Raw genomic sequence first — 57,671 nt, forward strand, 5'->3', positions numbered from 1 at the left:
CGCGTTGCAGCAGGAACTGCTCGAAGCCGACGGTCAGCGCCTCGCCCAGGCGCAGGATCAGCAGCAGCACGATCACCGGGATCAGCGCGGGCAGCGTCACGTGCCACAGCCGCCGCCAGCGGCCCGCGCCGTCCACCGCCGCCGCCTCGTACAGGCTCGTGTCCACGGTGGCCAGGGCCGCGAGGAACACGATCGCGCCCCAGCCCGCGTCCTTCCACACCGCCTGGGCCGTCACCAGCCCGATGAACAGGTCCGGGTTGGTCATGACGTCGAACGTCGGCGCGCCGTTGGCGCGCAGCACCTGGTTGAGCACGCCCGCGCCGCCCAGCATCTGCTGGAACAGCGTGACCACCAGCACCCACGAGAAGAAGTGCGGCAGGTAGACCACGCTCTGCACGAACATCCGCAGCCGCGGGCTCAGCAGGCTGTGCACCAGCAGCGCCAGGCCGATCGGGATCGGGAAGTAGAACACCAGCTGGAACGCCGTGATGATCAGGGTGTTGACCGTGGCGGACCAGAACTCCGGGTCCTCCATGATCCTGACGAAGTTGGCGAAGCCCACGTACGGGCTGTAGAGCATGCCGACGTAGGGCGAGTAGTCCTGGAACGCCACCACGTTGCCCAGCAGCGGCACGTAGTGGAACACGGTGAGCAGGCCGATGGCGGGCGCCACCATGACCAGCAGCACCCAGTCCCGCTTCAGCCTGCGCCGCCACCCCGCACGCCGGCCGGCGGCTGCCGGCGTGCGGGTCCGGGCGGACGGTCGTTCCAGCAGGTCAGCGCCCGGCATCGGAGAGGGCCTTGTCGTAGAACTCGCGCAGCTCGTCGCCGCCCGCCTTGCGCCAGTCCTCGGCGAGCTTGTCGACGTCGGACACCGGCCGGCGACCGCGCAGGATGTCGGCCGTCCGGTCCTCGAACTCCTTGGGCAGCTTGGAGAACTCCGCGGGCTCCTCGATGCGCAGGCCGAACGTGGGCGGCCGCACCTGGTGCTCGTAGGCGTCCACGAACCAGGCGTGCTTGGCCTTGACGAAGTCGGGGTACTGGGCGTCGATGATGGCCTCCGGCGCCCGCGACATGAAGCCGTAGGTGAGCGTGACCTCCTTGCGGCCCAGCTCGTTCAGGCCGGGCGCGCCGTTGGCGTCGCGGGTGCTGTGCTTGCCCTCGACGCCGTAGTTGATCAGGAAGTGCTCGGTGGTGCCGACCGGCGCGGCGACGAAGTTCGCGAGCCGCAGCAACTCCTTGATCCGGTCGGGCGAGAGGTCCTTGCGGAACAGCGTGACCATCGCGGTCGGCGCGGTCACGACGTAGCGGGGCTTGCCGCCGTCGTGCGCGAACAGCGGCATGGCCTCCAGGCCGAACTGCGGGTTGGCCGGCCGCTGGCGCCGGACCGCCTCACCCCAGAAGCCCATGCCCGCCAGGTGGATCAGCATCTGGCCGCCCTCGAACAGCTCGTTGACGCCGGTGTTGCTGCCGGCCACGATGTTCGGGTGCACGAACCCCGCCTCGAACAGCGAGCGGGTGAACTTGACGGCTTCCTTGTACGCGTCCGTCTCCAGCTTGTTGACCACCTTGCCGGACGGGTCGCGGTGCCAGTCGCCGGGGTCGCCGAAGACCCGGACCATGGACCGGAAGACGTCGCCGACGGCCCACCGGTTCGCGCCCGGGTCGTTGATCTTCTTGCAGAGCTGGAAGAACTCGTCGATGTTCTTGGGCGCCTGCCCGCCGAGCGACTCGATGATGTCGCGCCGGTACATGATGGTCTCGGGGAACATCTCGCCCTGGAACGGCACGCCGTAGAGCCGGCCGCCGTAGACGCAGGCGTGCCACGACTCGGAGGGGATGTTCGCGAGCAGCGGGTAGTCCTTGATCTTGTCGCCGCTGAGGATGTCGGTGAGGTCGGCGAACACCTGGCCGACGCCCTCGCTGAACCGCGGCGGGATGGTGAACGTCGGCATCACGGTGATCTCGGGCACCTGCTTGGCCGCCACCATCGCGCCGAGCTTGGCCTGGTAGTCCTGGCCCTGCACCTGCTCGAACTTGACCGTGCCGCCGATGCGCTGGTTGACCGCGTCCCAGTAGGAGTTCTCCCCCAGACCGGGCGGCAGCGGCCAGAACGCCGGCGTCATCGCGGTGACCTCGCCGCCGTTGAGCACCTTGTCCTTGACCGCGTCCACCAGGTTGGTCGGGAACTTCAGGTAGCCCGCCAGCGAGCCGTTCACGCCGGGCAGGTCCGGCTTCGCGTACTCCACCGGGTGGTAGGACGGCAGCACCTTGGCCAGCGCGTCCTCGCCGAGCGCGGAGCCGGTGTGCTGCGTGGCCGGACCGCCGCACCCCACCAGCAGTGTGCCGCCGGCTGCCGCCGTGAAGGTCAGGAAGCCCCTGCGGTTGAGAATCATCGGAGAAACGCCCCTTTGTGTCGGATCAGGGAAGTTGTGCGCCCTCGCGCACGAAGAGGGGGATGTGGTCGAGCGGCGCCGCGCCCGCCCCGGCGCGGACGTCCCGCCGGTCGAGGCCACCGGTCATCTCCCGCGAACCCATCGGTGTCCCTCCTCGGGTACGTCGAAGCGCTTCGAAACGACGCGCCCGTCCGCGCCGGCGCGGACGGGCGCGGTGCTCAGCGGGTGGTGCTGGCCCGTTCGGTCAGCCGGGGCGGCAGCAGCGTCAGCGGAGGTGTCGGGGACCGGTCGAGCTTCGCCATCAGCAGCGCGACCGCGTGGTGGCCCAACTGCTCGGCCGGCACGGCGACCGAGGTCAGCGGCGGCATGAGCCGCTCGGCCTGGTCGTCGGGGCAGATCGCGACCACCGCGACGTCGTCGGGCACCTTGCGGCCCAGCGACCGCAGCACCTCGACCACGGACGGCAGCGCGGCCTCGTTGTGCACCACCAGGCCGGTCACCGCGGGGTGGCGCTCCAGCAGGCCGGTGATGGCCACCCGGACCGACTCGTGGTCGGTCTCGGTGGGCAGGGTCGTGGACGACACGCCGCGCCGCATGGCCGCCGCGCTGAACCCGGCCATCGTGCGGTGCGCGAAACCGGTGTCGCGCTGGTAGACCGCGCGGGGCGCGCCGACCAGCGCCACGTAGGTGTGCCCGAGGTCGGCCAGGTGGTCCACGCACCGCGAGCCCGCCTCGGCGAAGTCCAGGTCCACGCACGTCAGCCCGGCCGCGTCGGCGGGGAAGCCGATCAGCACCGACGGGCGGTCCAGCTCGCGCAGCACGGGCACGCGCTCGTCGTGCATCTCCACGTCCATCACGAGCAGCCCGTCGACCTGCGCGCTGCCCGCGACCCGGCGCAGGCCCGCCGCGCCCTGGTCGGCGGTCACCAGCAGCACGTCGTGGTCGTGCCGGCGGGCCGCGTTGGCGACCGCGACGACGAACTGCATCAGCACGGGCATGTGCATGCCCTCGCGCATCGGCAGCACCAGCGCCAGCACGTTGGCGCGGTTGCTGGCCAGCGAGCGGGCTCCCGCGTGCGGGTGGTAGCCCAGGGCCCGCACGCTCGCCTCGACCCGGGCCTTGGTGGCCGAGGAGATCGAGCGGCGGCCGGTGAGCACGTACGACACGGTGCTGGGCGCGACCCCGGCGTGCCGGGCGACGTCGGCGATGGTGACCACCTCAGCCCACCTCCCGCACCCGGACGCCGGCGGTCTCGGCGGTGAGCACGACGGACGTGCCGTCGACCGAGAGCCGGGTGCCCGGCGGCGCGGACCGCGACCCCGGCGTCACGTCGTGGAACGCGATCCAGGCGCCGGCCCGGGTGAACACGACCTCGTCGTCCACCAGCCGCACGCCGTCGCAGTCGTCGAAGTCCAGGGCGGGCAGCGCGCCCGTGCGCGGTCCGATGCGCTCCCCCGGCACGTCCACCACCAGCCGCGCCCGGATGTCGCGCGACGACGAGCCGGCGCACAGCTCGTACCGCCCCGCCTCCACCACGCGGCGCCGGGTGATCACGTCCCAGTGCCACAGCCGGTCCGCGCGCAGCTCCACCACCGCGGTCTCGCCCGGCGCGAGGTGGACCCGGTCGAACGACTGGAGCCTGCGCACCGGTTGGCGCACCCGCGAGTCGAGCGCGGACGAGTAGAGCTGCACCACCTCCGCGCCCGCCACCGCGCCGGTGTTGGTGACCGACAGCCGCGCCACCCCGTCGGCCCACTCCAGCGCCGAGTACTCGAACGTGGTGTAGGACAGGCCGTGGCCGAACGGGAACAGCGGTTCGCCGGTGAAGTACAGGTACGTGCTGCCCGCGCGGATGATGTCGTAGTCGAAGATGTCCGGCAGGTCGTCGTCGCCGCGGTACCAGGTCTGGGTCAGCTTGCCCGACGGGGAGTACGCGCCGAACAACGCCTCCGCCACCGCGCGGCCCTGCTCCTGCCCGCCGTGCGCGGTCCACACGATCGCGGGCAGGTGCTCCTCCTCGCCGTCCAGCGCGTACGGGTAGCTGCTCACCAGCACCAGCACCGTGTTCGGGTTGGCCTCGCGGACCGCCCGCACCAGGTCCAGCGAGGGCAGGCGCAGCGTGGTGCGGTCCTGCGTCTCCCGGCCGTTGACGTGCGGGTCGTTGCCCAGCACCAGCACGGCGACGTCCGCCCGGGCCGCCGCCTCGGCCGCGGCCGCGAGGCCGTCCACGACCCGCTCCACCTCGAACGGCCCGGTGTCGGTCTCCTGCACCTTGTTGCGCAGCACCACGCCCGCGTCGGTCAGCCGGGGCTCGAACAGCTCGCGCACGTCCCAGCCGCCCGGCATGGCGGCCGCGGCGACCAGCGAGCCGTCCTCGGCCACGCCCAGGAAGCGCCGCGAGCCCACGTCGCGCAGCGTCCACACGCCGTCGCCCCAGTCGAAGCGGTCGAACAGCGCCCGCTCGCCCAGCCCCACGACGCCGCCGCGCACCCCGAGGTAGCGGCCGTCCGCCGCGCGCAGCGCGATCCGGTCGACGCCCTCCACGAAGGTGACGGGGGCGAACTCCTCCAGTCCACGGCGGACGGTCACCTGGTACGGCAGCGTGCCGCTGTACCAGTCCTCGAACAGGGTGTCGGCGTGCGTGCCGATCACGGCCAGCGCGGCGCCCGCGGTCAGCGGCAGCGCCGACTCGTTGCGCAGCAGCACGACGGCCTGCCGTGCGGCTTCCAGCGCCAGCTCGCCGTGCGTGCCGATCACGTCGGAGGTGATGGCCGCGTACGGGTTGTCCTCCGGCGGGTCGAACTCGCCGAGCCGGAACCGCAGCGCCAGCACCCGGCCGACGGCCCGGTCCACCACCTCCTGCTCCAGCAGGCCGTCCTTGATCGCCGTGGTCACGCTCTCGATCAGCAGCGTCGGGTCGTCGTCCTGGTCGGTGAAGCTGTGCAGGCCCGCGTGGAGCAGCGCGGCGTGGGCCTCGGCCTGGGTGGGCAGGTACGCCTGCAACCCGGCCACGTTGGACGGCGCGTAGGCGTCGCTGACCACCGCCACCCCGTCCGGCGACCACGTCTGCACCTCCTGCTCCAGCAACGGGCTCAGGTGCGCCGGCCGGCCGTTCACCAGGTTGTACGACGGCATCACGGCCACCGCCGCGCCCGCCTCGACCGGACCGCGGAAGCACGGCAGCTCGTACTCGTGCAGCACCCGCGGCCGCAGGTCCGACGACGTGACGCAGCGGTCGTCCTCGTTGTTGTAGCCCAGGAAGTGCTTCAGCGTCGGCGCGGTCCGCAGGTAGCGGGGGTGGTCGCCGCGCAGGCCGCTCGCGTACGCCGTGCCCATCGCCGCGGTGAGCGTCGGGTCCTCCGAGTAGCCCTCCTCGTTGCGGCCCCAACGCGGGTCCCGCAACGGGTTCACCACCGGCGCCCACACGTTGAGGCCGTGCTTCACCGGGTCGCGGTGGTGGAAACCGCGCGCCTCCACGCCCGTCGCCTCGCCGACCCGCCGCACCAGGCCGGTGTCCCACGAGGACGCCAGGCCGATCGCCTGCGGGAACACCGTGGCGGGCCCGAGCCACGCGACGCCGTGCAACGCCTCCATGCCGGTGTGGAACCCGGCCAGGCCCAGTCTCGGCACGGCCGGCTGGTGCTGGTGCAGCAGCGCGACCTTCTCCTCGTCGGTCAGCCTGCCGAGCAGGTCGGTCACCCTGTCCTCGACCGGCAGACCCGGGTCGCGGAACGGCAACGGGGCCACGGCACACCTCTCGCGGTCGTCGAATTGTTCGAACCTGCAGCTCACTGAATCGAATCGTTTCGATCGCTGCGAAATCGTCGCCGACCGGGGGGCCAGCAGGTGGGGTGCCAGAAATGTGGCACAGCTCTCTCACCCGAGTCAACACCGAAGTTTCACGGTTGTTTCATCGGCGTTGGGGCGTCGAACGCATTCGACATTTGAGACGTTGCACGACACGCCGAACACCCCCCTCACCACGTCGTGAGGGGGGTGCCGGCGACCTTCGCGGGTCTACCCGAACAGCTCCACGTGCAGCTGGAACGCCGTGGCGATCTCAGCCTGCGCCCAGAACCGGTGGTAGGTGAAGGTCGGCGCGGGGCCGCCGTCCAGGTACGCCTGGACCTTCGGCCAGTCCTTGTCCTGCTTGAACATCGAGCGGATGTCCACGAAGGACACGCCGGGCTTGATCTGGTCGCCGTTGGGCATGGTGCCCGACCAGCCCGAAGGCACGTACGGACCCTCACGCGTCGACGTGTTGTAGACGTCGTCGAAACGGTTGTAGTCCTTGCGCTCCTCCGGCACCGCGATGCCCTTGTCGTCCTTGTGCGCCAGCAGCGCCGTCAAGAGGCCCTCGCCGACGGTCTTCGCCTGGGCGTTGCCCGACTTGGCCGCGTAGTTGAGGAGGGTCTTGGCGTAGGACGCGGCGATGCCGACGTCCTGGCTGAAGTTGAGCACGCGGACGCGCAGGTTCGCGTTGGAACCCGGGTTCGAGGCGTTCCAGGTGTCCGGCGCGCCGGTCCACTCCAGGTCCGAGGGGATCTGGAACTGGCCGTTGGCGCCGACCGTGGTGTTCGCGATGGCCCAGGGGACCCACTTGTCGAGGATCTTCTTGGCCGCCGCGTTGCCCGTCTTCTCGTACAGGGCGGCGGTGCGCTCCATCTGCCACGCCTGGAAGCCGAACCAGCGGTTCGACGGCGGGTCGCGCCACACCGGGTGGGCGTCGTAGAACATGCCGTAGAAGGTCGGCGTGCCCGACGGCGGCGCGGCGTACTGGCCCTCCCAGCTGTTCGTCACGCCACCGGCGATGGCGCCGTCAGCGGACTGCAGCCACTGGAGCAGCTCGAGCTGCCGGGTCATCGACGTGGCCCAGTCCTGCTGGCCGGTCGCGGACTTCGGCTTCAGGGCCGGCACGTTCGCCAGCGCGTAGGCCGCCAGCGGGTTCTGGTAGCCCTGGTGCGACGCGCCGTCACCGATGCGCCACGCCCAGCCGGCCGACGTGTCGGTCGCGCCACCCCACGCGTAGTACCAGGACATCAGGTAGTGCGCGCTGTCCTTGCCGGTACCGGCCGCGCAGTTGGGGCTGGTGCAGTTGCCGATCTTCTTGAAGTACTTGTCGAACATGGCGTAGCGGAGGTAGTCGCCCATCTTGGCGGCCTTCTCCAGCTCCGACGAGATCTCGCTCGCCTTGCCCTGCTCGGTCGCCCACTCGTTCGCCAGCATGGCCACCTGCACCGCACGCGCGTCGGCGTCCGGGGCGTTGGTGTACTTCCACTGCTTGGCGTAGCTGGCGTCCTTGGTGAACAGGTCGAGGAAGCCGTTGGGGCCACCGTGCGCGAACGTGTCGCAGGACGGCTGCGGGATGGTCTCCCACACCGACTCGGACGAGCCGCGCTGGTAGGTGTTGATGTACGCGGGCGCCGCGTCGGACTCGTCGCCGCACCGGCCGAAGCCGTAGGTGTTGTCGACGTCGAGCAGCCAGTGCATGCCGTAGATGTCGCTGGTGCCGTACGCGGACTTCAGCTCGGCCGCGATCGGGTCACGGCCGACCGGCACGTTCGAGTCGAGCTGCGACGGGTACTGGTCCATCCGCGGGTGCTCGGGGGCGTACGTCGCGGGCTTGGACGCGTCGTACTTGTCGTTGGTCGGCTGGTCCGCCCGGGCCGGGATGATGTACTTCTCCATCGACGCCCAGGCCTTCTTGAACGGCGCCCAGTCGCCCACGATCTTGCCGTAGCTGGCCTCGAGCCACAGGTAGTAGCTGAACGCCTCGGACGTGGTCTGGTGACCGTGGTCCGGCGCCTCGACCATCAGCGTCTCGATCGAGTGGTACGGCACCTTCAGCCCGTCGGAGAAGGTGCGGAAGTAGCCGCTCGCCGGGTCGTTGATCTTGGCGTAGAGGTCCAGGAACTCCTGCTCGAACGGCGAGGTGTCGGCGCTGGTCTCGCGGACCTCGACCGACGCCGACGCCGCGCCGGTGGCGCTCGCGGTGAAGGTGGCCGTGGCGAGCGTGCCGCCGTTGGCCGCCGAGGTGACCGTGACGTTCTGCTTGGTCGACCAGTTGGTCGGGGTGAACGTCAGCGTCGTCGGAGCGGCCGTGAGGTCGGTGCTGCCGGCCGAGCGGGCCACGCTGACCGTCACGTTCGAGGTCGGCGCGGTGGCCAGCGAGACGCCGAAGGTGGCGGTGGCGCCCTGCCGCACGGTCAGCGACGCCGGGCTGGCCTGGATCGCCTGGCCCGCGATGACCCTGATGCTCGCGATGCTGGAGTTGCCGATGCCGCCCTTGTCGTCCGTGGCGCGGGCCACGATCGCGTGCTCACCCACGGTCGCGCCGGTCCACGAACCCGTGTACGGGGCCGAGGTGTCGGTCGCGACGACGACGCCGTCGGCCAGGAACTCGACCTTGGCGACGGTCCCGTCGCTGTCGGTCGCGGTGGCCGCCAGCGGGATCGCCTGGCCGGACTGGAACGTCTGCGCGGGCGTCGGCGAGGTCAGCGACACCGTCGGGTTGACGTTGACGTTCGGGCCCGTGCAGCGGGTGCCGTTGAGCGCGAAGTCCGTCGGCGGCCGGTTCTGGCCGCTCCACGAGCCGTTGAAGCCGGGCGTGACGGTCGCGCCGGTGCCCAGGTTGGGCGACCAGCTCGGGGCCGCCACGGTCACCGCGCTGCCGCTCTGGCTGAACGTGCCGTTCCAGCCCTGCTGCACGCGCTGGCCGTCCGGGAAGGTCCACGTGAGGCGCCAGTTGTTGACCGCGTCACCCTCGTTGCGGATCGACACGTTGGCGCCGAAGCCACCCTGCCACTGGCTCGTGACCTGGTAGTTGACCGTGCACGCCACGGCCGCGTTCGCCACCGGCGCGACGAACGGCATAACACCCGCGGCGGTCGCCGCCGCGGCTATCAGCGCGAGCGGACCGGTGCGCAACCGTCCCGCTCTGGTGCGGTACCTCATGCGTCCTCCTCCTGCACGGATCAGCCATTGACCCGCGAGCTTGAAAGGGCGTGGCGGGGAGTGGGGTCGGCACGGGACGCCTGGGCGCGCAGAACGCCCCGTGCCGAGTCTCGGGGTGCTAGGGCTCCACGCCCCAGGCGAGGGCGCCGCCGGTGTAGGCGGTCACCCGGTCGAAGTCGGTGAGGGTCGAGCTGACCCGGTAGCTGTGGTCGTCGGCCTGGTTGAAGGACGACCAGTCGGACTTGGCCACCCGGAGCTGGATGTCGCCGGTGCTCGCGCCCGCGGCGAGCGTGCCCGAGGCGAAGGACACCTCGAGGTAGGCGTCCGCGCCGGTGCGCGCGCTGGGCAGCTTCACCACGGTGGCGCGGACGTTGGCGCAGCCGACCACCGCCCAGTCGCAGAACACCTGGTAGTTGGCGTTCGCGGACTCGCCGGTGAACCAGTACCGCAGGGTCACGGTGGACCGGTCGACCGCCGCCGTGCCGCGGTTGACCACGGCGAGCGTGGCGCCGATCTGGTTGGCGGTCGCGCCGCCGTTGCCGCGCTGCTGCACGGCCAGCGTGCCGGTCACCCCGCCGGTCCTGGTCCGGAACGTCACCGCGGTGCTCGCCGCGGAGGTGTTGCCGGCGGCGTCCCTGGCCCGCACGGCGAACGTGTAGGAGGTGTCGGCGGCGAGGCCGGTCAGCTGGTGGCTCACGCCGGTCGTGGTCGCCGCGACCGTGCCGTCGGGGCGCAGCACGTCGTAGCCCGTCACGCCCACGTTGTCGGTGGCGGCGGTCCAGGTGAGCGTCGCGCCCGTGCTGGAGATCGCGGAGGCGGTCAGTCCACCCGGGACGGTCGGCGCCTGGCGGTCCCCGTTGTCGGCGACCGTGATGGTGACCGGCGTGCTCGCCGCGGACAGGTTGCCCGCCGCGTCCCTGGCCCGCACCGAGAACGAGTGCACGCCGGGCGCGAGGCCGGAGAGGGGGAACGTCGGGGTGGCCGTGGCACCTACGACCGTGCCGTCCGCCCGCAGCACGTCGTAGCCGGTCACCCCGACGTTGTCGGTGGAGGCGGTCCAGCTCAGGGTGTAGGTGTTGTTCGAGCCGGTGACCACCCGCAGCGCCTGCGGGACGGTCGGCGCCTCGCGGTCCACGACCGCCGGGCCGGGCTCGTTGCCCCACAGGACCTTGCCGTCCTGGGCGAGCACCACGCGATCGGTCAGCGCCACCGTGTTGCCCGTGCCCAGGCCCGCGTAGGACCAGTCGTTGGACGGGTCCCAGCTGCCCGCGCTGGTGATGCGGAACTGCACCTCGTGCTTGTGCGCCGACTGGCCGCCGGGGTAGACGCCGGGGCACGGCACGTCCACGTAGTACACCGAGCCGCTGTGCTGCTTGGGCGCGGTCGGCGTGCCGCACTGGTTGTAGTTCGTGGTGACGGTGATCTGGTCGGGCGTGGTGGCGCCGTCGAGGGTGAAGTAGTAGCGCAGCGAGCCGTTGAACATCCGGGCGGGCCACGCGGTCTTGTTGATGACGAACGCCTTGATCTCGGTGAAGCCGGGCGCGCTCTGGTTGACCGACGCCTGCACGGTCAGCTCGGGGCCGTCGGTGGCCTCGGCGACCGGGAAGTTGGCCAGCGGCGTGCCGCCGTACTCCTTGTAGAGCCGGGCGAGCGCGCCGGTGAAGGCCGCGTTGTAGTCCAGCGCGACCTCGTTGGCGACGAAGTCGGTGCGGTCGTCCTTGTACGCGTCGTTGTTGGTGCCGGGACCGCCGACCAGCGCGCCGTACAGGACGTGCCGGCTGGTCGCGGGCTCCTGCATGGTGTCGGCCCACGCGCCGTGCGCGGTGCGGTGGTGCGGGTTGCGCGGCGGGTTCGCGCCGAAGCCGACGACGTAGCTCGAGTTGCGCGGGTTGTCGCCGAGCGCGTAGTTGATCTGCCGCACGCCGAAGTCGTGGTAGGTGGCGGCCCTCGCGGCGTCGCGCTCGCGCAGCCAGTCGCCGTAGACCAGGGCGACGAACGCGGTGTTGGCGGCGTACCGCAGCGAGCCCCAGGTGTCGAGGTGCGCCTGGCCGCCCGGCGAGTACCGCACCCGGTTGCCGTTGTAGCCGGTGGTCCAGTAGTCGAGCCAGCGGTTGGCGTCGGCGATGTACTCGGCCTCGCCGGTCAGCTTGGCCAGCAGCACGTACGCGCCGTACGACTTGTCGTCCCAGGCGATCGTCCACCGGTAGGACCGGGTGGTCGTCTGCGGCTCGGTGGACAGCTTCGAGTACTCCGCCTTGGCCTTGGTCAGGTAGCTCGCGTCGCCGGTGGCCCGGTACAGCCAGGCCGCGCCCCACACCAGCTCGTCCTGGTAGCCGCTCCAGGAGTTGTAGAAGTTGGCCGCGTCGGTGATGCAGGAGCTGTACTTGCCGCGGTAGGTGTCGGCGAAGCTGTAGAGCTGCTTGGCGTGCGTCAGCAGGGTCGCCGCGTACGTCGGGTCGGTCTGCTTGAACACCATGGACGACGCGGCCATCGCCGCGGCGTACTCGCCGGCGAGGTCCGAGCCGGGGCAGGAGGCGTCCACTTTGTACGCCGGGCGGGCCATCTGCATGACCTCGGCCGCGCCCCACCACTTGTGGTCGTCGTCGCCCTTGCCGACCTGGCCGTAGACCACGTTCGGCGACGGGTGCGCCTTGATGATCCAGTCCGTGCCCCACTTGAGGTTCGCCATGAGGTGCCGCAGCTGACCCGAGTCCTCGTAGGCGTCCCGGTTCTCGACCGCGCCCCACGCGAGCATCGACATCGTGGCCGCGAACGGCAGGCCGAACTTGACGTGGTCGCCCGCGTCGTAGAAACCGCCCGAGAGGTCGAGGCCGACGTCGCTGCCGTCGCGCAGCGCCGAGTCGCCGCGCCAGTTGACCCGGTTGTCCGCGGGGAGGTCGCCGGACCGCTGGGCGTCGTAGAACCAGATCGACTTCTGGAGGGCCTCGCCGTAGTTGAACGCGGGCGCGGCCGTCGCGGACGGTTGGAACGGGGTCAGCGTCGCGGCGCTGACCAGCACGGCTAGCGTGCCGGCCAGTGCCCCGGACATGCGTCGTCGCATGCGGTGCCTCCGAGGGGCAGGGCGGTGGAGGTTTCTGGGAGCGCTCCCAGTCGGGGACTGTAACGGCATCGAAACACCGTGAAAAGAGGGTTCAGCCACAAAGGCTTGACAAATTCGGCTCGGCAGCCCTCGGGCCGTGGGCCGAATGTCGGCCCGCGCTGCGCCGAATGACGCAGCGTGGGGGAGCGCTCCCAGAAAGTCACCGCGGGCCGCCGCTACCGAACCCGGCAGGTCAGCTCGGGCAGGGTCGCCGTCCCGGACGCGGTGAACCCGAAGGACCCCGAAGCGCCGGGGGCGAGCGCGCCGTTCCAGCCCACGTCGTCCACGGACACCGAGGTGCCGCTCTGGGTCAACCTGCCGTTCCACAGCGAGTTGATCGTGTGGTCGACGCCCCTCGTCCAGGTGACCGTCCAGCCGTTCGACCGCGCGGCGCCGGTGTTGGTGACGGTGACGTCGGCCTGGAACCCGCCCTGCCAGGAGGAGGTGATGCGGGCGGTGGCCGTGCAGCCGCCGGGCGGTGGTGCCGTGGTGGTGGTCGTCGTCGTGGTCGTGGTGGTGGTCGTCGTGGTGGTGCTCGTGGTGGTCGTGGTCGGGGCGTAGCTCAGCCCGTGGCCCAGCGGGTAGAGCGCGGGCTTGCCGTCACCGGCGTTGATCGGCTGCTGCGAGCTGCTGCCCATCCAGGTCACGGGCAGCTTGCCGGTCGGGTTGTAGTCCCCGAACAGCACGTCCGCGACGCCGCGGCCCTCGGTGCCGGGCAGCCAGGAGGCGAGCAGCGCGTTCCAGCTCCCCTGCTGGCCGACGAGGTCCAGCGGGCGCCCGGAGACCAGCACGACGACCACCGGGATGCCCGCCGAGCGCAGCCGGTTGATCGTCTCCAGGTCCTCGCGGTCCAGGCCGAGGCCGTTCGGCCGGTCGCCCTGGCCCTCCGCGTACGGGGTCTCCCCCACCACCGCGATGGCCGCGGTGTACGAGCCGTCGACCCCCGCGCCGTAGCGGTCGTGGGTGATCGTGGCGCGCGAGCCGACCAGGTCGCGGATGCCCTGCAGGATCGTGGTGCCGGGGGTGGTGTTGCCGCTGCCGCCCTGCCAGGTGATCGTCCAGCCGCCGCTCTGGTAGCCGATGTTGTCGGCCGACTTGCCCGCCACGAAGTACTTGCCGGACTTGGCCAGCGGCAGCACGCCGTCGTTGCGCAGCAGCACCTGCGACTGCCGCACCGCCTGGCGGGCCAGGTCGCGGTGCGCCGCCGAGCCGACGGTCGAGGTGAGCGAGCGGTCGGTGAGCGGGCGCTCGAACAGGCCCAGCTCGAACTTCTTGGTCAGGATGCGGCGGTTGGCGTCGTCGATCCGGGCCGTGCTCACCCGGCCGGCCTGCACCTCGGCCTTGAGCAGGCTCGTGAACCGCCGGTAGTCGGTCGGGACCATCACCATGTCGATGCCCGCGTTGACGGCCGCGGCGACCTCCGCGCCGGTGAACCCGGTCGCGCCGTCGAGCTGGTCGATGCCCGCCCAGTCGGAGACCACGAACCCGGTGAAGCCCAGTTCGCCCTTGAGCAGGTCGGTGATCAGGTAGCGGTGGCCGTGCGCCTTGACGCCGTTCCAGCTGCTGTAGGAGATCATCACCGAACCGACGCCCCGGTCGACGGCGGCCCGGAACGGCGGCAGGTGCACCGCGCGCAGCTCCTGTTCGCCGATCCGGGCGTCGCCCTGGTCGTCGCCGCCCTCGGTGCCGCCGTCGCCGATGAAGTGCTTGGCGGTGGCGAGCACGGAGCCGGGCGTGCCGCCGAGCGTCGCGCCCTGGAGGCCGTCGATGTAGGTCGTCATCGCGGTCGGGATCTCCGGGACCTCGCCGAACGACTCGTAGGTGCGGCCCCACCGGTCGTCGCGCGCCACGCACAGGCACGGCGCGAAGTTCCAGTCGATGCCGGTGCCCGCGACCTCCGTCGCGGTGACCTCGCCGATGCGCTTGACCAGGTCGGGGTCGCGCGTGGCGCCCAGGCCGATGTTGTGCGGGAAGATCGTCGCGCCGCGCACGTTGTTGTGCCCGTGCACGGCGTCCACGCCGTAGATCAGCGGGATCCCCAGCGGCGCGGACATCGCCGCGCGCTGGAAGCCGTCGTACATGTCCGCCCACGCCTGGGGCGTGTTCGGGCTCGGCGCGGAACCGCCGCCGGACAGCACCGAGCCGATCCGGTAGGTGGCGAGGTCGGAGGTGGCGGCGAGGGCGCCGCGGTCGACCTGCGTCATCTGGCCGACCTTGTCGTCGAGCGACATGCGGGCGAGCAACTGCTCGACCCGCGGGTCGGCCTGGGTCGCCACCTGGGCGGCGGCCACGGGTCGCAGGTGCGGCACGAGCACGGTGGCGGCGAGGGCGACGGAGGCCAGGAGGGCCGTCGTCACCGCGAGGGGTCGGGAGGGGCTGCGCGTCATTGCGGTGCCTCCGGGTCGGGACAGGGTCCGGGGAGAAGGACTGGGAGCGTTCCCAGACTAGGAATGTCCGGTTTAAAGCACCAGACTTGGGCTTTTCGGCGCAGCACCAGCGCCATCGCACGGCCTAATTCGACAACTTTTTCGACATCAACTTCGAACGGGCCGTGATCCGGGTCTCACTCACTCGAACGGCGCAATGGCGCGGTGAAAATATGACTGTGAGTGGCGAACGCCGCGTTCATCGGCGGGCGACCGGTCTCAGGTGCGGTTCATTCGGCGTTTTCTTCACGGACCGTATAAACCGGTGCGGGCACCGGTCGATCACGGCCTCTTTTCTTCACCGTTTCCGACTGGCTACAGTCCTGCCACCTGGGAGCGCTCCCAGGTGGAGTCAGCCCCCGTTCAGCACCGACGCTGCGAGGACCTTCCGATGCGAGCACACATCACGCACGTTACCGGCCACGACGCCCGGCGACCGCGGCACAGGGCCAGGCTGGCCACGGCCGGTGCGCTGTCCAGCGCGTTGGTCGCCAGTGCGGTGGCCCTGGTGCTCGGCGGCGGCGCCACCACGGCGCAGGCAGCCGACTCCGCGTTCTACGTCGATCCGAACACCTCCAGCGCCAGGTGGGTCGCCGCCAACCCCGGCGACTCCCGTGCGGCGGTGATCCGCGACCGGATCGCCTCCGTGCCGGCGGCGCGGTGGTTCACCACCACCAACACCTCGACGGTGCGTTCGGAGGTCAGCTCCTACGTCGGCGCGGCGGCGGCGGCCGGGAAGATCCCGATCATGGTGGTCTACAACATCCCGAACCGCGACTGCGGTGGCGCCAGTGGCGGCGGCGCGCCGTCCCACGACGCCTACCGCGCCTGGGTGGACGAGGTCGCGGCGGGGCTGGCGGGCCGGCCCGCGTGGATCGTGCTCGAACCGGACGTGCTGCCGATCATGAGCAACTGCCAGAGCGCCGACCAGCAGAGCCAGACCAGGGCGTCGATGGCCTACGCGGGCAAGAAGCTCAAGGCCGGTTCCGGGCAGGCCAAGGTCTACTACGACATCGGCAACTCGGCGTGGCTGACCCCGTCGGAGGCCGCCAACCGGCTGCGCGCCGCCGACATCTCCAACAGCGCCGACGGCATCGCCTCGAACGTGTCGAACTACCGCCGCACGTCCGACGAGGTGGCCTACACCAAGAACATCCTCAACGCCGTGGGCGACGGCAGGCTCACCGCCGTGATCGACACCAGCCGCAACGGCAACGGCCCGCTGGGCACCGAGTGGTGCGACCCGGCCGGGCGCGCCATCGGCACGCCCAGCACGACCAACACGGGCGACTCCCGCATCGCCGGGTTCCTCTGGGTGAAGCTGCCCGGCGAGGCCGACGGCTGCATCGCACCGGCGGGCCAGTTCGTGCCGCAGCGCGCCTACGACCTGGCCATCGCCGCCGGCCCGACGTCCACCACTACCTCCACGACCACGAGCACCACCACCACTACTTCCACGACCACGACCACCACGACCACCACATCGCCTCCAGGGGGCGCATGCCGGGTGACGCACCGCGTGGTGAGCCAGTGGTCGGGCGGTTACACCGGTGAGATCGTCATCGAGAACCGGGGCGCTGCGATCAACGGCTGGACCCTGACGTTCTCCGCGCCCGGTGTGACCGTTTCCCAGGGCTGGAACGGGACGTGGACCGACAGCGGCGACATCGTCCGCGTCGGCAACGCTTCCTGGAACGGCGCGCTCGCGACCGGTGGTACCGCGACCATCGGTTACAACGCGAGCTTCAGCGGCGGTACCCCACCGTTCACTTCTCCCACTCTGAACGGTGCGGCGTGCGGCTGACGCCGTAGCCCAGCCCTCGCAGCGGCTCCCCTCCCCGACTGGCAGTCAACGGGAGGGGAGCCGCTCTCCTTATATCCTGGTGCCGTGACCGAACCGATGTCCGTCGCGCGGGGCGTGGCCCTGGCCGGCGACCCGGACGACGCGGTGCGCGAGGCGTTGTCGACCGACCCCGCCGCGCCGGCCGAGGCGCTGGCGCTGCTGGCCGACGACCCGCGGCCGGCGATCCGCGCGAACCTGCTCACGCACCCCGCCGTGCCCGCCGACCTGCGGTACCAGGTGCACGCGTCGCTGGCCGCACAGGCCGCCGCCGGTGACCGGGAGGCGGAGAACGCGCTGGCGTGGGTGCGCTACGACCGTTCCGGCCGCACCGCGTGCGATCGGCCCGGATGAGCGCGCCCGACCGCTGCCCGTGCGGGCTGGGCGAGCCGTACGAGGCGTGCTGCGGCCCGTACCACCGGGGGCTGCGCAAGGCCCCGACCGCCGAGGCGCTGATGCGGTCCCGCTACAGCGCGTTCGCGGTGGGCGACGAGGACTACCTGCTGGCCACGTGGCACCCGACCACCCGACCGGCGTCGCTGGAGCTGGACCCGGAGCAGCGCTGGACCCGCCTGGAGATCCTCGACCGCGCCGACGGCACCCTGTTCCAGTCGACCGGCACGGTCGAGTTCCGCGCCCACTACCGCGTGGGCGGCCACCACGACGTGCTGCACGAGCGGAGCCGCTTCGTCCGCGAGCACGGCTCCTGGCTCTACCTCTCCCCCACCTGACCCTGATCGCCCCCACCTGCCCCCCGAACGCCCCCACCTGCCCCCGAACGCTCACCTCACCCGTTCCGAACGTAGGACACACGCGACCTGAACGTAGGACACACGCGTGTGTCCTACGTTCGGAACGCGTGTGTCCTACGTTCAGGTACCCCGAGTTCAACGCTCAGGTCAGCGCGGGGCGTTGTGGGAGCCCCGGACGTTGGTCGCCGAGCCGCGCGGGAGGGTGCACGCCGCGCTCGTGTTGAACGGGCCGGCGGACGTGTCCAGCCCGCTCCGCCGCCGGGTGCCCTCGTAGCCCGCCTCGCACGGCGGGGGCTCGAAGAACGTCAGCGCCAGCCCGAACCGCGCCTGCCCGGACGCCAGCGTGGACGCGCCCACCGACACCGCGTCCGGCAGCGTCACCAGCACCTCCTCCACCGCCCCCTGCCGCGTGACCAGCACGTCGGCCGTGGTCAGGAGGTTCGCCAGGACGACCCCGAGGTTCGGCCCCGACTCCCGCAGCAGGGCGCTGACCTGCGCCGACGCCCCGGGCACGGCCCCGATCAGCCGCCGCAGGTCCCCGTCGCCCGCCCGCAGCCGCGCCGCCACCAGCAGGGCGCTGTCCGCGAACGACTCGATCGCCGCCGCGTGGTCCACCTGCGTCCGCAGCACGGTGGCCGAGTCGGTGAGCAGCCGGGTGGTCTGCGGCAGGTGGGCGGTCGCGGTCGCCACGAACTCCGCCGTGGCGTCCAGCAGCGCCTGGAGGTCCGGCCCGGTCCCCCGCAACGCCTGGTCCAGCTCGTCCACCACGGTCCGCAACGAGTCCTGCGGCACCGAGCGGGCCAGGTCGTCCAGGCTCGCCAGCACCCGCTCCACCGGCAACGGCAGCGTGGTGCGCGCCCGCGGGATCACCGAGCCGTCACCCAGGAACGGCCCACCGCCGCCCCGCGGTCGCAGGTCGACGTACTGCTCGCCCACCGCCGACCGGTTGGCCACCACGGCGTCCAGGTCCGCCGGGATCGGCGGCGCGCCCGCCGCGATGCGCAACTCGACCTCGACCTGCCCGTCGCCCAGCCGCACGGGACCGACCCGGCCCACCGGCACGCCCCGGTACGTCACCTCGCCGCCGGTGAACAGCCCGCCGGTCCGGGCCAGCTCCAGCCGGACCACGTACCCGTCGTCCACCACCACGAGCCCGGCGTACCTGGCGCTCACGTAGCTGACGCCGAGCAGCGCGACGACGACGAACAACGCGATCCGCACCCTGGTCCGCCCGGTGATCATCGACGGCCTCCCGGCGGGGTCAGCGTCAGGTACGCGTTGAGGTAGTCGCCCTTGATCCCGTCCAGCACCGCGTCGGTGAACGGGAACGTCAGCAGCATCTCCAGCGACTGCGGCAGGTTCTGCCCGGACTCGGCGAGCCGCCGCAGCGTCGGCTCCAGCGCCCGCAGGTCGGCCACCAGGTCGTCCCGGCTCCGGTCGACGGTGTCCACGGCCACGTCGGACAGCTCGTCCACCGCGTCCAGCAGCCCGACGAGCTGCCCGCGCTGCTCGTGCAGCACCCGCAACCCCGGCTCCAGCCCGTCCAGCACCTCGCCGATGTCGTCCTTCCGGGACTCCAAAGCGGACGCGAGGCGGTTCATCCCGTCCAGCGCACGGGTGATCTCGCCCTTGTGCGAGTCCAGCGCCCCCACGAACGTGTCCAGGGTGGACAGCAGCGACCGCACCGCGGCCTCGTTGCCGGACAACGCCGCGCTCAGCTCCCGCGAGATCTCCTGGAGCTGCCCGATCCCGCCGCCGTTGAGCAGCATCGACAGCGCGCCGAACACCTCCTCCACCTCGGGGTTGCGGTTGGTCCGGGTCACGGGGATCAACGCGCCGTCCACCAGCGGCGACGCCGACCGCTCGGCCGGCGCGACCAGCTCGACGTACTTCTCGCCCAGCAGGCTCGACTGCCGCAGCAGGGCCAGCGCGTTGGCCGGCAGCAGCACGTCACCGCGCACCGCGACCCGCACCAGCGCCGTCGAGCCGTCCTCGGACAACGCGATGTCCTCGACCTTGCCCACCGGCACGTCGTCCACCTTCACCCCGGCCTGCGGCACGAGGTCGAGCACGTCGTCGAACTCGACGGTCACCCGGTACGGCCGGTCGCCGAGGTCCGCGCCGCCGGGCAGCGGCAGGTCGTACGCGCTCGGCGTGGCCGAGCACCCGGTCAGCACGAGCACGAGCACCAACGCCGCCCACCGCATCACCGCGCACCCCCCGGCACGCTGAGCAGGTCGGCCACGAACTCGTCCAGGTTGGCCCGCGCGGTCAACGTCCCGGTCCGCGGGTCGTAGGCGTCGACCACGTTGTGCAGCGCGACGGGCGCGACCTCGACCACCTCCGCCAGCGACTGCTGCTGCCGGACGAGCACCCCGGTCAACGCGGCGAGGTCGTCCACCGTGGACCGCACCCGGTCGCGGTTGTCGTGCACGAAGTCCCGCACCTGCTCCAGGGCCGCGGCCAGCTCGCCCAGCGCCGCGCCGAGGTCCTCCCGTTCGGCGGCGAAGAAGCCGGACACGTCGGCCAGCTGGTCGACCAGCCGCCCCACCTGCTCGTCGTCGGCCGCGAGCACGGAGGTGAACCGCTGGAGGTGGTCCACGGCGCCGAACAGGTCCTCGCGCGACCCGGCCAACGTCCGGGCCGCGTCCGCGAGCTGCCGGACCGACTCGTTCAGCGCGCCGCCCGTCCCGTCGAGGTTGGCCGCGCCCGTGCGCAGGAGGTCGGACAGCGCGCCCTCGCGGTTCGCGCCGTCCGGGCCGAGCGCGGTCAGCACCCGGTCCAGGCTCGCGTACAGCTCGTCCAGCTCGACCGTGCCCGCGGTCCGCGCGGCCGGGATCACCGCGCCGGGGGCGAGCTTGTCGCCGCCGGTGTAGACGGGGGTGAGCTGCACGTACCGGTCGGCCACGACGGTCGGCGACACGATCACGGCGCGGGCGTCGGCGGGCACGTCCACGCCCTCGTCCAGCTCCAGGTCCACCCGCACGGACGCGCCGTCGGGCGCCACGGCGGCCACCCGGCCCACCTTCACCCCGAGCACCCGCACGTCCGAGCCCTCGTACACGCCGACGGCGGCGGCGAACTGCGCCGTCACGCGGGTCGGCGAGGGCTGGAGGAAGACCCACCACACCGCGGCGGTCACGACGAGCACCACGGCGTACCACTGCGCCAGCCCGACGACGAGGCGGCGGTCGGCCCGCGTCCGGATGAACATCAGCGCTCCCCCTGCGGGCAGTCGCGCCGCGCGCCGGGCTCGACGACCAGGCCGCACAGGTAGGTGTCCACCCACCGGCCGTTGCCCAGGGAGTTGGTGAGCAGCCGGTAGTAGGGCCCGGCCAGGGCGAGCCCCCGGTCCAGCGCGTCCTGGTTGTCCCGCAGCACGTCGGTGACGCGCTCCAGCCGCTCCAACGCGGGCCGCAACTGCTCCTGGTTGTCCGCGACCAGGCCGGACAGCTCCCGGGACAGCTCCCGCGTGCCGTCCAGCAGCCGGGCGATGGCGTCCCGGCGGCGCCCGACCTCCTCCAGCAGCAGGTTGCCGTCGGTGATGAGCGCGGCGAAGTCCTCGTTCCGCGCCGCCAGCACCCCGCTGACCCGGTTCGCGCCCTCGACCAGCGACGCCAGCTGCTCGTCGCGGGAGGAGATCGTCTTCGACAGCGCCGACAGGCCGTCCAACGCCTGCCGCACGTGCTCGGGCGAGTCGCGGAAGGCGTCCGACAGCACCCGGAAGCTCTCCGCGAGCCGGTCCGTGTCGATCGCCGCGACCGTGGCCGAGAGCCCGTTGAACGCCTCGACCACGTCGTACGGCGAGGTGGTGCGCTCGACCGGGATGGCGCCGGTGAGCGGGTCGTGGCCCGCGGGCTCCAGCGCCAGGTACTTCTGCCCGAGCAGGGTCTTGATCCGGATCTCGGCCCGGCTGCGGTCGCCCAGCTCGACGCCCTCGACCCGGAACGCCACCCGCACCCGGCCCTCGTGCAGCCCGACGTCGGTGACCGCGCCGACCTTCAGGCCCGCGACGCGGACCTCGTCGTCCACGCGCAGGCCGGCCGCCTCGGTGAAGTCGGCGGTGTGCACGGCGCCGCCGCCGAAGAACGGCAGGTCCTCCAGGAAGAAGGTGAGCAGGGCGGTGACCGCGACGACCAGGAGCCCGACAGCTCCCAGCAGCACCGGTCTGCGGGTCATCGGTGACACCTCGATTCGGTCACGGGGATGCCGACCGGCGGGCCGCCGGGCGCGGGCGACGCCTGCGAGGAGGCGAAGCACAGGTAGAAGTTGAGCCAGGAGCCGTAGGACGCGGTGCGGCCGATGGCCTCGAACTTCACCGGCAGGGTGCGCAGGAACGGCTCCAGCTCCGGCGCGTCGCCGAGGGTGCCCGCGAGCAGCCCGAGCGCGGCGATGTCGTCCTTGAGCGGTTGGCGGCCCTGCTCCAGCAGCGACGCCGTGCTGTCGCTCAACGCGGCCAGGCCGGTGATGGCGTCGCCGATCGGCTGCCGGTCGGCGGCGAACCCGGACACGAGCTGCCTCATCGACGTGAGCAGGGCGTCGAGCCGGTCGTCGCGCGACTCGACCGTCTCCAGCACCGCGTTGAGGTTCTCGACCACCTCGCCGATCACGTCGTCCTTGGCGGCCAGCGCGGTGGTGAGCGACGCGGTGTGCGCGAGCAGGCTCTCGACCGTGCCGCCCTCGCCCTGGAGCACCTGGACGATCTCCAGGGAGAGCTTGTTCACGTCCTCCGGGTTCAGCGCCTGGAACAGCGGCTTGAAGCCGTTGAACAACGCGGTCAGGTCGAGCGCGGGCGTGGTCCGCTCGACCGGGATCAGGCCACCGGGCGGCAGCGTGGCGTCGACCCGCCCGGCGGGCTGCTCCAGCGCGACGTACCGCTGCCCCACCAGGTTGCGGTACTTGACGGTGGCGGTGACGTCGGCGGACAGCCGCCTGCCGTCCGCGACGGAGAACCCGACGTCCACGAACCGGTCGTCCACCAGCTCCAGCGACTCGACCTGGCCGACCTTGACCCCGGACATGCGCACGTCGTCGCCCTCGGCCAACGCCGTGACGTCGGTGAACCGCGCGGTGTAGGCGACGGTGCCGCCGACCCGGCTGCCCGCGATGGTCGCCGCCAGGAAGGCGGTCGCGGCGATCGTGACCGCGGCGAACACCAGGAACTTCGTCAGCGGCGCGGCGAGGGGTCTCATCGGGCTCCCATCAGCAGGCCGGCCCAGTCGGGCACCCGGTCCGGGGCCACGGCGGTGAGCGGGCCGGTCGGGCAGTGCGGTCCGCCGCCGCGCCGGTGCGCCGGCTCGTCCCGGCCGGGCACGTACGCCTCACCCGGCGGGACGACGGTGACCTCGGCGTGCACGCCCGGCTGGTCGGTGCCCTTGCCCAGCACCTCGTCCATGCGCGGCCGGAGGGCGTTGACGGCGGCGAGCACACACGGGAACTCGGGCGAGTAGGTGGCGACCAGTTCGAGCGTCGGCCGGGCGCGGTCGGCCAGCGCGACCGCGGTCTCGCCGTGGGCGCGGACGAACCCGGTGAGGTCCGCGGCGGCGGTCGTGAGGCTGCCGTACACGGCGTCGAGGTTCGCGCGCTGGTCGGCGAGCGTGCGGCTGACCGCGGTGGCGTCCGCCAGCGCCCGCACCAGGTCCGGGCCGGCGTCCGCGTACACCCCGGCGACGTCGGCGAACCGGGTGATGTCCTCCTGGAGCACCGGGAGCTGCGGGTTCAGCTCGCGCAGGTACGCGTCGAGCCGCGCGATCGCCTGCCCCAGGGTCGCCCCGCGACCGCGCAGCGCCCGGGCCGCCGAGGTGAGCGCGGCGGCGAGCTTGTCCGGCCGGACCGCCTGCAACGTGGGCATCAGGTCGGTGAGCACCCGTTCCAGCTCGATCGCGGCGGACGTGCGGTCCTGCTCGATCACGTCGCCCTCGCCGAGCGAGCCGGTCGGGTCGGCGGGCGGTTCCAGGCTGACGAACCGCTCGCCGAACAGGGTCTTGGGCAGCAGCCGGGCGGTCACGTTCGCCGGGATGCGGCGCACCTGGTCGGGGTGCAGGGCCAGCTCCACCTCCGCGCCGTCGCCGCGCGAGCGGATGGCGCGCACCTCCCCCACCGGCACGCCGAGCAGCTTCACGTCCGAGTCGCGCTGGAGCTGGTTGCCGACGTGGTCGGTGCGCAGCAGCACCGCCACCCGCGAGGCGAACGCCTTCCGGTAGGCCGCGACGGACACGCCGCACGCCGCGACCAGGAGCGCGGCCAACAGCAGCCCCAACAGGCGTCGACGCAATACCACGGCGTTCTCCGGGGATACGTGGAATAAACCGGAAATCACGTTACCGGCGGGTACGTTACTGACGGACGTGGCCGCGCACAAGGATCGCCGGGAATTGTCAGGAGCGTGACAAAAACGGGGTGACGAACACTCACGTGGATGCACAAAGACGTGTGCGACCTGGCGTCCCGACTCGTGCCCGGACTATGCGTTGACGGGTTGTCGAGAATCGGGGGCACGGGCGTGGCACAGGCACCGGAACGCATTCGGGCGCGGCACCGCACCGCAATGGAGCAGCCCTTCCCACCCGATCAGGCGCTCCGGTGGTCACGGCCGGTGCACGACCGCTCGGACCACCGGCCACCGGCGTCTTTGTCACACCCGTGCGCGTGGTTGACAACTTTTCATGATCAAAAATACAGTGTTCGGAATCACACCCGACCGTTTGGTGGTGGGCGAGCAGCATGAACAGAACCGGAGAAGTCACCGCCTCCGAGTTACCGCTCATCGGGAACGCGGACCTGTGGGAGCAACTGCCCGCCGACCTGGCGCCGAAGTTCCGCGCCAGGGCGGGCGACGTGGCCGTGGACATGGTCCGGGAAATCCAGAACCAGATCGCCGAGTATTCGCAGAAGCTGGAGGGGATGTTCGGCCAAGTGGTGGTCGAGGGGGTGGAACAGGCGATCCACCAGTTCATCGACCGGATGGTCGACCCGACCGCGCAGCGCGAGGACCGGGCGAAGTTGTTCCGCATGCTCGGCAAGCTGGAGGTCAGCGCGGGCCGCAGCCTCGACCTGCTCCAGACCGCCTACCGGATCGGCGCGCGGGTCGCGTGGCGGCGGATCTCCGAGTTCGGGCAGACCGAGCGCGTGCCGCTGGCCACCATGTGCCTGATCGCGGAGGCGATCTTCGCCTACATCGACGAGCTGTCGCTGCGCTCGATGGAGGGCTACGCCGAGGCCCAGGCCCGGCACGCGGGCGCGGTGCAGCGGCGGCGCAAGCGGTTGCTGGAGCTGCTGCTGGGCGAGCCCGGCTACCACCCGAACGCGCTGGCGGAGCTGGCCGAGGCCGCGCACTGGCCGCTGCCGGACAAGGTGCTCGTGGTGGCGCTGGAACGGCGCACCGACCAGCACCAGCTCCCGATCCCGGCGCTGCACGAGGACATCCTGATGGACTTGGAGGGCAGCGAGCCGTGCCTGCTGCTCACCGACCCGGAACGGCAGCTCGTCGCGCTGGAGCAGAAGCTCGGCGGCTGGCGCGCGGCCGTCGGGCCGGTCGTGCCGCTGGCCTCGGCACGGCAGTCGCTGCGCTGGGCGCGCCGCACCATCACGCTGATCCAGTCGGGCGTGATCGAGGACCGGCCGATGGTGGACGCCTCCGAACACCTGTCGACCCTGCTGCTGCTCGGGGACGAGGAGCTGGTGCGGCAGCTGGTGCGGCGGACGCTGGCCCCGCTGGAGGGGCTGACGCCGAAGCAGCAGCAGCGGATGAGGGAGACGATGACGGCGTGGGTGGAGACCCGGGGCAGCGCGCCGGAGGTGGCGTCGAGCCTGGCCGTGCACCCGCAGACGGTGCGCTACCGCCTGCGGCAGCTGGAGGAGCTGTTCGGCGATCGGCTGCACGACCCGGACGCGTTGTTCGACATGGGCATCGCGCTGCGCGCCTCGCGGCTGCTGAACGGGCAGCCGGCGGCGGGCGCGACCGGGTTCACGGGGTCGGGAGCAAGGTCAGCGTGAGGTCGATGGCGTTGCCCGGCCCGGAGATCAGACCGGTGAACAGCGGGTCGAGCCGCTCGCGCCCCAGGCAGTCCCCGAACGACGGGATCGCGTAGACGCCCGTCAGCCGCATCTGCGCCAGCTCGAAGGGACCCGCGAGCCCCAGCGACGCCGGTTCGGCGGTCGCGCACGCCGGACCGGCGTCCAGCGGCTGCTCGTTCACCGCGACGTCGCCGAGCCCGATGTCGACCTCGGCGCGCGCTTCGACCTGCCCCTCGCTGATCGTGCCGGACACCCGGCCGACCGGGGTCAGCGTGGTACGCGCCGTGGTCGGCACGAAGCCGAAGACGACGAAGTAGCCGTCGGCCGGAGGCAGCCACAGGTCCCCGGTGATCGTGCCGGACGCGAGGTCGATCTCGGCGTCCAGCCTGCCGGGGCCGATGACGAGGTCGGACTGGAGCTTGGCGATCCGCGTCACGCCGTCGACCTGGTAGGACACCCGGATCCCCGCGACGGGCCGCGGCGCGGGCCCCTCCCCGTGCCGCACGACCGGCGCCGGGGACGTCGACGCGGCCAGCACCGCGATGAGGGCGGCCAGCACCGCCGCGATCCTCACGACCCCGCTCCGCTCATTCTTCGAAACTACTTCCGCGGCTGCGGCGCGACAAGTCCGGACGATTCTTTGTCACGCGCGTGATAAGTCTTTCGGACCCTTTTGTAGAACCTGACACACCCTCGGAAACGCCGAGAAGAATGCTTGCCGAACCTGCCCGACATAGCTACTTTACTGACCAGTAGCCCCTGCGGCACTCCGAAACAACTGTTTTCCGCACTGCTCTCGACGAGGAGACGCACATGCAGAAACGAACTGGCCGTACGGTCGTCGGCATGATCGCGGTCGCGACCGCCGTCGCCGGCGCGGTGACGTTCGCCGGCGCGGGCACCGGCGCGGCCGCCACCGCCAGCCTCACCCTCGCCTACAGCTGCCCGTTCCCGCTGATCGGCACGCAGGACATGACCGTGCGCATCCAGGTCGCCGACCTGGCCGACTCGGCGGTGGTCGGCCAGCCGGTCCCGCCGACCAAGGTCACCGCCACCGCGACGGTGCCGGCGACCGCGACGAGCGGCCTGCGGCTGGTGGGCGCCTCGACCGTGGAGGGCACCGCCCGGTCGCAGGTGACGGTGGACAACGCCGGCACGCCGGTCCCGGTCGTGGCGAACCTGACGGTGGCCAAGACGAACATCCCGCTCGCGGGGTCGTTCAACACCGTCGCCACGGGCGGCACGCCGTCGTTGACCTTCACCACGGCGGGCGTGAGCACGGTCCGGCTGGGCGCGTTCAGCACCACGCTGACGCCGCGCACGTCCAGCGGCGGCCTGACCGGCCTGGGCACGTTCACCTCCAACTGCACGCTGAAGCCGAACCAGAACACGCTGCTCCACACGTTCACCGTGGCGCCCGCGTGAGCGCCCACCAGCGGTGACCACACCACACCGTCGCGGGCCGGTGCCACCACCGGCCCGCTCGGTCGTCCCGGGGAGACCTGCCATGAGAGTGCGAGACAGGGTGGCCGCGCTGGCCGTCGGCGCGGTGGTGGTCGGCGGTTCGGCCCTGGTGGGCGCGGGCGTCGGCAACGCCGCGACGGCGTCGCTGACGCTGGTCTACACCTGCCCGTTCCCGCTGATCGGCGACCAGGAGATGTCCGTCCACATCGAGGTGGCCGACCTGCCCGACTCGGCGGTGGTGAACCAGCCGACCCCGGCCACGACGGTGACCGCGACCGCCACCGTCCCGGCCACGGCGACCGAGGGCCTGGCGCTCGTGGGCGCGGCCACCGTGGAGGGCACGGCGCGGGCGACGACCCGGGCGGACAACGCGGGCACGGTGTACGACATCAACGCCGACCTCACCGTGGGGCTGACCACCGTGCCGGCGTCGGGCCCGTTCGACACGGTGGCCACGGGCGGCACGCCGCCGGTGGCGTTCCCGGCCGCGGGCTTCACCACCATCGACGTCGGCGACTTCGAGGTCACCCTCACCCCGCGCAAGGCCGACGGCTCGGAAACGGGCCTGGGCACCTTCGTCTCGCCGTGCACGCTGCTGCCCGGCCAGGCCACGCGGCTGCACGAGTTCACCGTCGAGGGCGGCACCACCACCGGGCCCACCACCACGACGACCACCGACACCTCGACGACCGAGCCGACGACGACCACCACCCCCACGGGCGGCTCCGGCACCACCACCACGACCTCGTCCGGCGGCGGCACCACGACCACCGGGACGTCGGCCACGTCCACGACGACGTCGACGCAGGCCGTGGTCCCCGTGGGCTACCCGGACCAGGGCGGCAAGCTCGCCTACACCGGGGCCGAGGTCAAGGGCGCGCTGCTGCTGGCCGGCGCGCTGCTCGCGATGGGCGGCGGCACGTTCTACCACCTGCGCCGCGCGCGTCGCCGAGCCTGACGGACCGATGCGGCGCGGCTCTCCCGGGAAGAACCGGAAAGGGCCGCGCCGCCGGAACCGGGCGGCGACGACCGATTTGCGGCACTTCACCCGTCGCGGTCGCCGAATTCCGCGGAATCGCGCCGGCGACCATTGTCGGCGGTCAGGGCTTGCGCACCGAATCGAGCAGGTTGCGCGCCACGTCGCGCAGCTTGGTGTTGTGCTGTTGCGATTCGACCACCAGCCGGCCGAACGCCTCCTCGGCGTCGATGCCGTACGCGGCCATCAGCACGCCCTTGGCCTGGTCGATCTCCGCCCGCGACTCCAGCGCGTGCTGGAGGTTCTCGATCAGGCGGCGGGAGCGCTCGTACCGGCTGAACCCGGTGATCGAGGTGGACGCGGCCGTGACGAACAGCCGCACCAGCGCCTCGTCGAACGGGTCGAACGCCCGCGGGTCGGAGCTGTACATGTTCAACGAGCCGAGCACCGTGTCCTCGACCACGATCGGCGCGGACAGGTACGCGCACACGCCCGCCTCCTCGGCGGCGGCCGCGAACTCCGGCCACCGCTCCCGACCGTCCTCGGGGGTCGCCCGGACGGGCCGCTGGGTGCGCGCCGCCTCCAGGCACGGACCGTTGCCGACCACGTACTGGTCGGTGTCGATGGCGACCACCTTGGGGTCGGTGGCCGCCGCCGTGGTCGGCCCCTCGGGCCCGACGACGGTCACGCTGACGTGCTCGGCGTCCGGGATGATCCGCGACGCCGACTCCGCCAGCTGCTGGAGGGCCTCGGCCAGGCTCTGCCCGTCGGCGAGCACGCTCGCCAGCTCTTCGAGCGCCTCACTGGCCTCGTCCAGCAGGAGGGCGGGCACGTGCTCGTCAATGCTCACAGGCACCTGTTTACACCCCGGACGCCATAATCGCCCCTACCAAAAAGGGGGTGGCCGGGTGCGCGTGCTGCTGGTCGAGGACGACGACGGGGTCGCCGACGCGCTGGTCGAGGCGCTGGAGGGCAACGACCACCGGCCCACGAGGGTGGCGCGGGGCTCGGACGCGCTGCTCGTGCACCGCGACTTCGACCTGCTGCTGCTCGACCTCGGCCTGCCGGACACCGACGGGCTGGAGGTGCTGCGCAAGATCCGCAAGGTCTCGCCGGTGCCCGTGCTGGTGCTCACGGCGCGGGGCGACGAGCGGTCGGTGGTGCGCGGCCTGCGCCTGGGCGCCGACGACTACCTGGTGAAACCCGTGCGGCTCGGCGAGCTGCTGGCCCGGATGGACGCGGTCGCGCGGCGCAGCGCGGCGCTCACCGGACCGAGGGACCGCCGGGTCCGGGTCGGCGACGTGGAGATCGACCTGGAGGGCAGGCGGGTGGTGGTCGGCGACCGGGAGGTGTCGTTGACCACGAAGGAGTTCGACGTGCTCGCCGCGCTGGCCGGCCGCGCGGGCACGGCGGTGAGCCGCCAGCAGCTCATGGACGAGGTGTGGGGCGACGCGTACCTGGCCGTGTCGCGGTCGTTGGACGTGCACCTGGCGGGTCTGCGGGCCAAGCTGGACCGCCCCGGCCTGCTCACCACCATCCGCGGTTTCGGCTACCGGCTCGGTGGGTGAATGCGCCGCCGCCTGCTGCTCGTGCTGCTGCTGTTCTCGGCCGCGGCCGTGGCGGCGTTCGCCGGGCCGCTGCTGTCGGCCACGGCCGCCGAGCGCACCCAGCGGTTCGTGCTGGCCCGCACCGGCGACCTGGACCGGTTCGCCGCGCTCGCCCAGCAGGCCGAGACCACGGGCGACAACGCGGCGCTGGCCGACGAGGTCGCCGCGTACGTCGAGCTGTACGGCGACGCGGTGGTGGTGGTCGACGCGCGGCGGCGGCCGGTCGCGCAGGCGGGGCTGACCGCGGACGACCCCGCGTTGGCCCAGGTGCTGGACGCCGCGTTGCGCAACCAGCCCACGCCCCCGGTGCCGACGGTGAAGCCGTGGTCGTCGGGGCACGTGGTGTTCGCCCGCCCGGTGGGCACGGGGACCCGGGTGGCCGGCGCGGTCGTGCTGCGGGCGTCGGTGGAGCGCGCGGCGGCGGACGTGACGGCCCGGTGGCTGCTGGTCCTCGGTGGCGCGTTGGCGGCGGCCGTCGCCTCGGTGCTGCTGGTGCTGGCGGTCACGCGGTGGCTGCTGAAGCCGTTGGCGGAGCTGGCGGTGGGCGTGCGGGCGGTGGCTGCGGGCGAGCGGCGGGCGCACGTGCCGGGCAGCAGCGGGCCGCCGGAGGTGCGGGAGCTGTCGGAGTCGTTCAACCGGATGTCCGACGCCGTCACGGAGGCGGCGGACCAGCAACGGCGGCTGATCGCGGACGCGTCGCACCAGCTGCGCAACCCGATGGCGGCGTTGCGGCTGCGCATGGACACGTTGGCCGGGCAGGTCAAGCCGGAGGGCGTGCGCGCGTACACGGCCGGGATGGCGGAGATCGAGCGGCTGGAGTCGTTGCTGGACGGGCTGCTCGCGCTGGCGTCGGCGGAGAGCGCGGCGACCGAGGTCGCGGCGGGCGGGCGTGAGCCGGAGCTGGCCGACGTGGGCGCGGTGGCGGTGGAGCGGGCGGGGTTCTGGCAGGTGCCGCTGCCGGTCACGCCCGCGTTGGCGGTGCTGGTGCGCTGCCCCGAGTCGGACCTGGCGCAGGTGCTGGACGTGCTGCTGGACAACGCGGTGAAGTACGGCGGCGCGGTGCGGGTGTCGCTGGGCGCGGACCGTGCGGCGGGGGTCGGGTGGGTCGAGGTGCGCGACGACGGTCCGGGGTTGACCGGGGAGGAGCTGGCGTTGGCCACGTCGAGGTTCTGGCGCGGGGCGTCCGGGCAGCCCGGCACCGGGTTGGGGCTCGCGATCGCGGACCAGCTCGTGAAGGCCCGGCAGGGGGTGCTGACCCTGTCGTCCGCTCCGGGCGAGGGGTTCACCGCCCGGGTGGCGCTGCCGTTGGAGCCGGCGCTGTGAACCGGCGGGTGTTCCTGCTGGGTCTGGTGGCGGCCGGGTGCGCGCCCGGCGGGCCGTCCGGGGAGGTGGCGATCGCCGCCGGTGAGCGCGGGGGCATGTACTTCGACTTCGCCACCCTGCTCGCGGCGCAACTGTCGGACGTGCGGGGGCGGGTGCTGGAGACCGAGGGCAGCCTGGCGAACCTGGCGTTGCTGGCGTCGGGCGGGGCGCAGGTGGCGTTGACCCTGGCCGACTCCGCGCGCGTGGCCGACCCGGGGTTGGAGCTGCGGGCGCTGGGCCGGGTGTACGAGAACTACCTGCAGCTCGTGGTGCGCGAGGACGACCCGGCGCGGGCGCCCGCCGACCTCGCCGGGCGGGCGGTGTCGCTGGGCGCGGAGGGGTCCGGCGCGTCGTTGTCCGGGGAGCGGATGCTGGTGGCGCTGGGGCTGCGCGGATCCGTCCGGGTGGAGCACCTGCGGCTGGGTGACGCGGTGGGCGCGTTGGCGGAGGGCCGGGTCGACGCGTTGCTGTGGTCGGGTGGCGTGCCGACGCCGAAGCTGGCCGCGTCGCCGGGGATCCGGCTGCTGCCGCTGGCCGACCTGGTGCCGGGGCTGCGGGCGGCGCACGGTTCGGTGTACGAGCAGGTGTCGGTGCCGGTCGGGGTGTACGGCGCGACGCGCGAGGTGCCGACCATCGGGGTGGCGAACCTGCTGGTGTGCCGGGCGTCGTTGCCGGACGACGTGGCCGCCGCCGTGACGCGGACGTTGGTCTCCCGTGCCGCCGCCCTGGTCCCGGAGCAGGCGCTGGGCACCCAGTTCCTCGACGTCCGCAGCCTGATCGGCACCGCCGGCCTCCCCCTGCACCCCGGCGCCGCCGCCACCTACCGCACCCTGCACGGCTGACCCACCCGCGTGTCCTACGTCCAGAACGACCGTGTCCTACGTTCCGGTACCCCGAATTCGACGTTCAGGACGGCCGGGGCTGTTCCGAGCGTTCAACTCGGGGTGCCTGAACGTAGGACACGGTGGACGCGAACGTGGGACACGCGGGTGCTGGAGGTTCGACTCACGGGTCAGGTGTTGGTGGTGTAGGCGGTGCGCAGGTGGTCCAGGGTGGTGTCGTCCACGTCGTCGGCGCTGGCGATGGCGATGCGCACGGTGACGGCTCCCGGACGGCCCGCCGGCGGGTGGGGCGGCAGGCGCAGGCCCAGGTCGACGCGGGTCCGCGTGGTCGGCTTCACGACGGCGAACGTCCGCCGGGGCGTGAGCAGCGCCACGTGCGCCTTCCGCGCCTGGACGCGCATCGGCCCCAGCAACGCCGCCTCGGCCAGCACCCGGTCGAGGATGGGGCGCAGCTCGGGACGGTCGGCGTACTGGGCGTCCACCACGCCGGCCGACGCCCAGTCCGACCGCGGGTCCATGAACTCGGGGTACCCGAACCGCTCCATCACCAGCAGCATCTGCGGGTACCCCGTGACGCCCTGCTCCCGCAGCCAGACCCGCAGGTCACGCTCGTTGTCCACGCCGGACGCGAGCACCCGCCGGTTCCACTCCGGCACGCCCTCGCCGGTGCCGCGGCGCAGCAGCGCCACGGACCAGTCGACCATCTCCCGCCAGTGCTCCGCCACCACCACGGGCGACATACTGCCCGTTCACGGCAGACGTTGCCCGAAGAGCAGCGCGCCCGCCACGGCGAGCATCCCCAGCACGGTGCCCACCGCCACCCACGGCCGCGACGCGTCGGCCTGCTTCTTCTCGTACCCGATCTGCTCGCCGAGCGTGTCGTACACCCGGCGCAGCTCCTCGGCGCTCGCGGCCTTGAAGAACTCGCCGCCGGACAGCTTCGCGATCTCCTTCATCGAGTCGTCGTCCACCGGCACGTCCTGCCGACGCCCCTCGATCTCGACCACGCCCTCCTCGGTGCCGAACGAGATCGTGGAGATCGGCACGCCCGCCTTCTTCGCGTCCTCGGCCGCGTCGAACGCGTCCCGCGTGCCCACCGTCTCCTTGCCGTCGGTCATCAGCACGACCCGCGCGGGCGGCGGCCCGTCCGCGCCGCTGACCACCTTGCCGAACGAGTCGATCGCGGCCAGCGCCGCCACGATCGCGTCACCCGTCGCGGTCGACTGGGCCAGCTTCAGCCCGTCGATGCTCTGCGTGACCGCGCCGCGGTCGGTGGTCGGCGCGACCATCACGGTGGCCGACCCGGCGAACGAGATCAGCCCCAGGTTGATGCCCGGCGTCAGCCCCTCGGCGAACGACTTGGCGGCCACCTGCGCGGCCTCCAGCCGGGACGGCTTGACGTCGGTGGCCTTCATCGACAGCGACGTGTCGATCACCAGCATCACGGTGGCGCGGTTGCGCGGCACCTTCTGCTCGGCGGTCGGCCCGGCCAGCGCCACGGTCAGCGCGATGAACGCGACCATCAGCAACGCCGCCGGCGCGTGCCGGTACCAGCCGGGGCGCTTGGGCGCGACCTTCTCCAGCATCGGCAGGTTGGCGAACCGCAGCGTCCGCTTGCGCAGCACGCGTTGCAGCACGACGTAGCACGCGACCAGCGCCGCCACGGCGACGAGCAGCAGGAACCACCACGGCGCGGTGAACCCGGACAGGCTCATCAGGCCACACCTCCCGACCAGCGGCGCTTGCGCGCCACGACGAACCGCACGGTGTCGGCGATCCAGTCCGAGTCGGTGCGCAGCACCAGGTGCCCGGCCCCGGCCCGGCGCAACCCGGCGGCCACCTCCGCCCGGTGCTCGGCCGCCGCCGCGGCGAACTCGCGGCGCAGCAGCGGCGACGCGACCACCTCGCGCTGCCGGCCCGACTCGGGGTCGGCCAGCACGACCGTGCCCACGTCGGGGAGGTCGATGTCGCGCGGGTCGATCACCTCGACGGCCACCAGGTCGTGCCGGGCGGACAACGCGCGCAGCGGGCGCTGCCAGTCGGTCGCGCCGAGGAAGTCCGAGATCACCACGACCAGGCCGCGGCGGCGCGGCGGGCGGCGCAGCTGCTCGACCACCTCGGCCAGCGAGCCGCGGGTGCCCTCGGGCGCGCGCGGCGTCTCGGCGACCTTGCGGATCAGGCCGCGCGAGTGCGCCAGGCCCCCGCGCGCGGGCACGCGGACGAGCCGGTCGCCGGTGGAGACCAGCGCGCCGATCCGGTTGCCGCCGCCGCGGGTCAGGTGCGCCACCGCGGCGGTCGCGGCCACGACCAGGTCGCGCTTCTCGCACGCCGCCGTGCCGAAGTCGAGGCTCGGCGACAGGTCGATCGCGAGCCACGTCTCCAGCTCGCGGTCAGCGACGGTCTCGCGGATGTGCGGCACGGTGGTCCGCGCGGTGACCGCCCAGTCCATCCGCCGCACGTCGTCACCGGGCTGGTAGGGCCGCGCCTCGCCGGGTTCGGAGCCCGGTCCGGGCACGAGACCCAGGTGGTTGCCCTGCAACAGGCCGTCCAGCCGGCGGCGCACCTCCAGCTCCAGCGTGCGCAGCGCGGCCTCCATCCGGCCGCCGTGCAGCACCGGCGGCGCCCAGCTCGGCCGCCCGGCGGTCGTCGGGGTCGGCTCGGTCACGGCCTGCCCGCGGGCTGCGGCGTCTGCGGACGGGCGGAGACCTGCGGCAGCGGCACGGTCTGGAGCACGCGGGTGATGATGTGGTCCAGCGGGACGCCGTCGGCGAGCGCGTCGTACGACAGCACGAGGCGGTGCCGCAGCACGTCCGGCACCACGTCCACGATGTCCTGGGGCAGCACGTAGTCGCGGCCGCGCACGAGCGCGAGGGCGCGGGCGGCGGCGATGATGCCGAGGCTGGCGCGCGGCGACGCGCCGTAGGCGACCCAGCCGGCCACGTCGGTGAGCTGGTGCTCCTTGGGCGCGCGGGTGGCGATGACCAGCCGCACCACGTAGTCGACGAGCGCGTGGTGCACGAACACCCGGGAGGCCACGCCCTGGAGGCGGACCAGCTCGTCCGGGCCGAGGACCTGGTTGGGCACCGGCGGCTCCACGCCCATCCGGTAGACGATCTCCCGTTCCTCCTCGGCCGTCGGGTACTCGACCTGGATCTTGAACAGGAACCGGTCGCGCTGCGCCTCGGGCAGGGGGTACACGCCCTCGTTCTCGATCGGGTTCTGGGTGGCCAGCACCAGGAACGGGGTGGGCATCGGGAACGTCTTGCCGCCGATGGACACGTGCCGCTCGGCCATCACCTCGAGCATGGCCGACTGCACCTTCGCGGGCGCGCGGTTGATCTCGTCGGCGAGGACGAAGTTGGCCACCACGGGGCCCAGCTCGACGTCGAAGCTCTCGCTGCCCTGGCGGTAGATGCGGGTGCCGAGGATGTCGGCGGGCACCAGGTCGGGGGTGAACTGGACGCGCGAGAACGAGCCGCCCACGACGTTGGCGAACGTCTCCACGGCCAGCGTCTTGGCCACGCCGGGCACGCCTTCCAGCAGCAGGTGGCCCTTGGCCAGCAGGCCGACGAGCATCCGCTCGACCAACCGGTCCTGGCCCACGATCACCCGCTTGACCTCGAACACGGTGCGTTCGAGCAACTGGGCGTCACGAGCCGGCGTGTGGGTCGCCTCGGCGGCGGGCTCGGACAACAGGTCCTCCTCGACAGGGTTGTACGACGGTGGTCAGTCTCCCCTGCCGACGGTGTGGCTCTTGTGAAGGGGTCCGGGTGTGCGGTATCGGGCAGCGGCGCAGCTCACGCCCGTCGGGCCGGATCTTCGCCCGGCCCGGCGGCGACCGCGGCGGAACCGGTCACGGCGCGAGGTCGCGGGGAGTGTCCACGTCCCGCGCTTCACCCGGTCGGGCGATCACGGGCGTCGGGTCGAGCGGCCCCAGGACCGACCGCGCCGAGACGTCGCGCGGGTCGGCGGGCAGCGCCCGGCGCAGCGCACCGGCCCGCCACGCGCCGGCGAGCCACTGCGCCCGCCCGTCCTCGTCCACGAGCACCGCGCCGGTGTCGGCCACGGCGGCGAGCAGGCGGTCCACGGTGGACGCGGTGATGCCCGGCTGGTCCACCGCGAGCACCACCACCAGGTCGGTCGTGACGTGGGCGAGGCCCGCGGCCAGCCCCGCGACCGGTCCGCCGCCGGGCGGGTCCTCGCGCGTCCAGCCCACGCCGGGCAGGTCGGGCGCGTCGGCCCGGCGGGGTCCGACGACGACGGTCTGCCGCGCGGACGCGACCGCGGCCAGCACGTGGTCGAGCAGGGTGCGGCCGTCGACCACGACCGACGCCTTGTCCACGCCGCCCAGCCGGCTGCCCCGACCGCCCGCCAGCACCACCGCCGCCCAGGACGTCACGGGACCACGGTAGTCGCGGGTCAGGCGGTCTCCCCCAGCGCGTCGTCGTCGGTGAACAGCATCCACAGCAGCACCGCCACGACGAGCGCGCTCGTCACGAACACGGGGAACACCAGGTCGAACGCCGTCGTGCCCTGCGGCGCGGCGATCGTCGGGTCGGTCCTGACCCGCACCGCGGCCATGCCGGTGTAGTGCATGCCGGTGACCGCCACGCCCATGATCACGCCGGCCGCGAGCCTGGCCGGCGTCGTCGTGACGACCAGGGTGAACCAGAACGCCGCGGTCGCCGCGACCACCGCGATCAGGAACGACAGCGCGACCAGCGCCGGGTCGTAGGAGACCTCGCCCTTGAACCGGATGGCGGACATGCCCAGGTAGTGCATGCCCGCCACCCCGAGCCCGGCCAGCGCGCCCGCGAGGAGCAGCCGCATCCTGGTGAACCGGATGAGCGTGACCAGGGACAACCCGATCCCCACCACGACGATCGCGACCACGGCCGACAGCGCGGTCACCGGCACGGAGTACTTGATCGTGGCGTCCGGGACGTCGAAGCCGAGCATGGCGATGAAGTGCATCAGCCAGATGCCGATGCCCCCGATGGCGAGCGCGCCCAGCAGGGTCCACCGGGTCTTGGCGGCGCGGGCGGGCTCGGCTCGGGCACGCGCCATGCAGGCGAGGCCGATGAGGGAGCCGATGACGGAGACGACGAAGGCGAACACCGGGGTGGAGAGGCCGTCGGAGAAGTGCTGCATCGAGTCGTGGTCCACGCCACTCTTACTAACTCAGCGTGATGGCATTCACCAGATCGGCCCAGCTTAATTCATTGATTCGCAATCCATCCCTGCCGATTATCTACTGTGCGTAGTTATCAGATCGGCCGAACGGCCGAGTCATAGCGCCGCGCGGGTGAGCCAGTGGTCCAGCAGCCCGATCGCCGCCGACGCTCACCCGCGCGACGTCCGGCGAGAGCCGCCGGGTCATGGTCGGCAGCAGGTCCCGGACCGTCACGTCCGCGCCGGCCCCGCCCCGCCGGCCCGTCCGGCCCCCGGGTTGATCAGCCAGGCCGTCGGCCCGTCGGACGGGCGCAGCAAGAGCAGTTGGCCGTCGCCGCGCAGCTCGACCCACGCGGGCTTGAGGAAGGCGGCCCCCTCCGCCACCGGCCGCTAGCCGCCCGCGCGGCGGCCCACGACCCGGTTGCGGCCCGCGTCCTTCGCCTGGAGCACGGCCACGCTGGCCTCCTCCACGGCGTCGGTGACGGTGGCGCCCGGCAGGACCTCCACCGCGCCGATCGACACCGTCACCACGCCGCCCGGGTTGCCCCGGTGCTCGATGCCGAGCCGCTCCACCGCCTGCCGGATCCGCTCGCCCAGCGCCAGCGCGCCGGCCAGCGGCGTGTCCGGCAGCAGCACGGTGAACTCCTCGCCCCCGTACCGGTACGCGCGGTCCCCGGCGCGGGCCGTGGCGTTGATCGCCTCGCCGACCAGGCGCAGCGTCTCGTGCCCGGCCAGGTAGCGGTAGAGGGTGTTGTAGCTGTGGAAGCGGTCGATGTCGACCAGCAGCAGGCTGTACGGCTCGCCGACGCGGTTGCGGCGGGCGTGGTCGGCGTCGAACGTGGCCGGGTTCGGCAGGCCGGTGCGCTGGTCCACCGTCGCCGCCTCGGTCAGCGCCCGGTTCTCCGCGCGCAGCTCCTCCAGCCGTTCGGCGAGCCGGTCGACCTGGTGCTTGCGGGCCAGCGCCCAGTCCTCCAGGTTCTCGTCGTAGACCGCGACGCCCACCGGCCCGATCGTCTTCGCCCGGTACATCGCGAGGTCCGCCTGGTGCACCAGGTCCTCCGCGCCGTGGCCGGGTCGGACGAACGTGATGCCCGCCGACACCGACACCCGGACCACGGCCTCGTCCAGCACGACCGGCATGGCGATCACGGCCAGGATCTCGTGCGCCGCGGCGACGGCCTGCCGCTCGTCCAGCTCGTCCAGCAGCACGGCGAACTCGTCGCCGCCCAGCCGGGCCGCCGTGCCGCGGCCGGCCACGACGGCGGCCAGCCGTGCCCCGACCAGGCGCAGCACGTGGTCGCCCGCGGCGTGCCCGTGCCGGTCGTTGACGTCCTTGAACTGGTCGAGGTCGAGGAACACCAGCACCGGTCCGGGCCCGCCGCGCACGGCCTGCTCCAGCCGCGGCAGGAACCCGGTGCGGTTGGCCAGGCCCGTCAACGCGTCGGTGTTGAGCCTGCTGCCCAGCTCGTCGGCCGTCTCCGCCCAGCCGGTGACGTCCAGCGCGACCACCACCAGGCCGCGCACGTCCGGGTCGTCGCTCAGGTCGCGGGCGATCAGGTCCACCCGCCGGTGCGCCGACCCCTCCACCGGCACCGCGCACGACAGCCGCGACGCGCCCGTGCGGCCCGCGGCGTGCAGGAACGTCCCGACCGCCGCCGCGTCGCCGGGCGCCACCAGGTCCGGCAGCAGGCCGGACGAGCAGCCGAACAACCGCAGGGCCGCCGGCGACGCCCACCGGACGCCCAGGTCACCCGGGTCCACCACGAGCACGGCGGCGTCGGCCCGTTCGAGCACCGCCCGGTGGAAACCGCCGTTCATCGCGACGCGCTGAGGAACCGCAGCAGGGCGCGGTCGAACTCGTCCGGGCGGTCGAGGTTGACCACGTGACCGGCGCCCGCCACCACGACCTTCACCGCGCCGGGCACCGAGCGGTGCAGCAGGTCGGCGACCGCGTGGATGTCGGACGAGTCGAGGTCGCCGACGACCACCAGCGTGCGCGCCCGCAGCTCGGCCACCCGGTCGATCGCGCCCACCTCGTCCGCCGGCCGGGCGAACGCGCCGCGCGACACGGCGTGGACGGCCAGCGCGCGGCACAGCTCCCGCACCCGCGGGTCCACCTCGTCCGGCGACCGGTGCGGACCGTCCACCCACATCCGCAGCAGGCACTCCGCGACCTCGTCCGCCGTGGTCGAGGCGCGCAGGCGGGCCGCCTGGTCGAGGATGAACGGGTCCGCGAACGCCATCCCGCTGACGCCGGGACCGACCAGCACGAGGGCGGCCACCCGGTCGGGGTGGGTGAGCGCGAAGTCGACGGCGGTGCGCGCGCCCAGCGACAGGCCGACCAGCGTCGCCCGGTCCAGCCCCAGCCCGTCCAGCACCGCCCTCAGGTCTTCGTGGTGGGCGAACGGGCCGGTCGGCGGCGAGGACTCCCCGTGACCCCGCGCGTCGTACCGGACCACCGCGTGATCGCGGGCCAGCAGGTCGAACTGGCGCTCCCAGGTGACGCCGCCGAGCGCGCCGCCGTGCAGCAACACGACCGGCGGCCCCTCGCCCTGCCCGAGGTAGGACAGTTCCCCGTCGTCGAGAATCAAGCGGCCGGCCGTCATGGTCCCCCCTGGACTTGACTTCCTCCCTGTGACCTTCGACGCTACCGAATCGAGGGCCGTGCATTCGAGTGATCAGGAACATTTTTCCGCAATTTCCGGGCCGCATTCCGAGATCGCTCCGAATAGGGTTCATATCCACCCCTTGTCCACTGTGGACGTCCGGGGCGGAAAAGCGGTGGACCGGCGGTGGCGGCCGGGCCTAGCCTCACCGCCGTCCGTACCCGATGTCCACGAATGAGGTGCTTCGCATGCCCGTCCGGGTCCCGGCCGCCGAGCGGCCGTTCACGCCGACCATTCCCCTGGACGTGAGGACCACCGGAAGTGGACATACCCCGTAGTTTCACCATCCGCGAAAGCACCCACCGCATCCACAACCCGATCGACGACGTCAAGCTCGCCGTCCTCGGCCGGGCGCTGCGGCCCCGGCCCGGCTGGCGCGTGCTCGACCTGGCCTGCGGGTCGGGCGAGATGCTGTGCACGTGGGCCCGTGACCACGGGCTGACCGGCGCCGGCGTCGACCTCAGCACCGCGTTCCTGGCCTCGGCGAGGGCGCGCGCGGTCGAGCTGGGTGTGGCCGACCGGGTCGAGTTCGTGCACGGCGACGCGTCCGGCCACGTCGCGGACGAGCCGGTCGACATCGCCGCGTGCGTCGGGGCGACGTGGATCGGCGGCGGCGTGCCGGGCACGGTGGAGCTGCTGCGGCGCAGCGTGCGCCCCGGCGGCCTGCTGCTGGTCGGGCACCCGTACTGGCGGCTCGACCCGCCCGACCAGGCCGCCGTCGAGGGCAGCCACGCCACCAGCCGCGACGACTACCTGTCGCTGCCGGGGCTGCTGGCCCAGTTCGGCGAGCTGGGCTGCGACGTGGTGGAGATGGTGCTGGCCGACCAGGACAGCTGGGACCGCTACGTCGCCGCGCAGTGGCTCAACACCAAGCGGTGGCTGGCGGAGAACCCGGACGACGAGCTGGCGCCCACCCTGCGCGCCGAACTCGCCGCCGACCCGGTCCGGTACGCGCGCTACCAGCGCGAGTACCTGGGCTGGGGCGTGTTCGCCCTGATGGACCGCTGACCCACCCGCGAGAGTCCTACACCCGCGCCGCGAGAGTCCAACGTTCACGCACCCCGAGTTCAACGCTCACGACGAGCGGTGGGTGACCTGAGCGTTGAATTCACGGGTCCTGGACGTAGGACTCTCGCGGCGCGAGGGGACGACTCTCGCGGTTTCACTCGATGAAGTGAATCCGGTCAAGCCGTACGGCCGGCACGCCGATGGGGCGGTGCTCGATCGGGCACCGCCCCAGACGCGTGCAGGAGGAGTTCGGCATGGCTTTGCGCGACCGCGTCCGCGACGTCGTGGACGGCAGGCGCTTCCAGCGGTTGGTCGTCGCGGTGGTCGTGGTCAACGCGATCACCCTCGGGTGCGAGACGTCACCGGCCCTGGTGTCCTCGGCCGGCGGCCTCTTCACGGTGCTCGACCGGGCCGCGATGGCGTTCTTCGTGGTCGAGCTGGCCGCCCGACTGCACGCGCACCGCCTCCGGTTCTTCCGCGACCCGTGGAGCTGCTTCGACCTCGCCGTGGTCGCGGTCGCCCTGCTGCCGGCCGCCGGGCCGCTGTCGGTGATCCGCGCCCTGCGCGTGCTGCGCGCGCTGCGGCTGGTCGCGATGGTGCCGAGCATGCGCCGCGTGGTGACCGCGCTGGTGAAGTCGATCCCCGGCCTGCTCTCGCTGTCCGGCCTGCTCGTGCTGATGCTGTACGTCGCCAGCGTGGTCGCGGTGAACCTGTTCCGCGCCGGCGGCGACCCCCGGTTCGACGGCCTCGGCCCGACCGTCCTCACGCTGTTCCAGATCACCACCGGCGACGGCTGGTCGGACGTCATGCGCGACCTGATGGCGACCCAGCCGCTGGCCTGGGTGTTCTTCGTGGCCTACCTGCTCGTCGGCACGTTCACCATGCTGAACCTGTTCATCGCGGTCGTGTGCAACGCGATGGAGTCCGACGTGCCGGCGCGCCCCGCCACGCCCGACGACGCGCTGCTGGCCGAGATCCGGGCGTTGCGCGAGGAGGTCCGGTCGCTGCGCCTGGAACCGGCGGGCGAGCACCGCTAGAGCAGGCGCGTGGCGTACGGCATGATCCCGCCGTACCGCACCGGGGCGACCCGGACGTGCGACCCGGAGAACGGGGCCTCGACCATCATCCCGCCGCCGAGGTAGAGCGCGACGTGCGTGCCGCCGCCTGGTCCCCAGAACAGCATGTCGCCGCGCCGCGCCTGGGTCAGCGGCACCTTGCGGCCCGCGTTGTACTGGTAGCCGCTGTAGTGCGGCAGGTAGACGCCGACCCCCGCGAACGCGTACATCATCAGCCCCGAGCAGTCGAAGCCGACGTTGTAGTAGTCGCCGTGCGCGTCGCCGACGCCGCCGTCGCGGATGCCGACGGTCGGGCCGTTGTAGTTGCCGCCGCCCCACGAGTACCGCACGCCGAGCTGCGCCAGGGCACGCGCGACGACCGTCTCCACGGCCGCGCTGCCGCCCGGCGCGACGACCGGCTGCGGGCGCGGGGCCTGCGGTTTCGGGGCCGCCGCGGCGAGGGCGGCCTGCCGGGCGGCTTCCTCCTCCTCGCGCCTCTTGTCCTCCAGCCACCGGTCGTACCGGGCCCGCTGCCCCTCCAGGCTCTCCACCGCGTGCAACGCCTGGTCCAGCTCGCCCTCGACCCGGGTCTTGTCGTCCTGGATGGCGCGGGCCGCGGCGGCCTGGCCCTCCTGCGCCCGCACGGCGTCCGCCTGCGCCGCGTCGGCGTCCCGCTTGGCCTGGTCGGCGGCGGCGCGCTTGCGGTCGGCCAGGTCGAGCGCGGCACGGGCGGCCGAGTCGGCGTTCGCCTGCTCGGACCGGCGTCGCTCGACGTCGGCCAACGCGTCCAGGCCGGCGTCGCCGACCGCCTCCAACAGCTGCGCGCGCGCCAGCAGGTCCTCGGGGCTGGACGCGCCGAAGTACGCCGAGACCGACCCGATGACGCTGCCCTGCTGGAAGCTCGCGGCGGCGAACTCGTCCAGGTCCGCGCGGGCGTCCTCGACGGCCCGGCCGGCGGCGTCGGCCGCGACCCGGGCCGCCTCGGCGTCCCGGCGGGCCCGGTCGGCCTCCCCCTGGGCCGCCTCCAGGTCGACCCGGGCCTTGTTGGCCAGCTCCATCCGGTACGCGACGTCGTCGGTCAGCTCCTGGAGCCGGGACTCGGCCTCGGTGAGCCGGCCGGTCAGCTCGCCGACGCGGGCGGCCTTGGCGTCGGCCTCCTGCCGGCCGGCGGCGAGGTCGGCGTCGCTGGGGTTGGGCGGGGGTGGCGGGGCCGCGTGGGCCGTGCCGGCCAGGCCCACCGCGGTGGTCAACGCGATCACGACCGGGATCACCCATCGGGTCACGATTTCCGCCTCCCCGCGCACTCGGCCGATCGGCGTTACGCCGAACGGCGTGACACGGGGCCGACTCTGCCACTCCCGCCACATCGATTCCAACCGGCCCAGCATGAACATCAGCCACACGGGTAACAGCAGGCGCAGCGAGCCTCCCTCAGCCGGGTGACCTGATCACGCTCAGTTGACCTTGCGGTCGAGGCCCGCCCAGTACGGCTCGCGCAGCTTGAACTTCTGCACCTTGCCGGTCGCGGTGCGCGGGATCGCGTCGCGGAACTCGACCGACGTCGGCGCCTTGTAGCCGGCGAGCCGGGCCTTGCAGTGCGCGATCAGCTCGGCCTCCGTCACCTCCGCGCCCTCCGCCCGCACCACCAGCGCCTTGATCGTCTCGCCCCACTTCTCGTCCGGCACGCCGATGACCGCCGCCTCGGCGACCGCGGGGTGGGCGAACAGGGCGTCCTCCACCTCGATGGACGACACGTTCTCGCCGCCGGTGATGATCACGTCCTTCTTGCGGTCCGAGATCGTCAGGTGGCCCTCGTCGTCCAGCTCGCCGCCGTCGCCGGTGTGGAACCAGCCGTCCGCCAACGCCTCGGCGGTGGCCTCGGGGTTCTCCCAGTAGCCCGCCATGACCACGTTGCCGCGCGCCAGCACCTCGCCGGTCCCCGACACCTTGAGCCGCACGCCGAGCCCCGGCGCGCCGGCCCGCGACAGCTTCCGCGCCCGCTCCTCCGCGGGCAGCGCGTCGTCGGCCGGCCGGGTGCGGTTGAAGGTCAGCAGCGGCGAGGTCTCGGTCAGGCCGTAGAGCTGGAGGAACTCCCAGCCCAGCTCCTCGCCGACGCGGGCGATGGTGCGGCTGGGCGGCGGCGCGCCGGCGCAGACGATGCGGACCCGGTCGCGGCCGGGGATCTCGCCGTCCCACTCCCGGGCGGCGTCGAGCACGGCGTTCCAGACGGCGGGCGCGCCGCACATCAGCGTGACGCCGTGGTCGCGGACGCGCCGGAGGATCTCGGTCCCGTCCACCTTGCGCAGCACGACCTGCGGCACGCCGAGCCCGGCCAGGCCGTAGGGCATGCCCCAGCCGTTGCAGTGGAACATCGGCAGCACGTGCAGGTAGACGTCGCGCTCCCAGACGCGGGCGTGCAGGGCGAACGTGACGGCGTTGAGCCAGATGTTGCGGTGGGTCATCCGGACGCCCTTGGGCCGGGCGGTCGTGCCGGAGGTGTAGTTGATCGTGGCGGTGGCGTCCTCGTCCGGCTCGCGCCACGGGCGCGGTTCGACGCCGAAGCGCATCAGCTCGGTCTCGGTCTGCTCGCCGAGCACGAAGCGGTGCGGCGCGGTGACGCCGTCCAGCTCCAGCTCCGGGTCCACGAGCAGCGCGGACGCGCCGCTGTGCTCGACGATGTAGGACACCTCGTCGGGCCGCAGCCGGAAGTTGACCGGCACCGCGATGCGCCCGGTCGCGGGCACGGCGTGCAGCAGTTCGAGCAGGCGGGCCGAGTTCTGGCTGACCACGGCCACCCGCTCGCCCTCGCCGAGGCCGAGCGCGTCGAACCCGGCCTGCCAGGCCCGGACGCGGGCGGCGAACCCGCCGTAGGTGGTGGTCGGCACGGGCGCGGCGGGCTGGTCGGGCTCGTCCACGGCGGCCGTCGTGTCGGCGAAGACCTGCTCCGCCCGGTCGAGGAAATCGGCGACAGTCAGGGGTACGCGCATACGTGGTGACCTTATGCACGCGTGCGCGCCGCGACCAGCGCCACGTCGGCCGATCGTCAGCCGGTGGTCAGCAGGAACCGGCGGTTGACCGGTTGCACGGGCCGCGGCCGGTCGGCGTGGGAGCGGACGAAGGCGCGCAGCGCCGGGTCCTCCACCTGCACCGGGTCGTGCATGACCACCCAGCTGACGATCTCGTCGAACCCGCCGGTGGTCAGCGAGCCCTCGTAGCGGTGGAAGCCGCCGCCCGGGAAGAGCTTCGGCAGGTCGATGCCGCTCGGCGGTTTCGCCTCGGACGGGCCCGGCTCGCCCAGGTCCACGAACACCGCGAGCACGCACGCCCGCAGCGCGTCGTCCGCGCCCAGGTGGACGGCGTGCAGCTCGGCGCCCCGTGCCCGGCCGCGCACCCAGTGCTCGCTCGGCCGGTGGAAGTGGAGGTTGTCGAGCCGGAAGTCCCGGCCGGAGAGCGTCACCACGTGCTCGCCCCGCGGCCGGAACCGCCAGCCGTGGCCCTCCTCGGCGGCGGTGAACTGGTCGGCCCGCCACCGCACGGTCAACTCGTCCGCCAGCCCGGGGACCACCACCGCGTCGTGGAGGTTGATCGGCGACTGTTGATCTCCCATGCGGTCACGATGCCACCGCACCGGGTGCCCGGGTGGGTGGTCGATCGGCACGAACGGGTGGTCACCAGGTGCTCGGGTCGCCCCACGTGCGGATCGGGCCGGTCGCCACCACGGGCACGGCGGCCAGCTCCGGCAGCGCCGCGGCGGCCGGCGCGCGCACCACGGCGGCCGCCAGCGAGTCGTGCGGCGTCGGGTCCAGGTTGCAGATCACCACCGCCGCGCCCGCCCGCGCGGCCAGCGGCACCAGGCCCGCGGCCGGCTCCACCGTCAGCGACGTCCCGACCACGAGCATCGCGTCGCAGTCGAGCGCCGCCGTCCGCGCCGCGCGCAGCACGTCCGGGTGCAGCGGTTCGCCGAACGCGACCGCGGCCGGCCGCAGCACGCCGCCGCACACCGGGCAGCCCGGCGGCGCCTCGCCGGCGCGCACCCGGGCCAGGGCGTCCCCCGTCGCGCCGGTCGCGCCGCACGAGACGCACACCACCCGGGCCATCGACCCGTGCAGCTCCACCACCGACGACGACCCGGCCCGCTGGTGCAGCCCGTCGACGTTCTGGGTGAGCACCGACCGCACCCGGCCGGCGCGTTGCAGCGCGGCCACCGCGCGGTGGGCGGCGTTCGGCTCGGCCGTCCACAACGGATCGTCCAGCCAGGACCGCCACACGTCCCGCCGCACGCGCGCGGAGGTCAGGAACGACGACGCGTCGAACCGGAACCGCACCACCCCGGACTCCAGCGACACCCCCGCGCCGGTCAGCACGGTGATCCGCCGCGAGAGGGCCATCACGTCGCGTGCGTTCATGCCACCACCGTCCCACACGCCTGCGAGCATGTCGGCGTGCGCAGGACACCTCGGAGGAGCCGACCATGAGACGAGCGTCGGCGGGTCCGACCACCAGGCGCCGGGTCGGCGTGGTGCTCGGAGTTATCGGTTTGGTCACGGCGGTGGTGGGTTTCTTCCTGCCCTGGCTGCGTTCCGGGACGGTCACGCGGACCAGTTACGAAGTGCTCGCGCTGCGTGGTTTCGCCGGGTTGGACGGTGCGCAGGGCGAGGTGCTGCGCGGCGCGTGGGTCGCGCTCACCCCGTTGGCGGTGTGCTGTGTGGTGCTTTGGGCGGTGCGTTTTCACCGATTCGCGGCATGGGTCGCACTGGTGTTTGGCACGATTGCGGGAACGGTGGCGGCACTTGCCGCCGTCCAAGGGGGCGACGAGGGGGCATTGGTCGGGATCAGCCTGACCGGACCGGTGGTGACCCTCGGTGGTGCTGTGCTGGGGATCGCCGGGGCGATCACCGTGCTCACCGCGACATCCCGCACAGCGATCAGCACTCCAGGAGGAGCACCGTGACCTACCCAGGTGGCGGCGGAGGCGAATGGCCACCGCAGAACAACCCGTACGGCCAGCCGCAGGGCGGCTACCCGCAGCAGCCGGGCGGCTACCCGCAGACCGGTCCCCAGCCGCAGCAGGGGTTCCCGCAGGGCGGCTACCCGCAGACCGGCCCGCAGGGCTTCGCGCAGCCCCAGCACCCCGGTCAGCAGCCGGGCTTCGGCCAGCAGCCGCCCTACGGCCAGCCGCCGTACGGCTTCGCGGGCGGTGAGCCGCCGAAGAAGAAGCGCACCGGCCTGGTGATCACGGCGGTCGTCGCCGTCCTCGCGCTCGCCGCCGGCACCGTCGCCACGGTGTGGGCGCTGCGCAGCTCCGACGACGTGGCCGCGGGCGCGGAGAGCCCGTCCACCGCGGCGAACAACCTGCTCAGCGCGCTGGGCAGCGGTGACGTCCTGGGCATCATGAACGGCCTGGCGCCCGCCGAGGCCAAGCTCAGCAAGGACTACACCGAGGCCACGGTCGACGAGGCCAAGCGGCTGGAGATCCTGAAGAAGGACGCGGACCCGAACAAGCTCACCGGCGTCCAGATCAAGAGCGAGGGCATCAAGTTCGACGACGCCGCCGCGGAGAAGGTCAACGACCGCCTGACGATCAACAAGGTGGTCGAGGGCAAGATCACGATCACCTCGGACGTCAAGCAGATCCCGTTGACCGACAAGCTGGTCGACGCGCTCGGCGCGGAGCTGCAGCAGGCCGGCACCGAGACCGAGACGCTGGACTTCGCCAAGGAGAAGGCCGACCGCGGCGGCAAGCCGATCGGCATCGCCACCATCAAGGTCGGCGACGAGTGGTACCCGAGCCTCTTCTACACCATCGCGAACGCCGCGCTGGAGCAGGAGGACCTGAAGTGGCCCGCGCAGGGCATCGCGCCGGCCGGCGCGGGTTCGCCGAACGACGCCGCCAAGCAGCTCGTGGAGAAGGCGCTCGCGGGTGACGTCGAGGGCGTCATCGCGCTGCTGCCGCCGGACGAGATGGGCGTGCTGCAGGACGTCGGCCCGGTGATCCTGGACCAGGTCGGCCGCACCCCCGCCACCGGCGCGAAGCTGGTCGAGCTGGAGACCGACGCCAAGGACGTCAAGGGCGGCACGCAGCTCACCATCCGCAAGCTGGTCGTGGAGGCCGAGGGCGAGCAGGTGGAGATCAGCCGGGACGGCGACTGCTACAGCGCGACGGTGCAGGGCCAGTCGCAGCGGCTGTGCGCGGACGAGATCGCGCAGCTCGTGGAGCAGCAGGGCGGCCGGAACATCCCGTCCGCCGCGGTCGACGTGATCGCGCGGGTCGGCGCGCAGGTGCTCAAGGACGGCGTCGGCGTGGTCGCCACCGAGGTGGACGGCAAGTGGTACGTCAGCCCGTTCCGCACCTACAGCGAGCTGTTCCTGACGCTGATGCGCGGGTTGGAGCCGAAGGACATCGACGAGCTGATCAAGGCGATCAAGTAGGTCGGACGCGCGACGCAGGGGTCCCCGGTCGGGGGCCCCTGCTCTCGTTCCGCCGGGCGGACGCCCGCCCCTGACCCGGGAGTGACCGCACCATGCCCGACGACCGCCTCGTGCGGATCCACAGCGCCGAGTTCCGCGCCATGTCCGAGCGGGTGCTGCGGGCCACCGAGCTGACCTCCCGCCTCAACGTCCTGCCGTTCGAGGACGAGGCGGGCAAGGCGGCGCTGTTCGAGCAGATCCTCGGCCGGCCGCTGCCGGACCGGGTCACGATCCACCCGCCCTTCTACACCGACCACGGCCTGCGCCTGGACCTCGCGGAACGGGTGTTCGTCAACCAGAACTGCACGTTCCTGGACTACGCGGGCATCCGGCTCGGCCCACGCGTGATGGTCGGGCCGAGGGCCACGTTCATCACGGTCGGCCACCCGGTGGACCCCGGGGAGCGGCGGGAGTGGCTGAGCGGCGGGCCGATCGACGTGGCGGAGAACGTGTGGATCGGGGCCGGCGCCACCATCCTGCCCGGCGTCACCATCGGCCGTGACGCCGTGATCGCGGCGGGCGCGGTCGTGGCCGACGACGTGCCGCCGTCCACCCTGGTGACGGGCGTCAAGGCGGCGGTGCGCCGGCAGTGGTGACGCCCGGTCCCGCCGCTAGCCGCGGCGCGGGCCCAGCGCGACGCCGAGCCAGGTCGCGCCGACCACGAACAGCGCCGCGACCACGCCGGAGACCGCCAGCGCCGAGGTGACGCCGTCGTCGTGCGACAGCGCCCACAGCACGTTGCCCACCGGCGGGGTGCGGCCGAACAGGAACACCAGCACGACCAGGCCCGTCGCGGCGAGCACGGACCACCCCGCCTGGGTGATCACCGGACGGCCGCACAGCACCCCCACGCCCACGCCGACCAGCGCGCACACCGCCAGCGCGGCGAACCCCTGCGCCACCGTGCCCGCCGGGTAGGGCCGCGACTGGGTCAGGACCGGCACCAGGGCGGCGACCAGCGCCACGCCCAGCGCCGCCAGCGCGGACAGCGCCGTCACGGCCGCCTGCGCGCGGGCCCAGCCGCCCGCGGAGACGACGGTGACCGTCCGCCGCACGGGGTCCTCGGCGGTCGTGATGACGACCGTCAGCCACACCGACACGGGGTAGACGAGCACGCACGTCCCGGCGTACGCGGGCAGCGGCGGGCCGGCGTCGGAGGCGTAGAGCATCCCCAGCACGGCCGCGAGCACCAGCACCGGCGGCAGCCAGCGCTGCGTGCGCAGCACGTCCACCAGCAGGTACCGCACGAGCGCCGTCACGACCGCACGCTCCGCACCGAGCAGCCCAGGCGCAGCGCCTCGGCCAGCACGCCGTCGCTGAACCCGGCCCGCACCTCGACCCGGGCCCCGCCGCCGACCTCGTGCGCCGCGAACACCCCTTCCAACGCGCTGATCAGCGCGAACGCCTCCCCCACCCGGTCCAGCTCGATCACCACGCCGCCGCCCGCGGCCACCGCGCCCAGCGGCACCTCCCGCGCGCCGGGCAGGTCGTGCCCGTGGTGGTCGGTCAGCACGACGGCCGCCCCCGACGACGTCACCAGCTCGCCCAGCACCGCGCCCGCGGCGGCGTCGAGCCCGGACCACGGCTCGTCCAGCACCAGCAGGTCGGTCGCGTGCAACGCCTGGACCAGCGCGACCTTCTGCGTGTTGCCCTTGGACAGGGTGGCCATCGGCGCGTCCGGGTCGCCGACGAACCCCAGCGCCTCCACCAGGTCCCAGCGCAGCGGCACGCCGCGCACGGCGGCGAGGCGGCGCAGGTACTCGCGGGCGGACAGCTTCACGCCGGTGGGGAACCGCTCGGGGGCGTACCCGACCGACGCGCCGCGGCTCACCCGCCCGGTCGTCGGCGCGGTCACGCCCGCGGCCACGCGCAGGAGGGTGGACTTGCCCGCGCCGTTCCCGCCGCGCAGCACGACCACCTCGCCGGGCTCCACGGCGAGCGTGACGTCGCGCAGCACCCACGGGCCGCGGCCGTAGCGCTTGCCGATTCGATCAAGACGCACCACGGGTGTGATGATGCCCCGACCAAGGTAGGACCGGGTTGAAGCGGAATACAGGACACGCGTACTGTTTGGGGTGAGAGGGCGCCGCACCCGCGGGTGCGGAAGACTCGGCAGTAGTTCCCAACCGACTTTGCGCGTCACCAGATGGAGTTTCACGTGACAGGACCAGGGAGTTCCGTGCCTGCCGGCACTGGAGGCACGAGCAAAGACAGCTTCGGCGCCCGCGGCACGCTCACCGTCGGCGACGCCTCGTACGAGGTGTTCCGGCTGAGCGCGGTCGAGGGGGCCGAGCGCCTGCCGTACAGCTTGAAGATCCTGCTGGAGAACCTGCTGCGGACCGAGGACGGCGCGAACATCACCGCCGACCACGTGCGCGCGCTGGGCAGCTGGGATCCGTCGGCCGAGCCGGACACCGAGATCCAGTTCACGCCCGCCCGCGTGGTGATGCAGGACTTCACCGGCGTGCCGTGCGTGGTCGACCTGGCCACCATGCGCGAGGCGGTGACCCAGCTCGGCGGCGACCCGACGAAGGTCAACCCGCTGGCGCCGGCCGAGCTGGTCATCGACCACTCGGTGATCGCCGACATCTTCGGCCGGCCGGACGCGTTCGAGCTGAACGTGGACCTGGAGTACGAGCGCAACAAGGAGCGCTACCAGTTCCTGCGCTGGGGCCAGACCGCGTTCGACGAGTTCAAGGTCGTCCCGCCGGGCACCGGCATCGTGCACCAGGTCAACATCGAGCACCTGGCCCGCGTGGTGATGGTCCGCAACGGCCAGGCGTACCCGGACACGCTGGTCGGCACCGACAGCCACACCACCATGGTCAACGGCATCGGCGTGCTCGGTTGGGGCGTCGGCGGCATCGAGGCCGAGGCCGCCATGCTCGGCCAGCCGGTGTCGATGCTGATCCCGCGCGTGGTCGGCTTCAAGCTGCACGGCGAGCTGCCCGCCGGCGCGACCGCGACCGACCTGGTGCTCACGATCACCGAGATGCTGCGCCGGCACGGCGTGGTCGGCAAGTTCGTCGAGTTCTACGGCTCGGGCGTCGGCGCGGTGCCGCTGGCCAACCGCGCCACCATCGGCAACATGAGCCCCGAGTTCGGCTCCACCTGCGCGATCTTCCCGATCGACGCCGAGACCATCGACTACCTCAAGCTCACCGGCCGCACGGCCGAGCAGCTCGCCCTGGTCGAGGCGTACGCCAAGGAGCAGGGCCTGTGGCACGACCCGGCCGCGGAGCCGGTGTACTCCGAGACGCTGGAGCTGGACCTGTCGACGGTCGTGCCGTCGATCGCCGGCCCGAAGCGCCCGCAGGACCGCATCGAGCTGACCAACGCCAAGGAGGCGTTCCGCCAGGCGCTCGGCGCCTACGTCGCGCACGACGACGGCGTGGCCAACTCGCCGGTGGACGAGGCGTCGGAGGAGTCGTTCCCGGCCAGCGACCCGATCGCGGTGTCGGACGGCGACGCGGGCGGCAAGCCGCGCGTGTTCCAGTCCGCGGCCGAGGGCGCGGAGGGCCGACCGTCCAACCCGGTCAAGGTGACCGTGGACGGCGCGGAGTTCGAGCTGGACCACGGCGCGGTGGCGATCGCCGCGATCACGTCGTGCACCAACACGTCGAACCCGTCGGTCATGCTCGGCGCGGCGCTGCTGGCGAAGAAGGCCGTGGAGAAGGGCCTGGAGCGCAAGCCGTGGGTCAAGACGACCCTCGCGCCGGGCTCCAAGGTCGTCATGGACTACTACGAGCGCGCCGGGCTGCTGCCGTACCTGGAGAAGCTGGGCTTCCACCTGGTCGGCTACGGCTGCACCACGTGCATCGGCAACTCGGGCCCGCTGCAGGACGAGATCTCGGCGGGCATCAACCAGGGCGACCTGGCCGCGGTGTCGGTGCTGTCGGGCAACCGCAACTTCGAGGGCCGGATCAACCCGGACATCAAGATGAACTACCTCGCGTCCCCGCCGCTGGTGGTGGCGTACGCGCTGGCCGGTTCGATGGACAAGGACATCACCACCGAGCCGCTGGGCGAGGACCAGAACGGCGAGCCGGTGTACCTGGCCGACATCTGGCCGTCGCCGCAGGAGATCTCCGACGTCGTCGCCTCGGCGATCTCGCCGGAGGGCTTCACCAAGGGCTACGCCGACGTGTTCGCGGGCGACGAGCGCTGGCGGTCGCTGCCCACGCCGACCGGCAAGACGTTCGAGTGGGACGACCAGTCCACCTACGTGCGCAAGCCCCCGTACTTCGAGGGCATGCAGATGGAGCCGGCCCCGGTGACGGAGATCAGCGGGGCGCGCGTGCTGGCGCTGCTCGGCGACTCGGTCACCACCGACCACATCTCCCCGGCCGGCGCGATCAAGGCGGACTCGCCCGCGGGCAAGTACCTGACCGAGCACGGCGTCGAGCGCAAGGACTTCAACTCCTACGGTTCCCGTCGCGGCAACCACGAGGTGATGATCCGGGGCACGTTCGCCAACATCCGGCTGCGCAACCTGCTGCTCGCCGACGAGAACAACGGGCAGGGCGTGCAGGGCGGGTTCACCCGCAACTTCCTGGAGGAGGGCGCGCCGCAGACCACGATCTACGACGCGTCGGTCGCCTACGCCGAGGCGGGCGTGCCGCTGGTCGTGCTGGCGGGCAAGGAGTACGGCTCGGGCTCGTCGCGCGACTGGGCCGCGAAGGGCACCTCGCTGCTCGGCGTGCGCGCCGTGATCGCCGAGTCGTTCGAGCGCATCCACCGGTCGAACCTGATCGGCATGGGCGTCCTGCCGCTGCAGTTCCCCGGCGGCGAGTCGGCGTCCTCCCTCGGCCTCGACGGCACGGAGACCTTCGACTTCACCGGCATCACCGCGCTGAACGACGGCGAGACGCCGCGCACGGTGCACGTGGTGGCGACGAAGGCGGACGGCTCGAAGGTGGAGTTCGACGCGGTGGTCCGCATCGACACGCCCGGCGAGGCCGACTACTACCGCAACGGCGGCATCATGCAGTACGTGCTGCGCAAGATGGTGCGCGGCTAGGCGCCACGCCCGACGCGGAAGGGCCGTCCACCCCTGCGGGTGGGCGGCCCTTTTCGATCACCGCGAGAACGCATCACAATTGCACTTTTACCCGTAACGATCCCCAGATCAAAAACGACCGCCCATTCCCCCTAGGCCATCCGGGTGAACAAATTGCTCCACCCCGGAATTCGCGCCTAACCTCGTCATGCCGACGCCATCCGAGACGCAGGGCGTTGTCATTCGGTGCGATCCTGCCTGGTCCGCACCTGTTCGGGGATTGACTCAACCGGCATCAACGGAATGCGCGAACGTGATTCCAGAGGGGATTTCACGTCTACTCGGCGCGCACGAGGAGGTGCGACACCGAATGCAGCAGAACACTCGAAGACGGGCTTGCGGCGTGACCGCGATCCTGATCGCCGCGCTCGCGGCGCCACTCGCGACCACCACCGGGGCGGCCGCCGCCGGCGGCACCGTCACCGGGACCAAGGCCCTGGGAGCCACCGACATCGCGTGCGGCGGTTCCGTCCCGGTCACCGTGACGCTCGACGCCCAGACGGGCATCGCGGGCGCACCGGTGGACATCGAACTGGTCCTCGACCGCTCCGGCAGCATGCAGGGGGCCATCGGCGACCTGAAGGCCGCCGCCAAGTCGTTCGTGGACATCATCGACGAGGCCACCGACGGCTCGCTGAACGGCGTGGTCGCCAACGGCAGCCGCATCGGCGTGGTCAGCTTCTCCGACAACGCCTCCGTCGACACCGGGCTCACGGCCGACGCGAACGCGGTCAAGGCGGCCATCGACGCGCTGGTCGCGGGCGGCAACACCAACCACTCCGCCGCCATCTCCACCGGCCAGGCGCAACTGGCGGGCTCGCTGCCCGGCAACGCCAAGAAGATGATCATCATGACGGACGGCGTCACCACCGTCGGCGGTGACGCGAGCGACGACGCCCTGGCGGCCCGCAACGCGGGCACCGAGATCTTCGGCATCGGTCTCGGCACCGTCGACGCCAACGAGATCCGGGACTGGACCACCGATCCCGACGCCACGCACTACTACCAGGCCCCGACGCCCGCGCAGCTGCACGAGGTGTTCGAGGCGATCGGCGCGGCCATCGTGGTGCCCGCGGCGACCGGCGTGACCGTGGTCGACACGGTGGCCCCGCAGTTCTCGGTCAGCGGCGCGGCGGTGTCCAAGGGCTCGGTCGCCCAGAACGGCAACCAGCTCACCTGGACCATCGCCGAACTGGCCACCGAGACGGTGACGCTGACGTTCACCGCGACGCACCTCCCGGCCGCCGGCGGCGGCGCGCTGGCGGTCAACCCGTCGGTCGCCTACACCGACGCCGAGGGCCACGTCGTGACGTTCGGCAACCCGACGGTGAACGTGCGCGGCTGCGCCGCGTTCATCGACGTGGAGCCCGAGCACGCGGTGAACGAGCTGGGCACGCCCGGCCAGACGCACACCGTGACCGCGACCGTCACCGACGACTTCGGCGACCCGGTCGCGGACACCCCGGTCGACTTCACCGTCCTCAGCGGCCCGAACGCGGGCGGCGCGGGCAACGGCGACACGTCCGCCGCGGGCACGGTCGACTTCACCTACCCGGCGACCCAGGGGCTCGCGGGCCTCGGCCAGGACTCGATCCGCGGCTGCTTCACCCACGCCGCCGGCCACCGGGTGTGCGACGACGTGCTGAAGGACTGGGTGGACACGACTCCCCCGGTCGTCACCTGCGCGCCGACCAACAACCCGAGCGGCGGCACCGTGCCGCCGGCCGGCAACGAGGACGGGTTCTTCGTCCTGACCGCGACCGACGCGGTCGACCCGAACCCGCAGGTCTTCGTCTCCGACTCGGCGAGCCCCGCCGTCTTCGGCGGATTCCCGAGCGGCACGAAGATCAAGCTGGTGCAGGCGCCGGGCGCGACGCCGAACCAGAAGCCCGGTGTCGGTGACATCGACTGGCGCATCACGCTCAAGGGCGACGCCCTGGTCTACGGTGTGGACGCCTCGGGCAACCGGTCGGCTCCGGTGAGCTGCCTGGTCCCGCCGCCGCCGAAGTAGCGGCCGCGGGTGAGGGGCGTCCACACCCGGGACGCCCCTCACCCCCCGCGTCGGCCTGGCGGACCGCGCGCCTGCCCTCGTTCCGGGAGGGTGGGCGCACGCGCGGTTCGGCCACTCGGCAGGGTCGATAGGGTTGCGTGCTCGTGGGGGCCGTCGTGTGGGTGTTGCCGGTGTTGGCCGGGCTGGTGCTGCCGTTGGCGGTGCACGGTCCTCCGGTCGGGACGTCGATCTCGCTCGTGGTCGCCGGCCTGCTGCTCAAGGCGCGGCAGGTGCACGCGGAGAAGCCGGGCGACTGGTTCCCGCTGCTGGTGACGGGCTCGACCGCGTTCGCGCTCGGGCTCGGCCTGGGTGCGGCCGAGTGGGTCGTGGACGACCTGTTCGTCACGGTCGGGTCGAGCGTGGTCGACCTGGTGCGGTACCTGGTCGGCGTGGCGACCGCGCTCGGGCTGGGGTTCTGGGCGTGGCGGGCGCGCAGCGCGGTGGTCGCGGTCACGGCCGTGGCGTACCTGACCGCCGTCCAGTACCTGCGGGAGGCGCCGGTCGAGGACTTCGGCTGGTTCGCCTACGCGCCGGTCACGGCGGACGAGCCGGCGCCGATGTGGTTGCCGCCCGACGTCGCGTCGAGCCCGGAGTTGGTGCTGATCGCCGGTGCGGTGTTCGCGTACGCGCGGCTGGACCGCGTGCGGCCGTGGCACGTGTTGGCGATCGTCGGCTTGCTGGGGTCGTTGTGGCACTACAGCGCGCTCGCGCTGCTCGTCGCGGCCGTGGTGGCGGCGGCCTACGACCTGAACGCGCGGCGTCCCGGCGCGTGGTACCCGTTGCTGCTGGTCGGCGTCGGTCTGGCGGTCTGGCCGGTGCTGACCGCGCTGACCGCGCCGACGTGGGTCGATCCCCGGCTGGAGGGGCTGCCGGACGGCGCCTACACGACGTTGGTCGGCATCGAGATGAACGCCACGGCGTTCGCCGTCTCCCACGTGGACCACGACGAGTCGGCCGCCGCTTTCGCCGTGGCCGCGGGGCTGGTGGTGTGGGCGTGGCGGAGCAGGAGCCCGGTCGTGTTCCTCACCGCCGCGGCCTACGCGGCCGCCGCCTACCTCGACGCGGCGGCGCACCCGCTCCTGCTGGGCACGTGGCAGCCGCCGGTGGAGCTGGTGGTCCTGGCGGGTGCGGCCGTCGCCCTCGCGACGACGGCCGCACCCGGAGCCGTCAGAACGGCTGGACGTTGGGCTGGAAGACCTGGCCGTTCGCCGGGGCCTTGAGGTCGACCAGGTAGTCGGTGACCGCGGTGTCCGCGCCCGCGCTGTCGCCGAGGATGCAGTGCCCGAACGCGTCCACGCTGATCAGCCGCGCGTTGCCGAGCTGGCGGGCCATGCGCTTGGCGAAGTCGTACCGCGTGGCCGGGTCGTAGTAGTTGCCCACCACGACGACGGGGTTGGGCGTGCGCCGGTTCCACGGCCCGTCCCAGCGGTCGGGGCGGGGCACCGGCCACGTCGCGCACGTCAGCAGGTCGGACGCGGCCTGCTGGCGGCCGAACGTGGGCGACTCCCGCTCCCACTGCGCCGCCACGAGCGGGAACAGCTGCGGCGCGCGGAGGAACGGCTTGTCCGTGCAGTTCACGCCGTAGTACGAGTCGTCGTACAGGTACTCGGTGTCGCCGACGCGCCCGGCCCGGATGTCGGCCAGGCCGTGCTTGTTCGCGAGCGGCGGGAGCAGGTCGGCCTGGGCCTGGGCGGAGAACGTCGCCGCCTCGGGGTGCAGGACGGCGTACACGCTCTGGAGCCAGGCGGCCAGCGCCTTGAAGCGGGTCGGCGCGTACAGGTCGCCGGTGACCCGGCCGATGTAGTCGGCGTAGGTGACGGCCTCGCCGGTGGGCAGCGTGAGCGGCCGGGTGCGCAGGTGGTCGCGCACCTCGTCGAACTTCGCCCGCGGGTCCCCGTCGCTGTAGGCGCACTTGTCGCCCTCGGCGTCGCAGCGCTTCAGGAACGCGTCCAGGGCGATCTCGAAGCCCTGCGCGCGCTGCCGGTCGTACTCCGTGCCGTTGGAGGTGCGCAGCGCCGGGTCCACGTTGCCGTCCAGCACCAGGGCGCGGGACTTCGAGGGGAAGATGTTGGCGTAGGTCGCGCCGAGCAGCGTGCCGTAGGAGAAGCCGACGAAGGTGAGCTGCCGGTCGCCGACGCCCTCGCGGAGCAGGTCGAGGTCGCGTGCCACGTCCTCGGTGGACATGTGGTCCAGCAGCGGGCCGGCGTTGCGGGCGCACGCGTCGGTGTAGTCCTTGGTCGCGACCGTGGTGTCGCGGATCTCGGTGCGCGTGACCGGGATGGCGGACATGCGGCCGAAGACCTCTTCGGCCTCCTCCAGGGTCTTGAAGCAGCGCAGCGGCGTGCTGCGGCCGACGCCGCGCGGGTCGAACCCGATCAGGTCGAACCGCTTCATCACCTCGGGCTGGAAGAACGAGCTGCCGTAGGCCGAGTAGATCAACCCCGCGCCGCCGGGGCCG

At 72.6% G+C, this 57,671-nt stretch carries 48 protein-coding genes and 1 pseudogene (2 of these 49 running past the window's edge); 17 read left to right on the forward strand and 32 right to left on the reverse strand.

Features of this window, described 5'->3' with window-relative positions:
• The 8 genes and pseudogenes from ACWEFJ_RS08755 to ACWEFJ_RS08790 all read right to left on the reverse strand — a co-directional run.
• A protein-coding gene (locus ACWEFJ_RS08755; protein ID WP_449713344.1) for an ABC transporter permease crosses the window boundary here: on the reverse strand, positions 1–790 show its 5' portion. Its footprint begins 185 nt before the window's first position; only the first 790 of its 975 coding nucleotides appear in the window; the start codon lies at positions 788–790; the stop codon falls past the left edge of the window.
• Positions 777–2,396 (reverse strand): extracellular solute-binding protein, encoded by a 1,620-nt coding sequence (locus ACWEFJ_RS08760; RefSeq protein ID WP_378085704.1) that lies wholly within the window; start codon positions 2,394–2,396, stop codon positions 777–779. The genes ACWEFJ_RS08755 and ACWEFJ_RS08760 overlap by 14 nt, the downstream gene beginning before the upstream one ends.
• 218 nt (positions 2,397–2,614) lie before the next feature.
• Complete coding sequence (locus tag ACWEFJ_RS08765) at positions 2,615–3,613, reverse strand: LacI family DNA-binding transcriptional regulator (RefSeq protein ID WP_378085702.1); 999 nt, start codon at positions 3,611–3,613, stop codon at positions 2,615–2,617.
• 1 nt (position 3,614) lies between these two features.
• A complete protein-coding gene (locus ACWEFJ_RS08770; protein ID WP_449713345.1) occupies positions 3,615–6,143 on the reverse strand; it encodes a beta-glucosidase in 2,529 nt (842 codons plus the stop codon).
• A 270-nt stretch (positions 6,144–6,413) separates the two neighbouring features.
• The gene (locus ACWEFJ_RS08775) at positions 6,414–9,350 is read right to left on the reverse strand and encodes a glycoside hydrolase family 48 protein (RefSeq protein ID WP_378085698.1); all 2,937 of its coding nucleotides are present in this window, start codon (positions 9,348–9,350) and stop codon (positions 6,414–6,416) included.
• Positions 9,351–9,468: 118 nt separating this feature from the next.
• Positions 9,469–12,411, reverse strand: coding sequence for a glycoside hydrolase family 9 protein (locus tag ACWEFJ_RS08780; protein ID WP_449713346.1), 2,943 nt, complete (start codon positions 12,409–12,411; stop codon positions 9,469–9,471).
• Between the two features lie 215 nt (positions 12,412–12,626).
• Entirely contained in the window at positions 12,627–13,028 is a 402-nt protein-coding gene (locus ACWEFJ_RS08785; RefSeq protein WP_449713379.1) for a cellulose binding domain-containing protein, read from the reverse strand.
• Positions 13,008–14,837: pseudogene (locus ACWEFJ_RS08790) on the reverse strand (glycoside hydrolase family 3 protein); the annotation flags it as partial. The pseudogene ACWEFJ_RS08790 and the gene ACWEFJ_RS08785, both read right to left, overlap by 21 nt.
• 430 nt (positions 14,838–15,267) lie before the next feature.
• Between ACWEFJ_RS08790 and ACWEFJ_RS08795 the strand changes: the two are divergent.
• The 3 genes from ACWEFJ_RS08795 to ACWEFJ_RS08805 all read left to right on the forward strand — a co-directional run bounded on the left by ACWEFJ_RS08795 (position 15,268) and on the right by ACWEFJ_RS08805 (position 17,447).
• On the forward strand, positions 15,268–16,680 hold the full coding sequence (locus tag ACWEFJ_RS08795) for a glycoside hydrolase family 6 protein (RefSeq protein ID WP_449713347.1): 1,413 nt from the start codon (positions 15,268–15,270) through the stop codon (positions 16,678–16,680).
• An 84-nt stretch (positions 16,681–16,764) separates the two neighbouring features.
• Positions 16,765–17,070: a hypothetical protein gene (locus ACWEFJ_RS08800; protein ID WP_378085692.1), complete on the forward strand. Its 306-nt coding sequence runs from the start codon at positions 16,765–16,767 to the stop codon at positions 17,068–17,070.
• Positions 17,067–17,447 carry a YchJ family protein gene (locus tag ACWEFJ_RS08805; RefSeq protein WP_378085691.1) on the forward strand — a complete coding sequence of 127 codons (381 nt, stop codon included), beginning with the start codon at positions 17,067–17,069 and terminating at the stop codon, positions 17,445–17,447. The genes ACWEFJ_RS08800 and ACWEFJ_RS08805 overlap by 4 nt, the downstream gene beginning before the upstream one ends.
• 168 nt (positions 17,448–17,615) lie before the next feature.
• On the opposite strand, the gene ACWEFJ_RS08810 is transcribed toward ACWEFJ_RS08805, so the two are convergent.
• From ACWEFJ_RS08810 to ACWEFJ_RS08835, 6 genes are read right to left on the reverse strand one after another with little or no spacing between them, the layout of a single operon-like run.
• Entirely contained in the window at positions 17,616–18,710 is a 1,095-nt protein-coding gene (locus ACWEFJ_RS08810) for an MCE family protein (protein WP_449713348.1), read from the reverse strand.
• Positions 18,707–19,675 carry an MCE family protein gene (locus tag ACWEFJ_RS08815; RefSeq protein WP_449713349.1) on the reverse strand — a complete coding sequence of 323 codons (969 nt, stop codon included), beginning with the start codon at positions 19,673–19,675 and terminating at the stop codon, positions 18,707–18,709. Before ACWEFJ_RS08815 ends, ACWEFJ_RS08810 begins: the two co-directional genes overlap by 4 nt.
• Positions 19,675–20,682 (reverse strand): MCE family protein, encoded by a 1,008-nt coding sequence (locus ACWEFJ_RS08820; RefSeq protein ID WP_449713350.1) that lies wholly within the window; start codon positions 20,680–20,682, stop codon positions 19,675–19,677. Before ACWEFJ_RS08820 ends, ACWEFJ_RS08815 begins: the two co-directional genes overlap by 1 nt.
• The gene (locus tag ACWEFJ_RS08825) at positions 20,682–21,647 is read right to left on the reverse strand and encodes an MCE family protein (protein ID WP_378094247.1); all 966 of its coding nucleotides are present in this window, start codon (positions 21,645–21,647) and stop codon (positions 20,682–20,684) included. The genes ACWEFJ_RS08820 and ACWEFJ_RS08825 overlap by 1 nt, the downstream gene beginning before the upstream one ends.
• Positions 21,644–22,660, reverse strand: coding sequence for an MCE family protein (locus ACWEFJ_RS08830; RefSeq protein ID WP_449713351.1), 1,017 nt, complete (start codon positions 22,658–22,660; stop codon positions 21,644–21,646). The genes ACWEFJ_RS08825 and ACWEFJ_RS08830 overlap by 4 nt, the downstream gene beginning before the upstream one ends.
• Entirely contained in the window at positions 22,657–23,748 is a 1,092-nt protein-coding gene (locus tag ACWEFJ_RS08835; RefSeq protein WP_449713352.1) for an MCE family protein, read from the reverse strand. The genes ACWEFJ_RS08830 and ACWEFJ_RS08835 overlap by 4 nt, the downstream gene beginning before the upstream one ends.
• Positions 23,749–24,191: 443 nt before the next feature.
• Between ACWEFJ_RS08835 and ACWEFJ_RS08840 the strand changes: the two genes are divergently transcribed.
• Complete coding sequence (locus ACWEFJ_RS08840; protein WP_378094240.1) at positions 24,192–25,463, forward strand: helix-turn-helix domain-containing protein; 1,272 nt, start codon at positions 24,192–24,194, stop codon at positions 25,461–25,463.
• On the opposite strand, the gene ACWEFJ_RS08845 is transcribed toward ACWEFJ_RS08840, so the two are convergent.
• A complete protein-coding gene (locus tag ACWEFJ_RS08845) occupies positions 25,435–26,058 on the reverse strand; it encodes a hypothetical protein (protein ID WP_449713353.1) in 624 nt (207 codons plus the stop codon). The genes ACWEFJ_RS08840 and ACWEFJ_RS08845 overlap by 29 nt on opposite strands.
• 239 nt (positions 26,059–26,297) lie before the next feature.
• Here ACWEFJ_RS08845 and ACWEFJ_RS08850 point away from each other — a divergent pair, with 239 nt between their 5' ends.
• Together ACWEFJ_RS08850 and ACWEFJ_RS08855 are read left to right on the forward strand one after the other, a co-directional pair.
• A complete protein-coding gene (locus ACWEFJ_RS08850) occupies positions 26,298–26,909 on the forward strand; it encodes a DUF6801 domain-containing protein (RefSeq protein ID WP_449713354.1) in 612 nt (203 codons plus the stop codon).
• 82 nt (positions 26,910–26,991) lie between these two features.
• The gene (locus ACWEFJ_RS08855) at positions 26,992–27,906 is read left to right on the forward strand and encodes a DUF6801 domain-containing protein (protein ID WP_449713355.1); all 915 of its coding nucleotides are present in this window, start codon (positions 26,992–26,994) and stop codon (positions 27,904–27,906) included.
• Positions 27,907–28,048: 142 nt separating this feature from the next.
• On the opposite strand, the gene ACWEFJ_RS08860 is transcribed toward ACWEFJ_RS08855, so the two are convergent.
• Positions 28,049–28,774, reverse strand: coding sequence for an ANTAR domain-containing protein (locus tag ACWEFJ_RS08860; RefSeq protein ID WP_378094232.1), 726 nt, complete (start codon positions 28,772–28,774; stop codon positions 28,049–28,051).
• Between the two features lie 58 nt (positions 28,775–28,832).
• On the opposite strand from ACWEFJ_RS08860, the gene ACWEFJ_RS08865 reads away from it, so the two are divergent.
• Genes ACWEFJ_RS08865 through ACWEFJ_RS08875 form a run of 3 tightly spaced genes read left to right on the forward strand, consistent with a single transcriptional unit; the run spans position 28,833 to position 31,735 of the window.
• Positions 28,833–29,492 (forward strand): response regulator transcription factor, encoded by a 660-nt coding sequence (locus ACWEFJ_RS08865; RefSeq protein ID WP_378094230.1) that lies wholly within the window; start codon positions 28,833–28,835, stop codon positions 29,490–29,492.
• Positions 29,493–30,854, forward strand: coding sequence for a sensor histidine kinase (locus tag ACWEFJ_RS08870; RefSeq protein ID WP_378094228.1), 1,362 nt, complete (start codon positions 29,493–29,495; stop codon positions 30,852–30,854).
• Positions 30,851–31,735 carry a TAXI family TRAP transporter solute-binding subunit gene (locus ACWEFJ_RS08875; protein ID WP_378094226.1) on the forward strand — a complete coding sequence of 295 codons (885 nt, stop codon included), beginning with the start codon at positions 30,851–30,853 and terminating at the stop codon, positions 31,733–31,735. Before ACWEFJ_RS08870 ends, ACWEFJ_RS08875 begins: the two co-directional genes overlap by 4 nt.
• A gap of 170 nt (positions 31,736–31,905) precedes the next feature.
• On the opposite strand, the gene ACWEFJ_RS08880 is transcribed toward ACWEFJ_RS08875, so the two are convergent.
• From ACWEFJ_RS08880 to ACWEFJ_RS08920, 9 genes are all read right to left on the reverse strand, one after another.
• On the reverse strand, positions 31,906–32,466 hold the full coding sequence (locus ACWEFJ_RS08880; protein WP_449713356.1) for a DUF5655 domain-containing protein: 561 nt from the start codon (positions 32,464–32,466) through the stop codon (positions 31,906–31,908).
• Positions 32,467–32,484: 18 nt separating this feature from the next.
• On the reverse strand, positions 32,485–33,450 hold the full coding sequence (locus tag ACWEFJ_RS08885) for a VWA domain-containing protein (protein ID WP_378094222.1): 966 nt from the start codon (positions 33,448–33,450) through the stop codon (positions 32,485–32,487).
• Positions 33,450–34,331 (reverse strand): DUF58 domain-containing protein, encoded by an 882-nt coding sequence (locus ACWEFJ_RS08890; RefSeq protein ID WP_378094255.1) that lies wholly within the window; start codon positions 34,329–34,331, stop codon positions 33,450–33,452. The genes ACWEFJ_RS08885 and ACWEFJ_RS08890 overlap by 1 nt, the downstream gene beginning before the upstream one ends.
• Positions 34,332–34,396: 65 nt before the next feature.
• On the reverse strand, positions 34,397–35,428 hold the full coding sequence (locus tag ACWEFJ_RS08895; protein ID WP_378094220.1) for an AAA family ATPase: 1,032 nt from the start codon (positions 35,426–35,428) through the stop codon (positions 34,397–34,399).
• Positions 35,429–35,588: 160 nt separating this feature from the next.
• Positions 35,589–36,134 (reverse strand): molybdenum cofactor guanylyltransferase, encoded by a 546-nt coding sequence (gene mobA / locus ACWEFJ_RS08900; protein WP_378094218.1) that lies wholly within the window; start codon positions 36,132–36,134, stop codon positions 35,589–35,591.
• Between the two features lie 20 nt (positions 36,135–36,154).
• Positions 36,155–36,901 (reverse strand): MHYT domain-containing protein, encoded by a 747-nt coding sequence (locus ACWEFJ_RS08905; protein WP_378094216.1) that lies wholly within the window; start codon positions 36,899–36,901, stop codon positions 36,155–36,157.
• A gap of 237 nt (positions 36,902–37,138) precedes the next feature.
• On the reverse strand, positions 37,139–37,291 hold the full coding sequence (locus tag ACWEFJ_RS08910) for a hypothetical protein (RefSeq protein WP_449713357.1): 153 nt from the start codon (positions 37,289–37,291) through the stop codon (positions 37,139–37,141).
• Positions 37,292–37,297: 6 nt separating this feature from the next.
• A complete protein-coding gene (locus ACWEFJ_RS08915; RefSeq protein WP_449713358.1) occupies positions 37,298–38,725 on the reverse strand; it encodes a diguanylate cyclase domain-containing protein in 1,428 nt (475 codons plus the stop codon).
• Positions 38,722–39,513, reverse strand: a complete 792-nt coding sequence (locus ACWEFJ_RS08920) for an alpha/beta fold hydrolase (protein WP_449713359.1) — start codon at positions 39,511–39,513, stop codon at positions 38,722–38,724. The genes ACWEFJ_RS08915 and ACWEFJ_RS08920 overlap by 4 nt, the downstream gene beginning before the upstream one ends.
• A 321-nt stretch (positions 39,514–39,834) precedes the next feature.
• Between ACWEFJ_RS08920 and ACWEFJ_RS08925 the strand changes: the two genes are divergently transcribed.
• Together ACWEFJ_RS08925 and ACWEFJ_RS08930 are read left to right on the forward strand one after the other, a co-directional pair.
• On the forward strand, positions 39,835–40,581 hold the full coding sequence (locus ACWEFJ_RS08925; protein WP_378090866.1) for an SAM-dependent methyltransferase: 747 nt from the start codon (positions 39,835–39,837) through the stop codon (positions 40,579–40,581).
• Between the two features lie 254 nt (positions 40,582–40,835).
• Complete coding sequence (locus ACWEFJ_RS08930) at positions 40,836–41,618, forward strand: ion transporter (protein ID WP_378090865.1); 783 nt, start codon at positions 40,836–40,838, stop codon at positions 41,616–41,618.
• On the opposite strand, the gene ACWEFJ_RS08935 is transcribed toward ACWEFJ_RS08930, so the two are convergent.
• From ACWEFJ_RS08935 to ACWEFJ_RS08950, 4 genes are all read right to left on the reverse strand, one after another.
• Positions 41,615–42,919: an NlpC/P60 family protein gene (locus tag ACWEFJ_RS08935; RefSeq protein ID WP_449713360.1), complete on the reverse strand. Its 1,305-nt coding sequence runs from the start codon at positions 42,917–42,919 to the stop codon at positions 41,615–41,617. The two genes, ACWEFJ_RS08930 and ACWEFJ_RS08935, sit on opposite strands and share 4 nt — an antisense overlap.
• A 171-nt stretch (positions 42,920–43,090) precedes the next feature.
• Positions 43,091–44,623, reverse strand: coding sequence for an AMP-binding protein (locus ACWEFJ_RS08940; RefSeq protein WP_449713361.1), 1,533 nt, complete (start codon positions 44,621–44,623; stop codon positions 43,091–43,093).
• A gap of 56 nt (positions 44,624–44,679) precedes the next feature.
• A complete protein-coding gene (locus tag ACWEFJ_RS08945) occupies positions 44,680–45,294 on the reverse strand; it encodes a carbonic anhydrase family protein (protein WP_449713362.1) in 615 nt (204 codons plus the stop codon).
• Between the two features lie 10 nt (positions 45,295–45,304).
• Positions 45,305–46,042, reverse strand: coding sequence for an SIR2 family NAD-dependent protein deacylase (locus ACWEFJ_RS08950; RefSeq protein ID WP_378090861.1), 738 nt, complete (start codon positions 46,040–46,042; stop codon positions 45,305–45,307).
• 65 nt (positions 46,043–46,107) lie between these two features.
• Between ACWEFJ_RS08950 and ACWEFJ_RS08955 the strand changes: the two genes are divergently transcribed.
• The 3 genes from ACWEFJ_RS08955 (at position 46,108) to ACWEFJ_RS08965 (ending at position 48,700) form a co-directional block, all read left to right on the forward strand.
• Positions 46,108–46,587 (forward strand): hypothetical protein, encoded by a 480-nt coding sequence (locus tag ACWEFJ_RS08955; RefSeq protein ID WP_378090860.1) that lies wholly within the window; start codon positions 46,108–46,110, stop codon positions 46,585–46,587.
• The gene (locus ACWEFJ_RS08960; protein ID WP_449713363.1) at positions 46,584–48,065 is read left to right on the forward strand and encodes a flagellar basal body protein FliL; all 1,482 of its coding nucleotides are present in this window, start codon (positions 46,584–46,586) and stop codon (positions 48,063–48,065) included. The genes ACWEFJ_RS08955 and ACWEFJ_RS08960 overlap by 4 nt, the downstream gene beginning before the upstream one ends.
• Before the next feature lie 92 nt (positions 48,066–48,157).
• A complete protein-coding gene (locus tag ACWEFJ_RS08965) occupies positions 48,158–48,700 on the forward strand; it encodes a DapH/DapD/GlmU-related protein (protein ID WP_378090858.1) in 543 nt (180 codons plus the stop codon).
• A 15-nt stretch (positions 48,701–48,715) separates the two neighbouring features.
• Here ACWEFJ_RS08965 and ACWEFJ_RS08970 read toward each other — a convergent pair whose 3' ends face one another.
• The gene (locus ACWEFJ_RS08970) at positions 48,716–49,363 is read right to left on the reverse strand and encodes a hypothetical protein (RefSeq protein ID WP_449713364.1); all 648 of its coding nucleotides are present in this window, start codon (positions 49,361–49,363) and stop codon (positions 48,716–48,718) included.
• Positions 49,360–50,106 carry an ABC transporter ATP-binding protein gene (locus ACWEFJ_RS08975; protein WP_449713365.1) on the reverse strand — a complete coding sequence of 249 codons (747 nt, stop codon included), beginning with the start codon at positions 50,104–50,106 and terminating at the stop codon, positions 49,360–49,362. The genes ACWEFJ_RS08970 and ACWEFJ_RS08975 overlap by 4 nt, the downstream gene beginning before the upstream one ends.
• Positions 50,107–50,283: 177 nt before the next feature.
• On the opposite strand from ACWEFJ_RS08975, the gene acnA reads away from it, so the two are divergent.
• From acnA to ACWEFJ_RS08990, 3 genes are all read left to right on the forward strand, one after another.
• A complete protein-coding gene (gene acnA, locus ACWEFJ_RS08980) occupies positions 50,284–53,124 on the forward strand; it encodes an aconitate hydratase AcnA (RefSeq protein WP_449713366.1) in 2,841 nt (946 codons plus the stop codon).
• 382 nt (positions 53,125–53,506) lie between these two features.
• Positions 53,507–55,174, forward strand: a complete 1,668-nt coding sequence (locus ACWEFJ_RS08985; RefSeq protein ID WP_449713367.1) for a VWA domain-containing protein — start codon at positions 53,507–53,509, stop codon at positions 55,172–55,174.
• Between the two features lie 143 nt (positions 55,175–55,317).
• The gene (locus ACWEFJ_RS08990; protein WP_449713368.1) at positions 55,318–56,433 is read left to right on the forward strand and encodes a hypothetical protein; all 1,116 of its coding nucleotides are present in this window, start codon (positions 55,318–55,320) and stop codon (positions 56,431–56,433) included.
• On the opposite strand, the gene ACWEFJ_RS08995 is transcribed toward ACWEFJ_RS08990, so the two are convergent.
• A protein-coding gene (locus tag ACWEFJ_RS08995; protein ID WP_378090850.1) for an alpha/beta hydrolase crosses the window boundary here: on the reverse strand, positions 56,381–57,671 show its 3' portion. 311 nt of this gene lie beyond the right edge of the window; the window shows 1,291 of its 1,602 coding nt (coding positions 312–1,602); its start codon lies beyond the right edge, outside the window — the gene reads right to left on this strand; the stop codon is at positions 56,381–56,383. The genes ACWEFJ_RS08990 and ACWEFJ_RS08995 overlap by 53 nt on opposite strands.

This window comes from Actinosynnema sp. NPDC004786 (genome assembly GCF_053601135.1).

Coding starts and splice junctions, on each gene's coding strand:
- ACWEFJ_RS08780 (WP_449713346.1), bottom strand. CDS start 12,411: ATGCGACGACGCATGTCCGGGGCACTGGCCGGCACGCTAGCCGTGCTG.
- ACWEFJ_RS08940 (WP_449713361.1), bottom strand. CDS start 44,623: ATGCGCGTACCCCTGACTGTCGCCGATTTCCTCGACCGGGCGGAGCAG.
- ACWEFJ_RS08760 (WP_378085704.1), bottom strand. CDS start 2,396: ATGATTCTCAACCGCAGGGGCTTCCTGACCTTCACGGCGGCAGCCGGC.
- ACWEFJ_RS08930 (WP_378090865.1), top strand. CDS start 40,836: ATGGCTTTGCGCGACCGCGTCCGCGACGTCGTGGACGGCAGGCGCTTC.
- ACWEFJ_RS08830 (WP_449713351.1), bottom strand. CDS start 22,660: ATGAGACCCCTCGCCGCGCCGCTGACGAAGTTCCTGGTGTTCGCCGCG.
- ACWEFJ_RS08775 (WP_378085698.1), bottom strand. CDS start 9,350: ATGAGGTACCGCACCAGAGCGGGACGGTTGCGCACCGGTCCGCTCGCG.
- ACWEFJ_RS08915 (WP_449713358.1), bottom strand. CDS start 38,725: ATGAACGGCGGTTTCCACCGGGCGGTGCTCGAACGGGCCGACGCCGCC.
- ACWEFJ_RS08950 (WP_378090861.1), bottom strand. CDS start 46,042: ATGAACGCACGCGACGTGATGGCCCTCTCGCGGCGGATCACCGTGCTG.
- ACWEFJ_RS08955 (WP_378090860.1), top strand. CDS start 46,108: ATGAGACGAGCGTCGGCGGGTCCGACCACCAGGCGCCGGGTCGGCGTG.
- ACWEFJ_RS08810 (WP_449713348.1), bottom strand. CDS start 18,710: ATGATCACCGGGCGGACCAGGGTGCGGATCGCGTTGTTCGTCGTCGTC.
- ACWEFJ_RS08855 (WP_449713355.1), top strand. CDS start 26,992: ATGAGAGTGCGAGACAGGGTGGCCGCGCTGGCCGTCGGCGCGGTGGTG.
- ACWEFJ_RS08805 (WP_378085691.1), top strand. CDS start 17,067: ATGAGCGCGCCCGACCGCTGCCCGTGCGGGCTGGGCGAGCCGTACGAG.
- ACWEFJ_RS08815 (WP_449713349.1), bottom strand. CDS start 19,675: ATGCGGTGGGCGGCGTTGGTGCTCGTGCTCGTGCTGACCGGGTGCTCG.
- ACWEFJ_RS08825 (WP_378094247.1), bottom strand. CDS start 21,647: ATGACCCGCAGACCGGTGCTGCTGGGAGCTGTCGGGCTCCTGGTCGTC.
- ACWEFJ_RS08850 (WP_449713354.1), top strand. CDS start 26,298: ATGCAGAAACGAACTGGCCGTACGGTCGTCGGCATGATCGCGGTCGCG.
- ACWEFJ_RS08885 (WP_378094222.1), bottom strand. CDS start 33,450: ATGAGCCTGTCCGGGTTCACCGCGCCGTGGTGGTTCCTGCTGCTCGTC.
- ACWEFJ_RS08870 (WP_378094228.1), top strand. CDS start 29,493: ATGCGCCGCCGCCTGCTGCTCGTGCTGCTGCTGTTCTCGGCCGCGGCC.
- ACWEFJ_RS08965 (WP_378090858.1), top strand. CDS start 48,158: ATGCCCGACGACCGCCTCGTGCGGATCCACAGCGCCGAGTTCCGCGCC.
- ACWEFJ_RS08840 (WP_378094240.1), top strand. CDS start 24,192: ATGAACAGAACCGGAGAAGTCACCGCCTCCGAGTTACCGCTCATCGGG.
- ACWEFJ_RS08795 (WP_449713347.1), top strand. CDS start 15,268: ATGCGAGCACACATCACGCACGTTACCGGCCACGACGCCCGGCGACCG.
- ACWEFJ_RS08890 (WP_378094255.1), bottom strand. CDS start 34,331: ATGGAGGCCGCGCTGCGCACGCTGGAGCTGGAGGTGCGCCGCCGGCTG.
- ACWEFJ_RS08820 (WP_449713350.1), bottom strand. CDS start 20,682: ATGTTCATCCGGACGCGGGCCGACCGCCGCCTCGTCGTCGGGCTGGCG.
- ACWEFJ_RS08920 (WP_449713359.1), bottom strand. CDS start 39,513: ATGACGGCCGGCCGCTTGATTCTCGACGACGGGGAACTGTCCTACCTC.